The 55518-nt window shown below is 65.0% G+C and carries 56 protein-coding genes and 1 other RNA gene (2 of these 57 running past the window's edge); 27 read left to right on the top strand and 30 right to left on the bottom strand.

Features of this window, described 5'->3' with window-relative positions; genetic code table 11:
* From ACI1V7_RS12290 to ACI1V7_RS12280, 3 genes are all read left to right on the top strand, one after another.
* A protein-coding gene (locus ACI1V7_RS12290) for a transglutaminase TgpA family protein (protein ID WP_404532036.1) crosses the window boundary here: on the top strand, window positions 1-474 show its 3' portion. It extends 1554 nt beyond the left edge of the window; only the last 474 of its 2028 coding nucleotides appear in the window; the start codon falls outside the window, past its left edge; the stop codon is at window positions 472-474.
* The gene (mltB, locus tag ACI1V7_RS12285; protein ID WP_404532035.1) at window positions 471-1625 is read left to right on the top strand and encodes a lytic murein transglycosylase B; all 1155 of its coding nucleotides are present in this window, start codon (window positions 471-473) and stop codon (window positions 1623-1625) included. The genes ACI1V7_RS12290 and mltB overlap by 4 nt, the downstream gene beginning before the upstream one ends.
* A gap of 444 nt (window positions 1626-2069) precedes the next feature.
* On the top strand, window positions 2070-2414 hold the full coding sequence (locus tag ACI1V7_RS12280; RefSeq protein ID WP_290411737.1) for a hypothetical protein: 345 nt from the start codon (window positions 2070-2072) through the stop codon (window positions 2412-2414).
* Between the two features lie 212 nt (window positions 2415-2626).
* Here the strand turns inward: ACI1V7_RS12280 and cysM are convergent, their stop codons facing one another.
* The 16 genes from cysM to gyrA form a co-directional block, all read right to left on the bottom strand.
* Window positions 2627-3529, bottom strand: a complete 903-nt coding sequence (cysM, locus tag ACI1V7_RS12275; RefSeq protein ID WP_404532034.1) for a cysteine synthase CysM — start codon at window positions 3527-3529, stop codon at window positions 2627-2629.
* A gap of 168 nt (window positions 3530-3697) precedes the next feature.
* Complete coding sequence (locus ACI1V7_RS12270; RefSeq protein WP_404532033.1) at window positions 3698-5095, bottom strand: M28 family peptidase; 1398 nt, start codon at window positions 5093-5095, stop codon at window positions 3698-3700.
* 175 nt (window positions 5096-5270) lie between these two features.
* Window positions 5271-5654: a ComEA family DNA-binding protein gene (locus ACI1V7_RS12265; protein ID WP_404532032.1), complete on the bottom strand. Its 384-nt coding sequence runs from the start codon at window positions 5652-5654 to the stop codon at window positions 5271-5273.
* An 83-nt stretch (window positions 5655-5737) separates the two neighbouring features.
* Window positions 5738-6766 carry a D-glycero-beta-D-manno-heptose-7-phosphate kinase gene (gene rfaE1 / locus ACI1V7_RS12260; protein WP_404532031.1) on the bottom strand — a complete coding sequence of 343 codons (1029 nt, stop codon included), beginning with the start codon at window positions 6764-6766 and terminating at the stop codon, window positions 5738-5740.
* A gap of 7 nt (window positions 6767-6773) precedes the next feature.
* Complete coding sequence (gene lapB / locus ACI1V7_RS12255; protein WP_404532030.1) at window positions 6774-7949, bottom strand: lipopolysaccharide assembly protein LapB; 1176 nt, start codon at window positions 7947-7949, stop codon at window positions 6774-6776.
* 29 nt (window positions 7950-7978) lie between these two features.
* Window positions 7979-8284: a LapA family protein gene (locus ACI1V7_RS12250; protein ID WP_404532029.1), complete on the bottom strand. Its 306-nt coding sequence runs from the start codon at window positions 8282-8284 to the stop codon at window positions 7979-7981.
* Window positions 8285-8570: 286 nt separating this feature from the next.
* Complete coding sequence (locus tag ACI1V7_RS12245) at window positions 8571-8876, bottom strand: integration host factor subunit beta (RefSeq protein WP_056450593.1); 306 nt, start codon at window positions 8874-8876, stop codon at window positions 8571-8573.
* Between the two features lie 20 nt (window positions 8877-8896).
* Complete coding sequence (rpsA, locus tag ACI1V7_RS12240) at window positions 8897-10600, bottom strand: 30S ribosomal protein S1 (protein ID WP_290411744.1); 1704 nt, start codon at window positions 10598-10600, stop codon at window positions 8897-8899.
* A gap of 102 nt (window positions 10601-10702) precedes the next feature.
* Window positions 10703-11371 (bottom strand): (d)CMP kinase, encoded by a 669-nt coding sequence (gene cmk / locus ACI1V7_RS12235; RefSeq protein ID WP_404532028.1) that lies wholly within the window; start codon window positions 11369-11371, stop codon window positions 10703-10705.
* Window positions 11372-11454: 83 nt separating this feature from the next.
* A complete protein-coding gene (gene aroA, locus ACI1V7_RS12230; protein WP_404532027.1) occupies window positions 11455-12786 on the bottom strand; it encodes a 3-phosphoshikimate 1-carboxyvinyltransferase in 1332 nt (443 codons plus the stop codon).
* Between the two features lie 8 nt (window positions 12787-12794).
* A complete protein-coding gene (locus tag ACI1V7_RS12225; protein WP_404532026.1) occupies window positions 12795-13703 on the bottom strand; it encodes a prephenate dehydrogenase in 909 nt (302 codons plus the stop codon).
* Entirely contained in the window at window positions 13704-14807 is a 1104-nt protein-coding gene (hisC, locus tag ACI1V7_RS12220) for a histidinol-phosphate transaminase (RefSeq protein WP_404532025.1), read from the bottom strand. It abuts the gene before it with no gap.
* 40 nt (window positions 14808-14847) lie between these two features.
* Window positions 14848-15918 carry a prephenate dehydratase gene (gene pheA, locus ACI1V7_RS12215; RefSeq protein WP_404532024.1) on the bottom strand — a complete coding sequence of 357 codons (1071 nt, stop codon included), beginning with the start codon at window positions 15916-15918 and terminating at the stop codon, window positions 14848-14850.
* A 100-nt stretch (window positions 15919-16018) separates the two neighbouring features.
* A complete protein-coding gene (gene serC, locus ACI1V7_RS12210; protein WP_404532023.1) occupies window positions 16019-17110 on the bottom strand; it encodes a 3-phosphoserine/phosphohydroxythreonine transaminase in 1092 nt (363 codons plus the stop codon).
* Window positions 17111-17120: 10 nt separating this feature from the next.
* Window positions 17121-17678 (bottom strand): DUF2059 domain-containing protein, encoded by a 558-nt coding sequence (locus ACI1V7_RS12205; RefSeq protein ID WP_404532022.1) that lies wholly within the window; start codon window positions 17676-17678, stop codon window positions 17121-17123.
* A 185-nt stretch (window positions 17679-17863) separates the two neighbouring features.
* Window positions 17864-20479: a DNA gyrase subunit A gene (gyrA, locus tag ACI1V7_RS12200; protein WP_404532021.1), complete on the bottom strand. Its 2616-nt coding sequence runs from the start codon at window positions 20477-20479 to the stop codon at window positions 17864-17866.
* 428 nt (window positions 20480-20907) lie between these two features.
* On the opposite strand from gyrA, the gene ompA reads away from it, so the two are divergent.
* The 16 genes from ompA (at window position 20908) to ACI1V7_RS12125 (ending at window position 34633) form a co-directional block, all read left to right on the top strand.
* On the top strand, window positions 20908-21615 hold the full coding sequence (ompA, locus tag ACI1V7_RS12195) for an outer membrane protein OmpA (RefSeq protein WP_404532020.1): 708 nt from the start codon (window positions 20908-20910) through the stop codon (window positions 21613-21615).
* 200 nt (window positions 21616-21815) lie between these two features.
* Window positions 21816-22523 carry a bifunctional 2-polyprenyl-6-hydroxyphenol methylase/3-demethylubiquinol 3-O-methyltransferase UbiG gene (gene ubiG, locus ACI1V7_RS12190; protein ID WP_404532019.1) on the top strand — a complete coding sequence of 236 codons (708 nt, stop codon included), beginning with the start codon at window positions 21816-21818 and terminating at the stop codon, window positions 22521-22523.
* Between the two features lie 12 nt (window positions 22524-22535).
* Complete coding sequence (locus tag ACI1V7_RS12185) at window positions 22536-23231, top strand: HAD family hydrolase (RefSeq protein ID WP_404532018.1); 696 nt, start codon at window positions 22536-22538, stop codon at window positions 23229-23231.
* Window positions 23232-23506: 275 nt separating this feature from the next.
* Window positions 23507-24085, top strand: a complete 579-nt coding sequence (locus ACI1V7_RS12180; protein ID WP_404532017.1) for a glycine zipper 2TM domain-containing protein — start codon at window positions 23507-23509, stop codon at window positions 24083-24085.
* Window positions 24086-24196: 111 nt separating this feature from the next.
* Window positions 24197-24555: a transfer-messenger RNA gene (ssrA, locus tag ACI1V7_RS12175) on the top strand.
* Window positions 24556-24732: 177 nt separating this feature from the next.
* A complete protein-coding gene (locus ACI1V7_RS12170) occupies window positions 24733-25920 on the top strand; it encodes a tyrosine-type recombinase/integrase (protein ID WP_404532016.1) in 1188 nt (395 codons plus the stop codon).
* Between the two features lie 36 nt (window positions 25921-25956).
* Window positions 25957-26688, top strand: coding sequence for a hypothetical protein (locus tag ACI1V7_RS12165; RefSeq protein ID WP_404532015.1), 732 nt, complete (start codon window positions 25957-25959; stop codon window positions 26686-26688).
* Window positions 26689-26825: 137 nt separating this feature from the next.
* Window positions 26826-27056, top strand: a complete 231-nt coding sequence (locus ACI1V7_RS28425; protein ID WP_489672317.1) for a helix-turn-helix transcriptional regulator — start codon at window positions 26826-26828, stop codon at window positions 27054-27056.
* A 418-nt stretch (window positions 27057-27474) separates the two neighbouring features.
* The gene (locus ACI1V7_RS12160) at window positions 27475-27813 is read left to right on the top strand and encodes a hypothetical protein (protein WP_404532014.1); all 339 of its coding nucleotides are present in this window, start codon (window positions 27475-27477) and stop codon (window positions 27811-27813) included.
* Window positions 27810-28172 (top strand): hypothetical protein, encoded by a 363-nt coding sequence (locus ACI1V7_RS12155; protein WP_404532013.1) that lies wholly within the window; start codon window positions 27810-27812, stop codon window positions 28170-28172. Before ACI1V7_RS12160 ends, ACI1V7_RS12155 begins: the two co-directional genes overlap by 4 nt.
* Window positions 28169-30325, top strand: coding sequence for an AAA family ATPase (locus ACI1V7_RS12150; protein ID WP_404532012.1), 2157 nt, complete (start codon window positions 28169-28171; stop codon window positions 30323-30325). Before ACI1V7_RS12155 ends, ACI1V7_RS12150 begins: the two co-directional genes overlap by 4 nt.
* The gene (locus tag ACI1V7_RS12145) at window positions 30322-30843 is read left to right on the top strand and encodes a hypothetical protein (RefSeq protein ID WP_404532011.1); all 522 of its coding nucleotides are present in this window, start codon (window positions 30322-30324) and stop codon (window positions 30841-30843) included. The genes ACI1V7_RS12150 and ACI1V7_RS12145 overlap by 4 nt, the downstream gene beginning before the upstream one ends.
* A complete protein-coding gene (locus ACI1V7_RS12140; RefSeq protein ID WP_404532010.1) occupies window positions 30840-31049 on the top strand; it encodes a helix-turn-helix transcriptional regulator in 210 nt (69 codons plus the stop codon). The genes ACI1V7_RS12145 and ACI1V7_RS12140 overlap by 4 nt, the downstream gene beginning before the upstream one ends.
* A gap of 102 nt (window positions 31050-31151) precedes the next feature.
* Window positions 31152-32381: a phage major capsid protein gene (locus tag ACI1V7_RS12135; protein ID WP_404532009.1), complete on the top strand. Its 1230-nt coding sequence runs from the start codon at window positions 31152-31154 to the stop codon at window positions 32379-32381.
* A 1401-nt stretch (window positions 32382-33782) separates the two neighbouring features.
* The gene (locus tag ACI1V7_RS12130; RefSeq protein ID WP_404532008.1) at window positions 33783-34256 is read left to right on the top strand and encodes a hypothetical protein; all 474 of its coding nucleotides are present in this window, start codon (window positions 33783-33785) and stop codon (window positions 34254-34256) included.
* Between the two features lie 44 nt (window positions 34257-34300).
* Window positions 34301-34633 carry a DUF3761 domain-containing protein gene (locus ACI1V7_RS12125; protein ID WP_404532007.1) on the top strand — a complete coding sequence of 111 codons (333 nt, stop codon included), beginning with the start codon at window positions 34301-34303 and terminating at the stop codon, window positions 34631-34633.
* 16 nt (window positions 34634-34649) lie between these two features.
* On the opposite strand, the gene ACI1V7_RS12120 is transcribed toward ACI1V7_RS12125, so the two are convergent.
* The 7 genes from ACI1V7_RS12120 to ACI1V7_RS12090 form a co-directional block, all read right to left on the bottom strand.
* Entirely contained in the window at window positions 34650-35279 is a 630-nt protein-coding gene (locus ACI1V7_RS12120) for a head GIN domain-containing protein (protein ID WP_404532006.1), read from the bottom strand.
* A gap of 99 nt (window positions 35280-35378) precedes the next feature.
* Window positions 35379-36005, bottom strand: coding sequence for a LuxR C-terminal-related transcriptional regulator (locus tag ACI1V7_RS12115; RefSeq protein WP_404532005.1), 627 nt, complete (start codon window positions 36003-36005; stop codon window positions 35379-35381).
* 126 nt (window positions 36006-36131) lie between these two features.
* Window positions 36132-36722: a DJ-1/PfpI/YhbO family deglycase/protease gene (locus ACI1V7_RS12110; protein ID WP_404532004.1), complete on the bottom strand. Its 591-nt coding sequence runs from the start codon at window positions 36720-36722 to the stop codon at window positions 36132-36134.
* A gap of 96 nt (window positions 36723-36818) precedes the next feature.
* Entirely contained in the window at window positions 36819-37388 is a 570-nt protein-coding gene (locus ACI1V7_RS12105; RefSeq protein WP_404532003.1) for a type 1 glutamine amidotransferase domain-containing protein, read from the bottom strand.
* 135 nt (window positions 37389-37523) lie between these two features.
* On the bottom strand, window positions 37524-38858 hold the full coding sequence (locus ACI1V7_RS12100) for an Nramp family divalent metal transporter (protein ID WP_404532002.1): 1335 nt from the start codon (window positions 38856-38858) through the stop codon (window positions 37524-37526).
* A 160-nt stretch (window positions 38859-39018) separates the two neighbouring features.
* Entirely contained in the window at window positions 39019-39330 is a 312-nt protein-coding gene (locus ACI1V7_RS12095; RefSeq protein ID WP_404532001.1) for a chaperone modulator CbpM, read from the bottom strand.
* Window positions 39331-39345: 15 nt separating this feature from the next.
* Window positions 39346-40299: a DnaJ C-terminal domain-containing protein gene (locus ACI1V7_RS12090; protein ID WP_404532000.1), complete on the bottom strand. Its 954-nt coding sequence runs from the start codon at window positions 40297-40299 to the stop codon at window positions 39346-39348.
* A 66-nt stretch (window positions 40300-40365) separates the two neighbouring features.
* On the opposite strand from ACI1V7_RS12090, the gene ACI1V7_RS12085 reads away from it, so the two are divergent.
* The 4 genes from ACI1V7_RS12085 (at window position 40366) to ACI1V7_RS12070 (ending at window position 44287) form a co-directional block, all read left to right on the top strand.
* The gene (locus ACI1V7_RS12085) at window positions 40366-41343 is read left to right on the top strand and encodes a lysozyme inhibitor LprI family protein (RefSeq protein ID WP_404531999.1); all 978 of its coding nucleotides are present in this window, start codon (window positions 40366-40368) and stop codon (window positions 41341-41343) included.
* 129 nt (window positions 41344-41472) lie between these two features.
* Window positions 41473-42879 (top strand): MATE family efflux transporter, encoded by a 1407-nt coding sequence (locus tag ACI1V7_RS12080; protein WP_404531998.1) that lies wholly within the window; start codon window positions 41473-41475, stop codon window positions 42877-42879.
* 122 nt (window positions 42880-43001) lie between these two features.
* The gene (locus ACI1V7_RS12075) at window positions 43002-43943 is read left to right on the top strand and encodes a hypothetical protein (RefSeq protein ID WP_404531997.1); all 942 of its coding nucleotides are present in this window, start codon (window positions 43002-43004) and stop codon (window positions 43941-43943) included.
* Window positions 43940-44287, top strand: a complete 348-nt coding sequence (locus tag ACI1V7_RS12070; RefSeq protein WP_404531996.1) for a DMT family transporter — start codon at window positions 43940-43942, stop codon at window positions 44285-44287. Before ACI1V7_RS12075 ends, ACI1V7_RS12070 begins: the two co-directional genes overlap by 4 nt.
* A 30-nt stretch (window positions 44288-44317) precedes the next feature.
* On the opposite strand, the gene ACI1V7_RS12065 is transcribed toward ACI1V7_RS12070, so the two are convergent.
* On the bottom strand, window positions 44318-44944 hold the full coding sequence (locus ACI1V7_RS12065; RefSeq protein WP_404531995.1) for a sensor histidine kinase: 627 nt from the start codon (window positions 44942-44944) through the stop codon (window positions 44318-44320).
* 176 nt (window positions 44945-45120) lie between these two features.
* Between ACI1V7_RS12065 and ACI1V7_RS12060 the strand changes: the two genes are divergently transcribed.
* The gene (locus ACI1V7_RS12060) at window positions 45121-47340 is read left to right on the top strand and encodes a S9 family peptidase (RefSeq protein ID WP_404531994.1); all 2220 of its coding nucleotides are present in this window, start codon (window positions 45121-45123) and stop codon (window positions 47338-47340) included.
* A 127-nt stretch (window positions 47341-47467) separates the two neighbouring features.
* Here the strand turns inward: ACI1V7_RS12060 and ACI1V7_RS12055 are convergent, their stop codons facing one another.
* The gene (locus tag ACI1V7_RS12055) at window positions 47468-47647 is read right to left on the bottom strand and encodes a CsbD family protein (RefSeq protein WP_314546790.1); all 180 of its coding nucleotides are present in this window, start codon (window positions 47645-47647) and stop codon (window positions 47468-47470) included.
* A gap of 167 nt (window positions 47648-47814) precedes the next feature.
* On the opposite strand from ACI1V7_RS12055, the gene ACI1V7_RS12050 reads away from it, so the two are divergent.
* Complete coding sequence (locus tag ACI1V7_RS12050; RefSeq protein ID WP_404531993.1) at window positions 47815-48912, top strand: AI-2E family transporter; 1098 nt, start codon at window positions 47815-47817, stop codon at window positions 48910-48912.
* A 151-nt stretch (window positions 48913-49063) separates the two neighbouring features.
* Here ACI1V7_RS12050 and ACI1V7_RS12045 read toward each other — a convergent pair whose 3' ends face one another.
* The 3 genes from ACI1V7_RS12045 to ACI1V7_RS12035 all read right to left on the bottom strand — a co-directional run bounded on the left by ACI1V7_RS12045 (window position 49064) and on the right by ACI1V7_RS12035 (window position 52219).
* A complete protein-coding gene (locus tag ACI1V7_RS12045) occupies window positions 49064-49243 on the bottom strand; it encodes a CsbD family protein (protein ID WP_290411778.1) in 180 nt (59 codons plus the stop codon).
* A gap of 141 nt (window positions 49244-49384) precedes the next feature.
* On the bottom strand, window positions 49385-50002 hold the full coding sequence (locus tag ACI1V7_RS12040) for a class I SAM-dependent methyltransferase (RefSeq protein WP_404531992.1): 618 nt from the start codon (window positions 50000-50002) through the stop codon (window positions 49385-49387).
* 90 nt (window positions 50003-50092) lie between these two features.
* Window positions 50093-52219, bottom strand: coding sequence for a M13 family metallopeptidase (locus ACI1V7_RS12035; RefSeq protein ID WP_404531991.1), 2127 nt, complete (start codon window positions 52217-52219; stop codon window positions 50093-50095).
* Between the two features lie 302 nt (window positions 52220-52521).
* Here ACI1V7_RS12035 and ACI1V7_RS12030 point away from each other — a divergent pair, with 302 nt between their 5' ends.
* Window positions 52522-52806, top strand: a complete 285-nt coding sequence (locus tag ACI1V7_RS12030; protein WP_290411781.1) for a flagellar protein FliT — start codon at window positions 52522-52524, stop codon at window positions 52804-52806.
* A gap of 81 nt (window positions 52807-52887) precedes the next feature.
* Here the strand turns inward: ACI1V7_RS12030 and ACI1V7_RS12025 are convergent, their stop codons facing one another.
* Window positions 52888-53286 carry a winged helix-turn-helix transcriptional regulator gene (locus ACI1V7_RS12025; RefSeq protein WP_404531990.1) on the bottom strand — a complete coding sequence of 133 codons (399 nt, stop codon included), beginning with the start codon at window positions 53284-53286 and terminating at the stop codon, window positions 52888-52890.
* Window positions 53287-53408: 122 nt separating this feature from the next.
* On the opposite strand from ACI1V7_RS12025, the gene ACI1V7_RS12020 reads away from it, so the two are divergent.
* Window positions 53409-54263, top strand: a complete 855-nt coding sequence (locus tag ACI1V7_RS12020; protein ID WP_404531989.1) for an SDR family oxidoreductase — start codon at window positions 53409-53411, stop codon at window positions 54261-54263.
* Window positions 54264-54667: 404 nt separating this feature from the next.
* Here the strand turns inward: ACI1V7_RS12020 and ACI1V7_RS12015 are convergent, their stop codons facing one another.
* Window positions 54668-55518 carry the 3' portion of a FimV/HubP-related protein gene (locus ACI1V7_RS12015; RefSeq protein WP_404531988.1) on the bottom strand. Its footprint extends 535 nt past the window's final position, so 851 of the gene's 1386 nt are visible here — the last part of the coding sequence; its start codon lies beyond the right edge, outside the window; it ends in the stop codon at window positions 54668-54670.

The raw sequence follows: 55518 nt of genomic DNA, 5'->3' as shown, positions 1-55518 counted from the left end.
CTGCAGCCCGCTCCCGATTCGCTGCTGGGCCGGGTGCGCTATGCGATCGCCGCCGCCAACAATGGCTGGAACCAGTGGGTGCTGAACTACACGCCGCGGCGCCAGCAAGACCTGATGTCGCGCCTGCAGAATGACTTGTTCCGATGGCAAGCCGTTGCCGTCATTGTCATTCTTTCTCTTGTGTTGTTAGTAGTCGGAAAATTCTCGGCCCGGCGGCGGGCGGACCCGGTCGATGCGCTATACTCGGCGCTGTGCAGGCGCCTGGGCCAGCTCGGCCTGCCGCGCGCGCCGGACGAAGGCCCGAGCGCCTATGCCGCGCGCCTCGCGGCCGCGCCGCTGGCGCCCCGGGCGCAGCAGGCCGCCGGCGAATTCCTGCAACGCTACAGCGCTTACCGCTACGCCGCGGCAGGCACGGCGTCGGCGGGCACCGCACTTGTTCCGATCCTGAAAGAGTTGCTGTCACGAGTTCGATGAAATCCTCCTTACCGCTGTTGCTCGCCCTGGCCATCGGTGCCGGGCCGGCAGCCGATGCGCTTGCCGCTTCCTCGCCATCCACGACCGCCACCGCGTCCACCAAACATGCCAAGGCTGGCAGCAAATCCGCCGCTAAAAGCGCGAAGGCCGCCAAGGCAGCGGCGGCCCGTCCGCGCATCGACTACGACGGCGAACAGGTCAATTTCAGCGAATGGCAGGCCGTGCGCGAGTTCGAGGACGAGATGGTCGAGCGCAACGGCTTCGAGCGGGGCGCCCTGCAAGACCTCGTCAAGCAGGCCCGCTTCATCGATTCCGCCGTCCAGCTCGTGAAACCGGCGCCGCCGGGCAAGCCGAAGAACTGGCAGGCCTACAGCAGCCGCTTCATCGAGCCGATCCGCATCAATGCCGGCGTGCGCTTCTGGAACGAGAACGCCGACACGCTCGCGCGCGCCGAGGCCACCTACGGCGTGCCGGCCGAGGTCATCGTCGGCATCATCGGCGTGGAAACGATCTATGGCCGCGACACGGGCCGCTTCCGCATCGTCGACGTGCTCACCACCCTCGCCTTCGCCTATCCGGAAGCGCCGAACCGCGCCGACCGCATGGCCTTCTTCCGCGGCGAACTGGAAAACACGCTGCTGCTGGCGCGCAAGGAAGGCATCGACCCGTTCTCGCTGCTGGGCTCCTTCGCGGGCGCCGTCGGCATGCCGCAATTCATGCCGGGCAATATCCTGAAATACGGGGTGGACTTCGACGGCGACGGCATCGTCGACTTGCGCAATTCCGCCCAGGACGCCATCGGCAGCGTGGCCCGCTTCCTGGTCGAGCACGGCTGGGAGCCGGACAACAAGGGACCGGCCGTGTTCGCGGCCGACGTCGCCCCGAGCATGGCATGGCAGCCGCTGCTGGGCGGCGGCCTGTCCGCCCGCTATCGTCCGGCCGAGCTGGCCAGCGCCGGCGTCGCACCCCGCACGCCCTTGCCGGAAGAGCGCCTGTATGGACTCGTCGACCTGCAGAATGGCGCAGACCCGACGGAGTATTGGGTCGCGAACAGTAACTTCTTTGCTATCACCCAATACAATCGGAGTTACTTCTATGCCATGTCAGTCCTTGAACTGGGCCGTGCTGTGAAGGCGGCACGCGGGATTTGACCTTGCTGCCGCAGAAACTTTGTATCAGTTTGTAACCGATTCGCCGGTGAAATCCGCACTTTGATGCAGCGGTGACAACGTTATACTCCCCGGGTGTATCCCTATTTCCGTTTTGTCAGTTCTACGAGGAAATAGAGGAAACATCCAAATACCCCCTTGCAAATTGTCATTCCTACACCCAATTCCTTAGTGTGCGGCGCTGCATTTCTAATTGCTTTAGAATTAAGTTTAAATAAAAAACAATTATTTTTTCAGTGACTTTGTGAGAGAATTGCACTGTAGCTATTGTTGCAGTCAGACAACGACCACAGACAATCGCGCAGTATCCTATTGCTCTTAAGTACTAAATTAGAAAAGACTTGTATAATTTAGTAGAAATTTTCGAAATCTTTCCTGATTCGAAAGTCGCTTGAGCTCCGACAACCAACTTAGGAATAGTGAATCATGACCAATCAAGTGGGTATTGACATGAACAGCGATTCGGAAAACGACGAACTGCTGCAATACAACCCGAACCGCCTGCTCGACACCCTGATCGAGAACCTGCGTTTGAAGAACGACGCCGCCCTGTCGCGCGCGCTGGAAGTGGCGCCGCCGGTGATCTCCAAGATCCGCCACCACCGCCTGCCGGTCGGTGCTTCGCTGCTGATCCGCATGCACGAAGTGTCGGACCTGTCGATCCGCGACCTGCGTTACCTGATGGGCGACCGCCGCGCCAAGTTCCGCATCAGCGACAAGCAGTTCAAGCCGAAGGACAAGGACAACGGCGGCGCCGGCGCCGAGCAGTAATCGTGGCACCGGACCGGACGGCGGCTTCGCGCCGCCGCACCGTCCTGCAGCACCGTACCATCTTGCCGCAATACCGTACGCCTGCCGTACGCTTCATGTCCGCCGACATCGCGGTCCACGCATGAGCGGCCGGCTTCACGCTCGAGAGCGATCGCTCTGCGCCGAGCATCCCAGCGCCTGAACCTCGCGCCGGGCATTTCTCCCTTATTCCATCAGGCCGGGAACACGCCCGTCGACAGGTAACGGTCGCCGCGGTCGCAGACGATGAACACGATCGTCGCATTCTCCACCGTCTGTGAAATGCGCAGGGCGATCTCGCAGGCGCCGGCGGCCGAAATGCCGCAGAAGATGCCTTCCTCGGCGGCCAGGCGGCGCGCCATCTGCTCGGCCGCGGCCTGGGTCACGCTTTCGACCTGGTCCACGCGGGCCTTGTCGAAGATCTTGGGCAGGTAGGCTTCCGGCCATTTGCGGATGCCCGGGATCGACGAGCCTTCTTCCGGCTGGGCGCCGATGATCTGGATCGCCGGGTTCTGCTCCTTCAGGTAGTGCGACACGCCCATGATGGTGCCCGTGGTGCCCATGGCGCTGACGAAGTGCGTGATGCGCCCCTCGGTGTCGCGCCAGATCTCGGGACCCGTGCTCTCGTAGTGGGCGCGCGGATTGTCCTCGTTGGCGAACTGGTCCAGGATGATGCCCTGGCCATCCTTCTGCATCTGCTCGGCCAGGTCGCGCGCGTATTCCATGCCGCCCGTCTTGGGCGTCAGGATGATCTGGGCGCCGTAGGCAGCCATGCTCTGGCGGCGCTCGATCGACAGGTTGTCCGGCATGACCAGCACCATCTTGTAGCCGCGGATCGCGGCCGCCATCGCCAGCGCGATGCCCGTGTTGCCGCTGGTCGCCTCGATCAGCGTATCGCCCGGCTTGATCTGCCCGCGCGCCTCGGCGCCGCGCAGCATCGACATGGCGGCGCGGTCCTTCACGGAGCCGGCCGGATTGTTCCCTTCGAGCTTGCCGAGGATGATGTTGTTGCGGGCCGCGGCATCCGCTCCCGGGATGCGCACCAGCTGCACCAGCGGGGTATTGCCGATCGTGTCTTCGATGGTCTTGTATGCCATTGCTTGCTCTTTGCGATATGCGTAAAGCGCCATTCTAAACCGGGACGGGATCGGACGTATCGGGCGGGCATGGTGGGCACGTGGCGCCTACGCCGGCCGCGCCCACCCTACGATCGGATGCATTCCGTAGGGCGGGCATAACATGCGCACCATGCCGTCGGCGGACCGTCAGCGTTGCGGCGACGGGTACGACGCGACGCTGACGTTGCCGTCCTTGTCCACGGCCTGCACGCCGAAGAACACATTGTCCTTCGACAGTTTCACCGTCGCTTCCGTGACGTTGCCGACCCATTGTGATCCCTGCCATTGCGCGGCCGTCGTGTCGCGCCAGACGATGCGGTAGCCGACGACGTCCGGTTCCGGATTCGGCGCCCAGCGCATCGTCGAGTCGTTCTCCAGCTTGGTCGTCATCATCCTGACCTGCTGCGGGGCGGCCGGGCCCAGCGCCAGCGTCGCCAGCGCGGCCGCGTTTACGCGCGCCACCTGGGCCGTGTACTTGAAGTCGACGAATTCCGGCAGGTCGCCGATCTGCTTGGCGCCCTCCTTGCGCACGACCTGGTGCTGGTGGTCGAAGTCCTCGTTCGGCTCCGTGAAGCGCAGCGCCGCGAAGCCCTGTTCCAGGAACGGCATGTGGTCGCCGCCGCGCAGGTAGCGGTCGGCGCGCTGGATCACGGACACCTTGAAGTTCGGCACGTAGCGCTCGCCCTGCTCCTTCACGTGGCGCGCCAGCTGGCGCGAGATCGAATCGTTCTCGCCGCCCGTACGCACCAGCGCGCGGTTGGCTTCGCTCAACTCCTTGGCCGAGGGGATGCCTTCGGCGAACAGGCGCACCTGGGTGTCGTCGACGCGGCCGTCGTCACTGCGCGAGCTGCCGATGATGTCGTTGGTGAACATGCCGGCGATGTTCAGGTTCTTTTCCTTCGCCGTCTTGGCGAAGTGGGCGGCGCCCAGCAGGCCCTGCTCTTCCGCCGCCACCGTCATGAACACGAGCGTCGCGTCGAAGTCGTGCTTCGCCATCACGCAGGCCATTTCCATCACGGCCGCCGTGCCGGACGCATCGTCGTTGGCGCCCGGCTGGAACGTCGTCGTGTCCATCACGTCATTGACGCGGGTGTCGTAGTGGCCGCTGACCACGTACATGCGGTCCTTGGACGCCGCCTGCCTGCCGGGCAGCGTCGCCACGACGTTGACGATCTCGGTCGGGCGCGAGATGCGTGCCGACACGGGCGCCACGTGGCTGTCGAAGGCGACCGTCATGCGGGTGCCGGCGCCGCAGCGCTCCAGCTCGGACTTGATCCAGCGGCGCGCGGCGCCGATGCCGGTCTTGTCCGAGGTCGTGTCGGACATCGTGTGGCGGGTCTGGAAGCTCACCAGCTTGCGGATATACCCCTCGATGCGCTGCGGCGAGATCTCGGCCACGATCCTGTCGACGTCGGGCTGGCGGCGCGCGGTATCCGGCTGCGCCGGCTGGGACTGCGTCGGCTGGTTCTGCGCCACCGCCACCTGCGCGGCGAAGGCGCAAGACAGGAAGAAGGCCAGGCGGGAGGGGGAAAGATGCTGCGTCATGGTTTCCTTGGGCTCGTTGTCGTTGTCATCAGCTCGGGGGAGCCTTGCCATCTTCTCATGCATGATGGACGACATGCAGTATTTACGGACACAAATACGAGCACAAACATACGAGCACAAACCGCCAACAAAAAACCCCGCCTGGGCGGGGTCGTCGTCATGGCGCGGGCGCCGCTCAGGTCGCGGACTTGGCCGCGTCCGGCTTGGCCGCCGTCTTCGGCTTGGCTGCCTTGTCTTCCGGCTTCGCTGCGGCGGCCTTCGCCCCGTCGGCCTTCATGGCGGCGCCTTCCTTGGCCACGCCGTTGACCTGCAGGCCGGCTTCGGACAGCTTGGCGGCGCGCTTGTCGCCCACGCCCTTGACGCGCTTCTGGAAGTCGGCCCAATCCTTGAAGGGACCCGACTTGGCGCGTTCGTCGAGGATCGTCTTCGACATGCTCGGGCCGATGCCCTTGACGCCGTCCAGGGCGGCCGCGTCGGCCTTGTTGACGTCCACCTGGGCGAACGCGAACCCCGTCGATGCGACGAGCATGGCGACGGCAAGCAGCAGTTTCTTGATCATCTGGTTTTCTCCGTTAGCGTGGTTGAGGCGGCAAATGCCGCCCGCCACGATAACGCGTTGAGCGAACCGGACGTTGACGCCCTTCAGGCGCCGCCGTCGTTGCTGCGGCGGCGTTGCGCGAACAGCTCGTCGCGGGTGACGGTCGCCGTGCCCAGCTTGCCGACGACGATGCCGCCGGCGCGGTTGGCGGTGGCCAGCGCCTCGTCCAGCGGGGCGCCCGCGCCCAGCATGGCGGCCATGGTCGCGATCACGGTGTCGCCGGCGCCGGAGACGTCGAACACCTCGCGCGCGTCGGCGTGCACGTGCAGCACCTCGTCGGCCGTGTACAGGCTCATGCCCTCTTCCGACCGGGTCAGCAGCAGCGCCTGCAGGCCCAGTTCCTCGCGCATCTGCTGGGCCTTCTCGGTGAGCTGCTCCTCGCTCTTCCAGTTGCCGACGATGCGCTTCAGTTCCGACTTGTTCGGGGTCAGCATGGTGGCGCCGCGGTAGGGCGTGAAGTCGTCGCCCTTCGGGTCGACCATGACGATCTTGCCGGCCGCGCGCGCGGCGGCGATCATCTCGGCCACGTTGACGAGGCTGCCCTTGTTGTAGTCGGACAGGATGATCACGTCGTAGTCCGGCAGCAGCGCCTTGAACTGGGTCAGCTTGTCGCGCAACACGGTTTCCGTGGGCGTGTCCTCGAAATCGATGCGCACCATCTGCTGCTGGCGGCCGATGACGCGCAGCTTGATGATGGTGGAAATCGCGGCGTCGCGCTTGAGGTAGCTGTCGATGCTCGATTCGTGCAGGATCTGCTCGACCGAGTCGCCGGCCTCGTCGCTGCCGACGACGCCCAGCAGGCCGCAGCGGGTGCCGAGGGCGGCGGCGTTGCGTGCCACGTTGGCGGCGCCGCCCAGGCGTTCCTCGCGGCGCTCGATGCGCACGACGGGCACCGGTGCTTCCGGCGAGATGCGCGAGACGTCGCCGAACCAGTAGCGGTCGAGCATGACGTCGCCGACGACGAGCATGCGCACGCCCTCGAGGTGCGGCGCCTCGGCCTGGCGGTAGCTGTCGGCCGGCAGGAGGCGGCTGGGGACGATGTTGGATGGGTGATTGGATGCGTTATTGCTCATCTTCGGCTCAGTTCATGACATTCAGTTCTTCCGTGCGGCGCGGCGGGTAGGTTTCCCACTTGTTGCAGCCCGGGCAATGCCAGTAGTACTGGCGCGCCTTGAAGCCGCAGTGGCTGCACTGGTAGCGCGCCAGCTTCTGGGTATAGCCGTGCACGAGGTTCTTCACCATCGACAGCTCTTCCCATACGTCGGCCGGCGCATCCATCATGCGCGCCTCGAGCAGCTTGTCCAGGCCCAGCAGCGTCGGATTGCGGCGCAGCTCTTCCACGACCAGCTGTTTGGCCGCTTCCACGCCATCGAGTTCGATGACGGCCTTGAACACGACCTCGATCAGATCAATGGACGACGCTTCCTCGAGGTAGGAGCGCAGCAGGTTCACGCCTTCTTGCGGGCGGCCGACCTTGCGGTAGCCGTCCATCAGGCGGGTGGCGACGAGGGCCGCGTGCGGCACGCTCTGCTGCTCCACGCGGCGCCACATCTTGAGCGCGCCTTCGATGTCGTTCTGGGCGACGAGGGCGTCGCCGTACAGCATCGTGGCGCGCACGCTCTTGCGATCGGCCTGCAGCGCCTTGTCGAGCAGGGCCTTGGCCTCGTCCGGATGCAGCTGCACCAGCGCGTCCTGAGCCAGCTCGCAATAGAACTGGGCGATCTCGCGGTTCATCGCGCCGGCGCCGGACTCCTGCAGGCCCTCGGCGGCGGCGATCGCGCGGCGCCATTCCTTTTCGCGCTGGAAGATTTCCAGCAGCGCGCGCCGCGCCTGCACGCCGTACTGCGTGTCGACGAGGAGGTTGAAGGTTTCCTCGGCGCGGTCGAGCAGGCCCGCCTTCAGGTAGTCCATGCCCAGCTCGTACTGGGCATGCACCTGCTGCTCGATCGGCAGGTCGGGACGCGACAGCAGGTTCTGGTGGACGCGGATGGCGCGCTCCGTCTCGCCGCGGCGGCGGAACAGGTTACCCAGGGCAAAGTGCATGTCGGCCGTTTCCGGGTCCAGCGTGACGATCTCGATGAAGGCATCGATCGCCTTGTCCGGCTGCTCGTTGAGCAGGAAGTTCAGGCCCTTGAAGTAGCCGCGCGGCAGGCTGCGCGATTCGGAGACGAGTTGCTTGATGTCGACCCGGGCGGCGATCCATCCGAGCGCGAAGAAGACGGGGATGCCGAGCAGCCACCAGATTTCAAATTCCATGTGCTTGTATTGTTATTAGTGTGTTCGTATTAGCCGCGCGGCGCCACGCCATCCGGCGGCGGTGCGCTGGCCGCGGTGCCGGCGGCGGTCTGCAGGGCCTGGATCGTGTCCTTGTGCTGCGAGCTTTCGCGGCGGTGGCGGAAGACGGTCGGGGTCACGGCCAGGATGCCGAGGAAGGCGCCGGCCACGAAGAAGGCCAGCAGCATCAGCACCAGCGGACCGCGCAGCTCGTAGCCGAGGAAGAAGTTCAGGTCCACCTGGTGGGTATTCTTGAGGGCGAAGCCGAAGAACAGGACGAACAGGATGCATCCAACGATGGTAGAGACGAGTTTCATCGGCAAATCCTGTCAGGGAGACTAAAGGCGCAGTGTCGCATATTCGAAACCATTATTGAATACCGGCGGCAAACCGTCGCCCCTGCGAAGGCAGGGGTCCGATTTCGCCGAGCAGATTATAAGCGTTTCGCCGCAGGGCCATGGGGGTGCGGTAGTTTCTTGATGTAACGACTTTGGCACGTGAGCTTGGGCACCTGCCTTCGCAGGGGCGACGTACGAACGGTGCGGGCATAAAAAAAACGGCATCCCAAGGGACGCCGTTTCGGTCCGCACGAGGCAGACGACTTCAGTCTTCGATGATCGGTTGCCCGACCATCGCGTCGACCCGTTCGCGCAACTGCTTGCCCGGCTTGAAGTGGGGTACCCGTTTTTCGGGGACCATCACCTTGTCGCCGGACTTCGGATTGCGTCCGATGCGGGGCGGCCGGCTGTTCAGGGCAAAGCTGCCGAAACCGCGGATCTCGATGCGCTGGCCGCTCGCCAGGGCGCCGGTCATCGCGTCGAGTATCGTTTTCACGGCAAACTCGGCATCTTTTGCCACCAACTGGGAATAACGCTCAGCCAGTCGGTTGATCAGCTCGGACTTGGTCATCTGCTCACACTCGGGTTAGCTTATTGCTTGTCGAACTTGGCCTTCAGCAGTGCGCCCAGCGAGGTGGTGCCGGTGGCAGCGCTGTTGTCCGAAGCCAGCTTCTGCATGGCTTCCTGGGTGTCGGCGTTGTCCTTGGCCTTGATCGACAGCTGGATGCTGCGCGCTTTACGATCGATGTTGATGACCAGGGCTTCGACCTTGTCGCCCACTTTCAGGTGGGTGCCGGCATCTTCCACGCGGTCGCGCGAGATTTCCGAAGCGCGCAGGTAGCCTTCGACTTCGTCGTTCAGCGCGATGACGGCGCCTTTCGGCTCAACCGACTTCACGGTGCCGGTGACCAGGGTGCCCTTGTCGTTCAGCGAAGCGAAGTTGTTGAACGGGTCGCCTTCCAGCTGCTTCACGCCCAGCGAAACACGCTCGCGCTCGACGTCGATGGCCAGGACCACGGCTTCCAGCTCGTCGCCCTTCTTGAACTTGCGCACGGCTTCTTCGCCGGCTTCGGTCCACGACAGGTCCGACAGGTGCACCAGGCCGTCGATGTTGCCCGGCAGGCCGATGAACACGCCGAAGTCGGTGATCGACTTGATCAGGCCCTTGACCTTGTCGCCCTTCTTGTGGGTCATGCCGAAGTCGTCCCACGGATTCGCCTTGCACTGCTTCATGCCCAGCGAGATACGACGACGCTCTTCGTCGATTTCCAGGACCATGACTTCGACTTCGTCGCCCAGCTGGACAACCTTGTTCGGAGCCACGTTCTTGTTGGTCCAGTCCATTTCCGAGACGTGCACCAGGCCTTCGATGCCCTGCTCGACTTCCACGAACGCACCGTAGTCGGTCAGGTTGGTGACCTTGCCGAACAGGCGGGTGCCTTGCGGGTAGCGACGCGACAGGCCGGTCCACGGATCGTCGCCCAGTTGCTTGACGCCCAGCGAGACGCGGTTCTTCTCTTGATCGTACTTCAGGACCTTGGCGGTGATTTCCTGGCCGACGGTCAGCACTTCCGACGGGTGACGCACACGACGCCATGCCAGGTCGGTGATGTGCAGCAGGCCGTCGATGCCGCCCAGGTCGACGAACGCACCGTAGTCGGTGATGTTCTTGACGACGCCGGTGACGACGGTGCCTTCCTTCAGCGTTTCCATCAGCTTCGCACGCTCTTCGCCCATCGATGCTTCGATGACGGCGCGACGCGACAGCACGACGTTGTTACGCTTGCGGTCCAGCTTGATGACCTTGAATTCCAGGGTCTTGCCTTCGAACGGGGTGGTGTCCTTGACCGGACGGGTGTCGACCAGCGAACCCGGCAGGAATGCGCGGATGCCGTTGGTCAGGACGGTCAGGCCGCCCTTGACCTTGCCGTTCACGGTACCGGTGACGATCTCGCCCGATTCCATTGCTTTTTCCAGAGCCAGCCACGATGCCAGGCGCTTGGCCTTGTCGCGCGACAGGATGGTATCGCCGAAACCGTTTTCCAGCGATTCGATGGCCACGGAAACGAAGTCACCAACGTTGACTTCCAGTTCGCCCTGGTCATTCTTGAATTCTTCGATGGGGATGAAGGCTTCCGATTTCAGGCCGGCGTTGACGATCACGAAGTTGTGATCCAGACGTACGACTTCGGCGGAGATGACTTCGCCCGAACGCATGTCTTGACGCGACAGCGACTCTTCGAAGAGTGCTGCAAAGCTTTCCATGCCGGTATCTTGATTTGCTGCAGTAGCCATGAGATTTTGAAAGGTTAGCCAGCAGACCGACTAAACGCGATCTGAACTGGGTCAGGTTGAAACACGCCCCGGAAACCGTTCCGGGGCACCATCTGCGGAGCGTCAGCCCCCGAGCGCGCGGTACCAGGCAAGGACCTGTTCGACCGCTGCGTCGGCCGTCATGGCCGATGTATCGAGGATGTGCGCCCCTTCTGCCGGGACCAGCGGTGCCACGGCGCGCTGGGTATCGCGCGCATCGCGGGACTGCAAATCTTCCAGCAGATCGTCCATATTAGCAGAAAAACCTTTGTCAATCAATTGCTTATACCGGCGTTGCGCACGTGCCTCAACACTTGCTGTCAGGAACACTTTCAGCTGGGCAGTAGGAAAGATCACGGTGCCCATGTCGCGCCCGTCGGCCACCAGGCCGGGGGTCTGGCGGAAGCTCAGTTGCAGGCCATACAGCGCCTGGCGCACGGCCGGCAGCGCCGCGATCCTGGACGCCGTATTGCCGACCTGCTCGGCGCGGATCGCATGGGCGACGTCTTCCGTGCCCAGGTAGATGTGGGTGCCGTTGAAGCGCACCTGCAGGTGTTCGGCCACCTTGGAGACGGCATGCTCGTCGGCCAGGTCGATGCCGCGGCGGATGGCGGACAGCGCCGTCAGGCGGTACAGGGCGCCGGAATCCAGCAGGTGGAAGCCCAGGTGGTCGGCGACCTTGTGGGCCACCGTGCCCTTGCCCGAGGCGGTCGGGCCGTCGATGGTAATGACGGGAATGTTCGAATTCGGCATGTGTTTATGGTTGATTGACCGATTTGGTCATACGGATACGGTGGCGGCATTGTGATCGATGCCCCCGGCATCGATCGCCCCCGTCAGAATAATTCGTCCTTGGCGATCCCGGCAAACGTTTCGAAATAATCCGGGAAGGTCTTGGCCACGCATTTCGGGTCGTTGATGCGCATCGCGTTGCCGCGCCGCGCCTTGCCGTCCAGCGACGCCAGCGAGAAGCACATCGCCATGCGGTGGTCGTCGTAGGTGTCGATGGTGGCCGGCAGCAGTTCTTCCGGCGGCGTGACGCTGATGTAGTCCAGCCCCTCCTCCACCGTCGCGCCCACCTTGCGCAGTTCCGTCGCCATCGCCGCCAGGCGGTCCGTTTCCTTCACGCGCCAGCTGGCGATATTGCGCAGCGTGCTCGTACCGCCGGCGTACAGCGCGGCCACGGCGATCGTCATGGCGGCATCCGGGATGTGGTTGAAGTCGGCGTCGATGGCCTTCAGCACGCCATTCGACGTCGCCTCGATCCAGTTGTCGCCACGGGTGATGGTGGCGCCCATGCGCTCGAGCGCGTCGGCGAAGCGCACGTCGCCCTGGATCGAGTCCTTGCCCACGCCTTCCACGCGCACGGGGCCGCCGGCGATGGCGCCCGCGGCCAGGAAGTAGGAGGCGGACGAGGCGTCGCCCTCGACGTGGATGCTGCCCGGCGTCCGGTACTGCTGGCCCGGCTGCACGGTGAACGAGGACCAGCCGTCCTGGTCGACCGTCACGCCGAAGCGGCGCATGAGGTTCAGCGTGATCTCGATGTACGGCTTGGAGATCAGTTCGCCGACCACGTCGATGGTGATCGCGTGGTCCTTCGCCATCAGCGGCGCCGCCATCAGCAGGGCCGTCAGGAACTGGCTCGACACGTTGCCGCGCACGGCCATGCGGTTGGCGACGATGTGGCCGCGGCGGATGCGCAGCGGCGGATAGCCGGGGTTGCCCGTGTACTCGATCTGGGCGCCGACCTCGTTCAGCGCGTCGACCAAGTCGCCGATCGGGCGCTCGTGCATGCGCTCCACGCCGTGCAGCGTGTAGTCGCCGCCGATCACGGCCAGCGCCGCCGTCAGCGGACGGATCGCGGTCCCGGCATTGCCCATGAAGAGGTCGGCCTCGTGCACGGGCAGCTTGCCGCCGGCGCCGTGCACGACGTGGGTGCGCTCGTCCAGCTGCTCCCAGCGGATGCCGAGCGCGTGCAGCGCCTGCAGCATGACGAGGGTATCGTCCGAGGCCAGCAGGTCGTGGATCGTGGTCGTGCCTTCGGCCAGCGCCGCCAGCAGCAGCGTGCGGTTGGAGATGCTCTTCGAACCCGGCAGGCGCACCGTGCCGGCCACGCGCATGACGGGTTCCAGGTCGATGTGCTGCGGGTAGTGTTTTGCTTGTGTCATTTGGCGACTCATTGTCCTGATTCTTGTGCGGCGGCCGGCGGCTGCTCCGCGGCTTCGATCGCTTCGATCCACGCGCAACGGGCACGCTGGGCATTGGCGTACACCGCTTCCAGCGCCGGGCCGTCGGCCGCGGCGAGATGGGTGCGCAGATTGCTTAGTTGGGCCACGTAGGCATCGAGTTCCCCCAGCAGCGCATCGCGGTTGGCGAGGCTGATGTCGCGCCACATCTCGGGCGATGAGCCGGCGATGCGGGTGAAGTCGCGAAAGCCGCTGGCCGCGTACTGGAACAGCAGCTCGGCGTGGGGCTTGTTCGCGATGTCATCCACCAGCGCATAGGCGAGCAGGTGCGGCAGGTGGCTGACGGCGGCGAACACGCGGTCGTGCTCCTTGGCCGACAGCATGTGGATGATCGCCCCGCAGCGGCGCCAGGCCTCGGCCACGCGCGCCACGACGGCCCCGTCATTCTCGGGCAGCGCGCTCAAGACCACCTTCTTGCCGCGGTAGAGGTCGGGGATGGCGGCGTCCGGCCCGTTCGACTCGCGCCCGGCGATCGGGTGGCCCGGCACGAACTGGCCGATGCGTTCGCCCAGCACGGCGCGCGCGGCCGCGACCACGTCCGACTTGGTGCTGCCGGCGTCGGTGACGATGGTGTGGGCATCGAGATGCGGCAGCAGGGATGCCAGGATGGCCGCCGTCTGCGCCACGGGCGCCGCCACCAGCACCAGGTCGGCGCCGGCCAGCGCGGCGCCGGGATCGGTCGCGGCCTCGTCGACGATGCCGAGCTCCAGGGCACGGGCCAGCGCCTGCGGCGAGCGCTCCAGGCCGACGACGGTGCGCACGGCGCCGGCCGCCTTCAGGCCCAGCGCGAACGACCCGCCGATCAGGCCGGCGCCGACGATGACGACTTTATCGAACATTCAGGCCAGCGCCTTCTTCAGTGCCGCAATCAGCGCCGCGTTCTCTTCCGGCAAGCCGATCGAGATGCGCAGCCATTGCGGCAGGCCGTAGGCGCCGACCGGACGCACGATGACGCCCTGCTTGAGCAGCGCCACGTTGACGCGGCTGCCGGCCCCATCGTCGTCGCCCACCTTCACAAGCACGAAGTTGCCGTAGGACGGCACGTACTCCAGCTTGAGCTCTTCGAACGCGGCGACCAGCTGCGCGTAGCCGACGCGGTTGTTCTCGAAACCCTTTTGCAGGAAGGCCTTGTCGTTCAGCGCGGCGATGGCGGCCGCCTGGGCCAGCGAGTTGACGTTGAACGGCTGGCGCACGCGGTTCATCAGGTCCGTCACGCCCGGCTGCGCGATGGCGAAGCCCACGCGCAGGCCGGCCAGGCCGTAGGCCTTGGAGAAGGTGCGCGAGACGATCAGGTTCGGGTACTTGCGCACCCACTGGGTCGACTCGAACTGGTCCTTCGCTTCCAGGTATTCGTTGTAGGCCTCGTCCAGCACGACGACGACATGGGCCGGCACCTTGTCCAGGAAGGCCTGGATCTCGGCGGCGGGAATGAAGGTGCCGGTCGGGTTGTTGGGGTTGGCGACGTAGACGAGGCGCGTATCCGGCGCGATGGCGGCCAGCATGGCGTCCAGGTCGTGGCCGAAGCCTTTCGCCGGGGCGGCGATGCCGCGCGCGCCGACGCCCTGCGCGGCCAGCGCGTAGATGGCGAACGCGTATTGCGAGAACACGACCGATTCGCCCGTGCGCACGAAGGCGTGCGCGGCGATCTCGAGGATGTCGTTGGAGCCGTTGCCGAGCGTGATCCACTCGGCCGGCACGTCGTAGCGCTTGGCCAGCGCGGCCTTCAGCTCGAAGCCGTTGGCGTCCGGATAGCGGCCGAGCTCCGCGGCCGCCGCGATCATCGCGGCCTTGGCCGATTCCGGCATGCCGAACGGATTCTCGTTGGACGCCAGCTTGACGATGCTGGCTTCCTCGAGCCCGTATTCGCGGGCGGTTTCGGAAATGGGCTTGCCTGCCTGGTAGGGGGCGATGGCACGGATGTAGTCTGGACCGAATTGCGACATGGGATGCTCTCTAGCGTTTTCTGAAAATGGTTCGTGAAGCTTACAGGCCGACCGGATAGGAGCCGAGCACTTTGAAGAAGGCGGCATTCGCTTTCAGCTCGCCCAGCGCGAGGCCGACCGGTGCATCGTCGAGGTGGCCTTCGATGTCGACGTAGAAGTAGTACTCCCACGTACCGACGCGGGCCGGGCGCGATTCGAAGCGCGTCATCGACACGCCGTGCCTGGCCAGCGGCGCCAGCAGGTTGTACACGGCGCCCGCCTTGTTCGGCACGGCCAGCACGATCGAGGTGCGGTCCTGGCCCGAGCGGCCCGTGGCCTGGCGCCCGATCACGACGAAGCGGGTGCGGTTGTGCGGGTCGTCCTGGATGTGGGCCTGGACGACGCCCAGCTTGTACTGCTCGCCCGCCATCTCGCTGGCGATCGCGGCGACGGTCGGGTCCTGGCTCGCGAGCACGGCCGCTTCCGCGTTCGACGCCACGGCGCGGCGCTCGAGGTGCGGATAATGCTGGTTCAACCACACCTGGCACTGGGCCAGCGCCTGCGAATGGGCGCACACGACGGTCACGCCATCCATGCTGCCCGTGCTGGTCATGAGGCTGTGGTGCACGGGGATCGACACTTCGCCGCTGATGATGCTCGTGGTGGCCAGCATCAGGTCGAGCGTGCGGTTGATCGCGCCTTCCGAGGAATTCTCGACGGGCACGACGCCGTAGTCGGCGGTGCCGGCCTCGGTGGCGCGGAACACCTCGTCGATCGAGATGCAGGGCAAGCCTTCGACGGCGCTGCCGAACTGCTGGAACACGGCCTGCTCGCTGAAGGTGCCGGTGGGGCCGAGGTAGGCGACGGTGACGCGCTTTTCCAGCGCGCGGCAGGACGACATGATCTCGCGGAAGATGGTCTGCACGTCGCGGTCGTGCAGCGGGCCGGGATTGCGCTCGGCGACGCCGCGCAGCACCTGCGCTTCGCGTTCGGGACGGAACACGGGTGCCTTCGTCTCGGCCTTGACGTGGCCGACTTCCTGGGCGACCTTGCCGCGCTGGGACAGGAGATCGAGGATTTGCGCGTCGATCGCATCGATCCGGTCGCGCAGGGGTTTCAGTTTGTCTGTCATGGTATGTATTGATGCATGCATGGTGGGCACGTAGTGCCCACCCTACTGGCGTTGACCTATTGCGTAGGGTGGGCACTACGTGCCCACCGCACCGTTGATATCAACGGCCCGCGAATTCGTTCAAATAATCGACCAGGGCTTGCACGCCCTCGATCGGCATCGCGTTGTAGATCGATGCCCGCATACCGCCGACGGACTTGTGGCCCTTCAGTTGCAGCAGCCCGCGCGCCTTGGCGCCGGCCAGGAATTGGTCGTTCAGGGATTCGTCGCGCAGGTAGAACGGTACGTTCATGCGCGACCGGTTGGCCGGCGCCACGCGGTTCTCGTAGAAATCGTCGGCATCCAGCGCCGCGTACAGCAGGCGCGCCTTCTCGATATTGCGGCGCTCCATCTCGGCCACGCCGCCCATTTTCTTCAGGTGCGCGAACACGAGGCCGGCGATGTAGATCGCATAGGTCGGCGGCGTGTTGAGCATGGAGTCGGCGTCGGCCACGGCACGCCAGTTGAACACGCCGGGGCAGATGGGCAGCGCGCTGTCGAGCAGGTCGTCGCGCACGATCGCCAGCGTCAGGCCCGCCGGGCCGATGTTCTTCTGGGCGCCGGCGAAGATCACGCCGTACTTCGCCACGTCGACGGCGCGCGACAGGATGTGGGAGGACATGTCGGCTACGAGGGGCACGTCGCCTTGTGCGGTCGGCACGAAGTCGAACTCGACGCCGTCGATGGTCTCGTTGGTGCACACGTGCAGGTAGGCGGCGTCGGGCGTCAACTGCCATTCGTCCTGCGCCGGCACGGCCGTGAAGCCGTTCGCCTCGCCCGACGCGGCGACGTTGACGTTGGCGTAGCGCCGCGCTTCCTGGATCGACTTGCCCGACCACGAGCCCGTGTGGACGACGTCGATCGTCGCGGGCTGGGGCTTGCGGCCCAGCAAGTTCAGGGGCACGAGGGAATTCTGGCCCAGTCCCCCGCCCTGCAGGAACAGCACCTTGTAGTTGGACGGGATGGCGAGGAGTTCGCGCAGGTCCGCTTCGGCCTGGCGGTGGATGGCGATGAATTCGGGGCCGCGGTGGCTCATCTCCATCACGGACATGCCGCTGCCGTGCCAGTCGAGCATCTCGTCGGCGGCCTGCCGCAGCACTTCCTTGGGCAGGACGGCGGGGCCGGCGGAAAAATTGAATACCTGGTTCGTCAAAGCTGCTTCCTTACTTGCCGGTGACGTCTTGCATGCTCTCGGCCATGAATTTCTCCATGCGCGGCGCCATCACGCGGTTGCCGATCTCCATGCTGCGGCCCATCAGCTGGGGCATCTTGGCCAGCATCTTCTGGCCCAGCGGCGACGCGTAGAAGGCGGTCAGCTGGCGGATCTCGTCGAGCGTATAGGTCTCCGCGTACACGGGCACCATCTCGTTCACCATGTCGTCGATCAGGGTCGGATCGGCGAAGACGGCGTGCAGGCGCGCCTGCATCTTCGGCGCGTCCTGCTGGAACTTCTTGAGCGCCTCGGCCTTCTGCTTCTCGTCCAGCTTGGGATTGTTCTTGACGGCGGCGGCGACCGATTGCGCCATCTGCGCCGGCATGCGCTGCTCGACCTGCTGGAAGGCGGTGGCCATCGTCTCGCGCACGCGCATCGTCTCCAGCATCTTCTTGGTCGCCTCGACCACTTGCGGATCGGCGGACGGCAGCGGCGCGCCGGTCTGCGCGAACGCGGGAGCGCAGGTCACGAGGATGGCGGAAGCGATGGCGACGATGGCGTTTTTCACGGATGTCCTTGGAGGTGGCGGTGCGGGGAACTCCGATTTTCGCACGAAACTTGCAAAAAATCCTCTTCCTGGTGCGTTTTTCGGCGGCCACCCTCCATGCGGACCGAATAAACGCATCTGCCGAAAACGAAAAAAGCCGCAGGCGCTGGCGCGCTCCGCGGCTTTGGGGAGGAAGATGACGGCGCTTATTCCGGCGCCGGCTCCAGCTCGGTTTCCTCGAGGTCGGTCTCGACCACGCGCTGCAGGCCGGACAGCTTGGTGCCGTCCTCGACCGCGATCAGCGTCACGCCCTGGGTGGCGCGGCCCATCTCGCGGATCTCGGCCACGCGGGTGCGGATCAGCACGCCGCCGGTCGTGATCAGCATGATCTCGTCGGCTTCCTCGACCAGCGTGGCGGCGACGACCTTGCCGTTGCGCTCCGTCGTCTGGATCGCGATCATGCCCTTGGTGCCGCGGCCGTGGCGGGTGTACTCGGCGATCGGGGTGCGCTTGCCGAAGCCGTTCTCGGTGGCGGTGAGCACCGACTGGTGCTCGTTCTCGGCCACCAGCAGCGCGATCACGTTCTGGCCTTCGTCCAGGTTCATGCCGCGCACGCCGCGCGCAGTACGGCCCATCGGGCGCACGTCGTTCTCGTCAAAGCGCACGGCCTTGCCGGCGTCCGAGAACAGCATCACGTCGTGCTTGCCGTCGGTGAGCGCGGCGCCGATCAGGAAGTCGCCCTCGTCCAGGTCGACGGCGATGATGCCGGCCTTGCGCGGGTTGCTGAAGTCCTTCAGCGGCGTCTTCTTGACGGTGCCCAGGCTCGTCGACATGAACACGTAGTGGTCTTCCGGGAAGCTCGAGTTCTCGCCCGACAGCGGCAGGATCACGGTGATCTTCTCGCCGTCCTGCAGCGGGAACATGTTCACGATCGGCTTGCCGCGCGAGTTGCGCGAACCCTGCGGCACTTCCCACACCTTCAGCCAGTACATGCGGCCGCGGTTGCTGAAGCACAGCATGTAGTCGTGCGTGTTGGCGATGAACAGCTGGTCGATCCAGTCCTCGTCCTTGGTCGCCATGGCCTGCTTGCCGCGGCCGCCGCGCTTCTGGGCGCGGTACTCGGAGATCGGCTGCGACTTCATGTAGCCCGTGTGCGACAGCGTGACCACCATGTCCTGCGGCGTGATCAGGTCTTCCGTATCGAGGTCGGACGCGTTGTGCTCGATGGCCGAGCGGCGCGTGTCCTTGCCGTTCTCGGTGTAGTCGGCACGGATCTGGCCCATCTCGTCCGTGATGATGCTGGTGACGCGTTCCGGGCGGGCCAGGATGTCGAGCAAGTCGGCGATGTGGGCCATCACTTCCTTGTACTCGTTGACGATCTTGTCCTGCTCCAGGCCGGTCAGGCGCTGCAGGCGCATCTGCAGGATTTCCTGGGCCTGCTCGTCGGACAGCTTGTACAGGCCGTCGGCCTGCATGCCGTAGTGCTTCGGCAAGTGCTCCGGACGGAAGGCCTCGATGCCGCCGGAGGCGCCCATCTCGGTACGGGTCAGCATCTCGCGCACCAGGGACGAATCCCAGGCGCGCTGCATCAGTTCCGTCTTGGCGACCGGCGGGGTCGGCGCGGCCTTGATGATGGCGATGAAGTCGTCGATGTTCGCCAGCGCGACGGCCAGGCCTTCCAGCATGTGGCCGCGTTCGCGCGCCTTGCGCAGTTCGAACACGGTGCGGCGCGTGACCACTTCGCGGCGGTGCGACAGGAACGCTTCCAGCATCTGCTTCAGGTTCAGCAGCTTGGGCTGGCCGTTCACGAGCGCGACCATGTTCATGCCGAAGGTGTCCTGCAGCTGGGTCTGCTTGTACAGGTTGTTCAGCACCACTTCCGGCACTTCGCCGCGCTTCAGTTCGATGACGACGCGCATGCCCGATTTATCGGACTCGTCGCGGATATCGGAAATGCCTTCGAGCTTCTTGTCGCGCACGTTCTCGGCGATGCGCTCGAGCAGCGACTTCTTGTTGACCTGGTACGGCAGCTCGTCGACGATGATCGCGATGCGGCCGCCGTCCTTGCCGTACTCCTCGAAGTGGGTCTTGGCGCGCATCACCACGCGGCCGCGGCCCGTGCGATAACCGTCGCGCACGCCCGAGACGCCATAGATGATGCCGGCGGTCGGGAAGTCCGGGGCCGGGATCAGCTCGATCAGTTCGTCGATGGTGCAGTCCGGGTTCGCGAGCACGTGCAGCGCGCCGGCGATGACTTCGGACAGGTTGTGCGGCGGGATGTTGGTGGCCATGCCGACCGCGATGCCGGACGAGCCGTTAATCAGCAGGTTCGGGATCTTGGTCGGCAGGACCGTCGGCTCCTTTTCCTTGCCGTCGTAGTTCGGCTGGAAGTCGACGGTGTCCTTGTCGATGTCGGCCAGCAGTTCATTCGAGATCTTGTCCAGGCGGCACTCGGTGTAACGCATCGCGGCGGCGGAGTCGCCGTCGATCGAACCGAAGTTGCCCTGCCCGTCGACCAGGGTGTAGCGCAGCGAAAAGTCCTGGGCCATGCGCACCAGGGTGTCATAGATCGACGCGTCGCCGTGCGGGTGGTACTTACCCATCGTGTCGCCGACCACGCGGGCGCACTTCAGGTAAGGCCGGTTCCACACGTTGTTCATCTCGTGCATGGCGTAGAGCACGCGGCGGTGCACGGGCTTCAGGCCGTCGCGCACATCCGGCAGAGCACGGCCCACGATCACGCTCATCGCGTAATCGAGGTAGCTCTTGCGCATCTCTTCTTCCAGGGAAATTGGAACTGTTTCTTTTGCGAATTGATCCATTGGCGGGTCGACTGCTTTCAGGCTGTGATTGTGGATTTCAAGCCCATGATTTTACCACGCGCGCTATACCAGCAGCACATTTTCCAGGCAAGCCCCGCCCGATACCGAAAGCGCACAATTAACGGTTTGACACATGCTTGTCATAAACCTTCGTCAAGCTTGCACGCTGTTCACAACACGTTGTTGCGCAGAAACAACGAGGCCAAACGCGTGCACCGTAATTAAGCAGGCGTTGGTCGTACGGATGGTGTGTGTGTGGCAAAATGGCCGAGAAGTTAATTGCTTGTTTCACAATGCGAAACAAACCGGCCCGGGCAGATGTTAATATTCTGCTCACACAATGCGCTCGCGTAATGGCGTCGACATGATCGACAACTACTGACGTGCGGTTTCGCATCGCGAAGATTTTACCGAAAGGAAGAAAAAATATGAATAAATTGGCAACCCTCGTGTTCGCAGCCACGGCAGCGATGGCCGGCAGCGTCTACGCGCAGAGCGCACCGCCGTACGCGCCTCTGTCGACCGACATCCAGGCCAACAAGCCGTACAGCGCCTACGTGCAGGACGCCCGCGGCGTGATCGTCCGCACTCCTTTCGGTCTGTGCGTGCGCACCGGCTACTGGACCCCGGCCGACGCGGTCCCGGGCTGCGACGCGCCGCTGTGCGTCGAGCCGGAACGCCTGGAAAACGGCAAGTGCGTCGCCCCGCCGCCGCCGGCAGCACCGGCTCCGGAAGCCCCGGCTCCGGTCACCGCACCGGCTCCGGTCCCGACCTCGGAAAAAGTGAGCTACTCGGCTGACGCCTTCTTCGACTTCGACAAGGCCGTCCTGAAGCCGGCCGGCCAGGCGTCGCTGGACGACCTGGTCTCGAAGCTGAAAGACATCAACCTGGAAGTGATCATCGCCGTCGGCCACACCGACTCGGTGGGCACCGATGCCTACAACCAGAAGCTGTCGGTGCGCCGCGCCGAAGCCGTCAAGGCCTACCTGCAGGGCAAGGGCGTGGAATCGAGCCGCATCTACACCGAAGGCAAGGGTGAAAGCCAGCCGGTCGCGGACAACAAGACCGCCGAAGGCCGCGCCAAGAACCGCCGCGTGGAAATCGAAGTCGTCGGTACCCGCAGCACCCAGAAGTAATCCCGGCCTCGCCGAACGAAACCCCGCTGCGGCGGGGTTTTTTTATTGCCCGACTACGTCACCCCTGCGCAGGCAGGGGTCCAAGTTTGCGAACATGCTCGCGACATTGGGCCCCTGCCTGCGCAGGGGCGACGGTGGGCCTCGGTTCTTCTCACAAATTCCCGCGTTCGCTCCACAGCAATTCCGCTATTATTTGACCTATGACTACGACTACCAACGCCGATCCTTTAGAGATCCAGAAATTCAGCGAGCTGGCCCACCGCTGGTGGGACCCGACGTCCGAGTTCCGTCCGCTGCACGACATCAACCCCCTGCGCCTGGAATGGATCAACGCGCGCGCGCCGCTGGCCGGCAAGAACGTGATCGACATCGGTTGCGGCGGCGGCATCCTGGCCGAATCGATGGCGCGCAAGGGCGCCAAGGTCACGGGCATCGACCTGTCGAAGAAGGCGCTGAAAGTGGCCGACCTGCATAGCCTGGAATCGGGCGTCGAGGTGCGCTACAAACTGATCGCCGCCGAGGACATGGCGGCCGAGGAAGCGGGCCAGTACGACGTCGTCACCTGCATGGAGATGCTGGAACACGTGCCGGATCCCGCCGCGATCGTGCGCGCCGCCGCCACGCTGGCCAAGCCGGGCGGCAAGGTGTTCTTCTCGACGCTGAACCGCAATCCGAAGTCCTACCTGTTCGCCGTTATCGGCGCCGAATACGTGCTGCGCATGCTGCCGCGCGGGACCCACGACTACGCCAAGTTCATCACGCCGGCCGAATTGTCCGGCTTCGTGCGCGATGCGGGCTTGCTGGTGGACGGCTTGAAGGGCCTGACCTACAATCCGCTGACCAAGATCTACTCGCTCAACCAGGACACCAGCGTGAACTACATGGTGGCCTGCTCCAAGCCGCTCTGACCTCGTTTCTTCATGACCTTTCCTGCCCGCTTTCCGGCGCCACGCGCCGTCCTGTTCGACCTGGACGGCACGCTGGCCGACACCGCGCCCGACCTCGCGGCCGCCGTCAACTGGCTGCGCACCGAGCGCGGCCTGGACCCGACGCCCTACGAGATCCTGCGCCCGACGGCATCCGCCGGCGCGCGCGGCATGATCGGCGCCGCCTTCGGCCTGGCGCCGGGCGACGAGGGCTACGAAGAACTGCGCCTCGCGTGGTTCGACCGCTACCAGTCGGCGATGGCCGTGCACAGCACGCTGTTCGACGGCATCGGCGAACTGCTGGACGGCATCGCCGCCGCCGGCATGGCCTGGGGTATCGTCACCAACAAGCCGGAACGCTTCACCAATCCCCTGGTGCCGCAGATCGGCCTGGCGCACGCCGGCTGCATCGTGTCCGGCGACACCACGCCACATCCGAAGCCCCACCCCGCCCCGCTGCTGGAGGGAGCACGCCGCCTGAATCTGGAGCCGTCGCAGTGCTGGTACGTGGGCGACGACCTGCGCGATATCGAAGCGGGCCGCGCGGCCGGCATGGTGACGGTGGCCTGCAACTGGGGCTATTGCGGTTCCATCGATCCGGCGACTTGGGGCGCCGACTACCAGCTCGACACGCCGCAGCACTTGCTGGCGACGCTGCGCGAGGTGGCGCAGGCGGTGCGGGTGGCGTAAGCGGCGGCTCGAGCCCGTCATTCTCTCCCTGAGCCGATTGCAGATGCGCGCCCCACCGTGGGCGCGTTTTTCGTTATCTGTCGCTCCCCTTGTCGATTAGTTGCATATTTTTGGCTTGGGTGCGTGCGAACGAGCTGTACCGCACGCCGTCGTATGCACCGGTCTTCGAACCAGCTTACACATCTTTACGATTGATACAGCCCATCGTCTAGCTCTTCAAAGTGGTCACCGTTAATCTGGCTGCACACGACAACACACCGCAACTGGAGCAGAACATGGAAGCGATCAAGACCACCGCCCGTATCCACCCGCTGATGGCAGCCGCCGCCGTCTCCGTCATCGTCGTCAGCCTGGCCGGCACCGCGGCGATCACCGGCCTGCTGCCGAATTCGCGCGGCGCCAACGAGACCCCGGTCGCCGCCGCACAGCTGGCCCCTGCCCTGCCGCTCGCCGCCGCCGGCGTCGCACCGCAGGCCGTGCAGCCTGCGGGCTATGTCCAGCCGGCAGCTTATGCCCAGCCGGCGGGCTATGCCCAACCGGTGGTGGCAAACGTCCAGCCGGCCCCGGCTCCGGTGATCATCAAGGAAACCGTGATCAAGGAAGTGCCGGTCAAGACCGCGCCGAAGCCGCGCCCCGCTTACCACCAGCCGACCTACGTGCGGAACGACGCACCGGTCTACGCCGAACCCCGCCCCGCCGCCCAGCCGAACTACGTGGCGATCGGCACCGGCGCCGTGGTCGGCGGCCTGCTGGGCAACCAGGTCGGCAGCGGCAACGGCCGCAAGCTGGCGACGATCGCCGGCGTCATCGGCGGCGGCATGCTGGGCAACCAGATCGCCAACCAGAACCGCTGAACGGCGCGCATCCGGCCCTGGGCGTTCGCAATCATCACGATTGGTTACATCTCGAACGCCCGCAGGACTGGACTTGCGCCCGCTATGGAGTACAATGGAGTTTCCTCAGCTGGGGGCGACCTGGTTTCGACGTGGGTTGCAAAGCAGCGCAGGGCATACCGAGGACTGGTTACCTCGTAAATACATCCAGAAATCAATAACTGCAAACGATAACTCGTACGCACTCGCAGCTTAATCGCTGCTAGCTCTACACTACCTCGCCTCTGGGGTGGGCCGCAAGGCAAGTAGAGTCATTTACAGAGGCTAGGAATCGACTGGGTTACCGTGTTGATTCCGAAACTTAAGGTAACTCGCTTGTACACAGGGTGCACATCCCCGTTGTACCGGTTAAATTAAATGATAGTGCTAAGTATGTAGAACTGTCTGTAGAGTGCTTGCGGACGAGGGTTCAATTCCCTCCGCCTCCACCAAAATTCGATCCAACGTGGTTTATCCACGTCCAAGAACCCGCCTCCTGGCGGGTTTTTTACTATGGGGAGTCGTATATCTTGGGCTAACATAGTCCAACGACATCCGAACCTATGTGGGGGTATGTCCTGGGGTAGATCGCGTACCCCGGAAACTGCTACCCCCAAGATACCCCGCTCATGCCCCTGACTGACACGACCATACGCACCGCCAAGCCTGGCGCCAAGCCAACCAAGCTATTCGACGAGCGCGGGCTCTTCCTCCTCGTTACGCCGGCCGGCGGTAAATGGTGGCGCTTCAAGTACCGTTTCGAGGGTAAGGAAAAGCTGCTGTCGCTCGGCACCTACCCCGATGTCAGCCTCAAGGACGCGCGCGAGCGGCGCGATGACGCGCGCAAGCAGCTGGTCGACGGCATTGACCCGAGCCACAGCCGCAAGGCCCAGAAGGCGATGCGCCAGGTGCAGGCCGCAAACAGTTTCGAGCTAACTGCCCGCGAGTGGTACGAGAAGCACTCACCCAACTGGGTCGAGGCGCATGGTAGCCGGATCATTCGCCGGCTCGAGCGCGACATCTTCCCCGACCTGGGCGCCAGGCCCATTGCCGACATCACGGCGCCCGAATTGCTGCTCGTCATCCGTAAAATCGAAGCGCGGGGTGCACTTGAGACGGCCCACCGTGCCCTCGGCAACTGCGGCCAGGTGTTCCGCTATGCCGTGGCGACCGGCCGCGCCATACGCGACCCATCGGGCGACCTGCGCGGCGCCCTGCCCCCGGTCAAGGGCGAACACTTCGCCGCGGTGACGGATCCGGACCAGGCCGCGCAGATCCTGCGCGCGATCGCGGAGTACAAGGGATCGGCCGTCGTGTCCTGTGCCCTGCGCCTCGCGCCGCTTGTCTTCGTGCGACCTGGTGAGCTTCGCGGTGCCGAGTGGGCCGAGATTGATCTGGTCGCGGCCGAGTGGCGCATCCCTGGCGCGCGCATGAAGCTGGGTCTCGACCACATCGTCCCCCTGTCGGCGCAGGCCGTGGCGGTCCTGCAGGAGATTCACGGCCTGACCGGCGGCGGCCGCTACGTGTTCCCCAGCGCGCGTACCGCGGCGCGGCCGATGAGCGACAACGCCGTCCTGGCGGCGCTGCGGCGCATGGGCATCGCCAAGGACGAGATGAGCGGCCACGGTTTCCGGGCGATGGCGCGCACGATCCTGGACGAAGTCCTGGGCGTTCGTCCGGACCTGATCGAGCATCAGCTGGCACACGCCGTGCGCGATGCGAACGGCCGGGCCTACAACCGTACAGCACACCTGCCGGCGCGCCGAGAAATGATGCAGGAATGGGCTAACTATCTCGACAAGATTCGAAACCTTTAAACCCGTCCTTTATTTACCATTCGAAGAAAATAATGTATGAGCGAAAACATCGAACACGCCAAACCGAATTTTAAAGACGCAATAATCCATTTTGAGAAAAGCAACTCTTGCATCGAACCAATGCCAGTTAGCTATACGAGCTTTACACCATTAGGCGGAAAGACCGACGCATTGGGGCAAGGGTATCTATACGAACTTACTGAAATATACGGCGATCAAGTTCCATTACTCCTGTCTGAATGTAGGCGAGTAATTGGAATTACAATGATGGCGTGGGTTGGACTACCCAATGATCTTTCGATGGCTTGGCGAGCGGTTGTGGCGGTACTGGACGGATCGATCGAATCTAGCTTCTTTAAGCCATCAATGGAACAGGATGAAGTAGTTGATTTCTTAGACTTCATGGTTCTTTTCTACCTGATCTCAGCATCTGTCGCTACCGCAACAGGACAGACGAAAGCTGCCATTGAATTTCTTTTTGAATCGTCAGAATCTCATAGACTAAGCGATCTGATAAAGGGCGACGTATCGCATAAAGATTTTCTGTCGGAGATGGCTGTGCGTGCGGCAAAGAAAAGACATGCTCAGGACCCTAAGCAGGCTGAAAGGCGTTTTGTGTTTGAATGCTGGTGCAACTGGCGTCAAAAGCCAGAGGTATATAAAAGCAAAGCGGCGTTTGCTCGCGACATGTTGAGCAAATGTGAGAACCTAGAAAGCCAGAAAGTAATCGAGGATTGGTGCCGTCTATGGGAAAAAGAAAATAAATAATAATTAGTCTGCTAGTAGAGTGAGCACCGTGCAGAATCCTGCTCACTCTACTAGCACTCAGGTTTTCTAGAAGGAACACTGAATTCAAGATTGCTCCATCGGTCCACTTTGGACGTATTCACACAGGAGCGGTCTAAATGCATCAACTCCCAGAAACGGGCTTTCTGCGCCTGCCGCAGATCATCGGGGATTCTAAAGCCGTCCCACCCATCCCAGCCATCATCCCCGTCCGCAAGTCCACCTGGTGGGCCGGCGTTCGGTCGGGCCGCTTTCCGGCAGCCGTCAAACTTGGGCCGCGCACGACGGCCTGGCGAGTCGAGGACATCCGCGCATACGTGGCCCAGCAAGGGACGGCTCATGTCGTTTGAGGCAACGAATCGCTTCCCCGAAGGGAGCAGAAAAACCCCGAAGGGAGCGAAGGGAGCGCATTTTTTTCTCTACGCTCTTCCACCCTCTTCGCGCTCCCTTCACCAGCCTGACGAGCAGAATTTGCAGCCGAATGCACGCAATCGCTTGACGGCGCGCGCCGCCTGGCCCGATACTGGCCACGTTCCCGAGAAAAAGGGAACCAGGCTTGGCCGCCTGAATACACTGAGGCGCACGGACCGCGCAATGCGGTTTTTTTTCGTGCGTATGCCTCTGTTCGTCTCCTATGGGCGGCGGTGGCAGGGACGCCTTCGGGCGTGCTGGTTTCCTTTGGTGTACCAGTCGGCCAACCCTGTTACTCGCCGCTCACCCCACTTGGCCGTGGGGCGCGGTGTGATCTCACACACCAACGGAGGCACTATGCCTGGCTTCAACTCGCCCGTACTTTCCCCATCCGCATTCACCCGCCGCATCGACGGCATCGACGTTTCGCAGCTGCTGCGCGACATCGGCGAGGCCACCGCGCGCACTGGCTCAATCGAGCTGTTCCGCCTGTGCCTTAACGCTCAGCAAGTGCTGACCGCAACCGCATCTATCCACACGAAGAACGAAGCCGCGCTGCTGGCCGCGTACCGTGCAATGGACGACCGTGCGCGCGCTGACATGCTGCCGGTAATGCAATCTGTTGCCGAACAGGCCCCGCGCCACCGCCCGCCGCTGACGCTTGTGCAGCACAGCCAACGTGGGGAGGCCGTATGAGCCGCACCCCGAAGAAAGCCCCGTTCGATCGCGTGGCCGGCGCCCATAAGCCTTTCACCTGGATCCACCAGGACGTTGAAAAATCTCCGCTCATCGACTTTGTCGACATGACTGTCGATATTTCTACGGGCCTCGAAACCTGTCTCGGCCTTGTTCATGCGAGCGAATTGGAGCACCTGGCCAACGATAGTTGCGCCGAGGGCGAAGAATCGCCTCCTACGCTTGGCATGATCGAACGCCACAACCTTCTCAGGTTCGCCATTGCAACGAGCAAGATGTTGCGCCTTCACTCTAGCGAGATGGTCGACTGGATCAACGAATTCAAAAGGGTAAAACGTAGCGGAGGAAATCAGTCATGAACGCGCCACAAAACATCGAAGCGCAGTTTGCCGCTGTCCTGCGCTCTTTTGACCTGAACCCACCCGAAGTGATCGCGGACGGCGTGCGCCGGCGCTTCGACGCCGACGACGACAAGCGCGGCAAGAAATCCGCCTGGTACATCCTGCACGGCGACGGCGTGCCGGCCGGCGCCTTCGGTAATTGGAAAACCGGCCTGTCGGAAAAGTGGTGCGGCAAGTCGGACCAGGCGCTAACGCCGCCCGAGCGCGCCGACTACCTGGCCAAGATCGCCCAGGCGCGCACGGACGCGGAGGCCACGCGCCTGCAGCTGGAGGACGAGGCCGCCGCCGCGTGCGCGCGCATCTTCGCCGGCGCCCTGGACGCCACCGACGACAACCCGTACTGCGTCCGCAAGGGCATCAAGCCGTACGGCCTCAAGGAGTTCAAGGACAAGCGCACGCTGCTGGTGCCGCTGCGCGACGCCCAGGGCGCGATGTGCAGCCTGCAGTTCATCTATGCCGATGGAACGAAGCGCTTCAAGTCCAACGGCCGCGTGCAGGGCGCCTACTACAGCTTCGGCGGCCGCCCGGTCGACACGGTGCTGGTCTGCGAGGGCTTCGCCACTGGCGCCAGCCTGTTTGCCGCTCTCGGCCATCCGGTGGCGGTCGCCTTCAACGCCGGCAACCTGGAGGCGGTGGCGCTGGCGCTGCGCGGCAAGTTCCCTGACGTGCAGATCGTCGTGTGCGCCGACAACGACCGCTTCAACGCCGCCGGCAACGTGGGGGTGGAGCGCGCCACGGCTGCGGCGCGCGCGGTCGGCGGCTGGCTGGCAGTGCCGGAGTTCGACTCCGACGAGGGAAGCCCAACCGACTTCAACGACCTGGCCCAGCGCCAGGGCGGCAACGCGGTGATCGACGCTTTCTGCAGGGCGGTGTGCGTCGCCCCGCCAGCAGCCGAGCTGGCCAGCCCGGCCAAGCCGTCGAGCGAGCGCCCAGCAGCGCCGGCCCCGAGCCGCGTGGTGAAGATCCGCTGCGGCGCCGACATCAAGCCCCAGGCCATCACTTGGCTGTGGCCTGGCTGGCTCCCTGCCGGCAAGCTGACCATCTTGGCCGGCGCGGCCGGCACGGGCAAGACCACGCTCGCGCTGGCGCTGGCCTCCGTCATCACAGCCGGTGGCCGCTGGCCGGACGGCACGGTAAGCAAGGCCAAGGGCAACGTGCTGATCTGGTCAAGCGAGGACGTGGCCGACGACACGCTGGTGCCGCGGCTGATCGCGGCCGGCGCCGACCTGTCGCGCTGCCACTTCATCGAGGGCATCGCGCAGAATGGGGAGAGCGTGCCGTTCGATCCGTCCCAGGACATTATCGAGCTGCACCGCGCGGCCCAGGCCATGGGCGGCGTCAGCCTGCTGCTGATCGACCCCATCGTGTCGGCGGTGGCCGGCGACATGCACAAGGCGAACGATGTCCGGCGCAGCCTGCAGGCGGTGGTCGACTTCGCGGATGCACACGGCTGCGCTGTCATCGGCATCACGCACTTCGCCAAGGGCGGCGCCGGTCGCGAGCCGCAAGACCGCGTGATCGGTTCCCAGGCGTTCGGCGCGCTCGCGCGCATGGTCCTGGTCACCGCGAAGGAAAAGGACAGCACGCGGCGGGTGCTGGCCCGCGCCAAGTCCAACATCGCGCGCGACGACGGCGGCATGGCCTATTCGATCGAACCGACATCGATCGACGGCGGCATCGAAACCACGCGCGCCATGTGGGACGGCGTGATCGAAGGCACGGCGCGGGAAATCCTTGGCGACGTTGAAATTGACGAAACCGAGGACGGGGATTCACGCGTCGAACTCAAGCGCATGCTGGCCGATATCCTGCGAGACGCCGGCGGAGCGATGCCGACGAAGGCGCTGCAGGCCGAAGTAAGGGACGCAGGGCACTCGTGGGACGTTGCCAAGCGCCTGAAAAAAGAGCTGGGTATCGAGTCCGTCAAGATGAGCATGGGCGGGCCGTGGGTCTGGCGACTCCCCCAAAATCCGAAGGCGGCAGACGAAGGGAGCGCGAAGGGTGCCGAAGAGTATAGAGAAAAAAACGCGCTCCCTTCGCTCCCTTCGCTCCCTTCGGCGCCTGTACCGGGGATAAATCCGGTCACTGGAATTGTCACGGAGGAACTATGAGCCTCGATTCGATGCTTGGTGCCGTGCTCGATCGATGCGCGGCCGAAGGCGTCACGGTGGTACTCGTCGGCGGGAAACTAATCATCGCCGGCGAACAAACCGCCCTGGACGAGTGGCGCCCGCTGCTACGTTCGCTAAAGCCGGAATTGATAGAAATGATGACGCGCACCACCGCCGGCACGCAGCGCCGCGCAACGGCTTTTACCGCGCGCGGCGTCGAAGCCGGGGCTGCCTATGCGCTGGCGCGGCGCCTGGACGTGCGTGATGCGCGGCACGATGAGCGGCGGCTGTGCTTGGAGTGCGTCCACTTCCTCGGCACGACAGACGCCTGTCGCTGCGCGCAATGGCGCCAGGCCAGGCTTGGCGGTCCCCAGCTTCCTCGCGAGCTGCCAGTGATCCTGCAGCGCTGCAGGGCGTTTCAGCCGGCAGACCTGGACCGGGCGCCCGCGCCCATCCCCCCGGCCCCACGGCGGACGTACGCTCGGCCGGCCACCTACTTTGAAGGAGCTACACAATGACGGCGATCATCAGCCAATACATGCGCCGCCAGGCCGTTGCCTACGAACTCGGCATCAGCCGTCACACTCTGGCGCGGATGCTCAAGACGGACGCGACGTTTCCCCGGTTCTTCGAGATCACGCCAGGCATCACTGTCATCGCCCGCGCCGACTTCGAACACTGGCTGCGCATGAAGCGCCACGCTGCCCTTACAGCCCAGGGCTGAGCCTCGATACTCCCTGCTGCACCGCGCCGCGACCGGATGCCCGATTGCGGCGCGTGGCGCGCCTGAGCGATCCTTTCGGCACACTAACCACGAAGGATCGAAATGCCCACACTCGCAGAACTCCGCGCCGAAAACGACCGCATCGAAGCCCGCACCAAACAGCTGCTCGAAGATTTCCCCGGCGCCAGTTGGGGACCGAAGCAGCAAACCGAATGGGACACGCTGATGAACCGCGCCGAGCAGCTGAAAGGCGAATTCGCCGCCCAGGACACTGCACTCAAAAACGCGGCGAATTCGTCGCCCTGGAAGAACCAGAGCGGCGGCGACGTGAAGGTGCTGCGCAACAGTGCAGACATCCGGGCCCACTACGCGGCCATGAATAACACGGGCCGGCCAGGCGAAGAAATCCGCATCGATGACTTCCTGCGCGGCGTCGCCGGCATGAAGTCATCGACCGCCGTACAGAATGCGCTGTCCACTGGTACCGACACCGCTGGCGGCTACCTGCTGCCGTCCGTCGTCATGCCCGGCATCCTGGAAGCGCTCGTTCCTGCATCCTCCCTGCTGTCGGCCGGCGCCGGCATCGTGCCGCTGGACGCTGGTGCCAGGAACTTCACCACCGCCGCCATCGACACCATCCCCACCGCGCAATGGCGCTTGGAGTCGGGCCAGATCGCTACCTCCGAAGCAACGTTCCGTGCGGTGGTCGCCGCGCCCAAGAGCCTAGCCTTCATGTTCAAGGTGAGCCGCGAGCTGTTGGCCGACGCGCCAAACATGGCGGCCGCGCTCAATGTGGCGATCGGCCAGGCGTTCGCGAAAGAACTGGATCGCGTCGGGCTGCGTGGGTCCGGCACCGCACCCGAACCGCACGGCATCCTCACCACGTCCGGCATTCAGACCATGGGCAACGGCGCCAACGGTAAAGCTCTGGCCGACTACGCCAACTTCCTGAGCGCCGCCGAAACGATCCTGCAGGCCGATGCGCCGGCGCCGCTGGCGGCGATCATGTCGCCCCGCTCGCTGATCCGCCTGGCCGGCCTGGTCGACGGCAACAAGCAACCGCTGGCACCACCGCGCATGCTCGAGAACTGGAAGATGCTCTCCACCAGCCAGATCCCGAACAACCTGTCCGTGGGCACGTCGAGCGACTGCAGCGAGATCTACGTGGGCGACTTCAGCAAGGTCAACTTCATGATGCGCGAGCAAGTCAGCATCCAGATCGCCCGCGAGCTGTTCGCCGGCACTGGCGAAGTCGGCTTCATCTGCCATGTGCGCGCCGACGTCGCCGTGATGTACCCGAAAGCCATCGCCGTCATCACTGGCGTGCGCTAAGTCGCGTTTCGGTGGCGCGAAAGTGGCGCGCGCCATCGAACGCCGCCCGTAAATCCAGCATGTGCAGATTATCAGTGATCATCGGTTCTGCACCCTTCAAACGATATAAACAGTTGCAAGCAGGGCGTTACTCGGCGAGTGGCCCGCTCATCATCCAAACCCCGAGAGCGTGCGGAGACCTACCTTTCGTCGCGCGGCACGCACCCACCGGCTCACCCATCCCAGCACTGCAGCGGCGCGCACCTGATCGACACGACTGGCACCGCCCCAGGGGGCACCAAATGTCTGTGGCATCGCACAACAGGGACCGCTATGACCCTTCGAATCAACGCTAACCCACAAAACGCCGACCTGGTGTCGCCGGCCTGTTGTGCGCGCACGCGCGCGTAACAAACGAACTCGTGGCGGTCAATATCGGCGATCTGGGGGGGGGATGTCAAAAGCTTGGACGGCCCGCAGATAGGGACCGCACTGGACCTGTTTGTGCACACCCGCGAAATGAAACTTTTTTTTCCAGCAGCAGAGAGTGGCTTCTTCGAGCTGGTGCACCGCGCCCAGGCAGCGCCCTGAGACCATTTCGCGCGCGAGGAAAGCAGGCGAATTCCGTCGAGCTGGTAGCGTAGGCCAGTTCCGGCCCGCCTGGCGCCGCCCGCGTCGACGGACACCCCAGGGGGGGGCGAAAGTCCGGACGGCGCGCCGCAGGACACCACGCTCCCTCCCACGCGCGGAAAAAAATCCCTTTTTCAAATTTTTAATCAGCAAATGGTTTTCAGCAAATGGTCGCAGACACGGCGGCGATGGACACCAGATGCTCAAGCCGGGGGCGACCGTGCGCTGGCCTGGCGGCATGAGCCGCTGTCGCCCTACGCCAAGTAAATCGGGGTAGGTTTGGGGGTAACAAAGCAACTCATCAGAAGCAGACTCAGCAGAATAGCCGCCTCCCAGCCTTTATTCGTTAGCCTCCGCCTCCACCAATATTCAAAAACAAAGCCCCCTTGGCGCAAGCCAAGGGGGCTTTGTTTTTGAATATTGCGTTTTGGGCGGAGGGAATTGAGACCTCGTCCGGCACGGACGAGGGGCGGAGCCGGGGTTTCCCGTCGCACCGCGACGGGCCGGCGGAGCGGCCTTGCGCTTGCAAGCGCAAGGCCTCTTCAATTCGCCACTTCAAGGAAAATTGCGCAGCGATTTTCTGCCTTTGCTTCCGCCCCCTCAAACCGCAGATTGAATCCTTCAACCGGGTCACTTCAAAATATCGCGCCGTGTTCCCCCGTCTTCCCCCGTCGCCGTCTCAAACGATAATCGCTGGCATTTGTGATAATTGAATAGTTTTTTTGCTATTTTGATACCTTATAATTCCAAATAGAAACGGCGCATATGATGCCGTCAACTAGGGGAAAGAAAATGAAAACTGTTATCGCCATCGCAGCCCTGTCGCTGCTTACTGGCTGTGCTTCCATCTCGGGCGAGCGCATGCAACCTATCACCGTCAAGACCGTCCATGACAACGTGGAGATTGCCGGGGTCGGCTGCACGCTCAGCAACGATGCCGGCTCCTGGTTCGTGACCAGTCCGGGCAGCGTCACTGTGCACAAGAGCACCGGCGATCTTGCCGTCGATTGCAAGAAAGAGACGTTCGCAGGCAACCACACGTTGGTGTCCAAGTCGAACGGCGCCGTGTGGGGTAACGTCCTGATCGGCGGCGGTATTGGCTACATCGTAGACCGCAATACCGGAGCAGGTTTCGACTATCCCGCGTCTGCAACCATCATGTTGCGCAAAATAGGCGACACGTCCCCGACGACGCAGCCTCCGACGGTGCAACCGCCCGTCGCAATGGCTGCTGCAAATATCGAACAGTCCACCATAAAACAATAAACACCATGGCCGGCACAAGCCGGCCTCATTTGCCGAAGAGTCCGATGAAGTTGCACCACCTGCTTGCAGTAGCCCTGTTCGTTTCGACCTCTGTCCATGCCCAGCGCGCGCCGGACGCCGCGCCCTACCAATTTCCTACGCCTGCCTCCCGGTCGACGATAGCGCCGAATACGCCCGCGGCACCGGACGAAACCGAGTTGCTGTCGCACCGCCATTACAAGACCAAGGATGGCCGTGAAGTCCACTCACCATCGACGTCAACGCATGGCCAGGTACCGGCCAACGCAAGCGCCAAATGCCGGGACGGTACCTACAGCTTCAGCCAGCACCGTCGCGGGACCTGCTCGCACCATGGCGGCGTGGACACCTGGCTGTAAAGCAGCGATCGCCGACTCACCGATCCCCCTGCCTCACCGACCCCAGCCCCTGCATCGACTTGTTGACCGTCCTCGGCCTCCCGAAATACGTCACGCTCCCCATCCCCTGCCCCTGCACGTCGAGCCGGTTCCTGGCCGTCACGCGGGCATTCCCCACCCCGCGCAGCACGAGGTCGACATCGTTGGCAATCAGGTCCTTCGTATCGACCTCGCCCGCCCCTTCCGCCTGGATCGTGAAGGTCTTCACCTCGCCGCCCACACGCAGCTCGCCAGCGCCGCGGAAATTCACGTCGAGGCGGTCGCCGCGGATCTGGTTCAGCCGGATCTCGCCCGCGCCTTCCGAGCTGAACGCGCGCAGCTGCGGCATCGAGACGACGATGTGCTGGTCGCCGCGCAGCGTTCCGTAGTTCTTGTCGCGCATGCGCACGACCAGTTGGCCATTGACGACCTCGGTCACCACGTCCTTGACGAACTTGTCGCTGCCGCGCACCAGCAGCGACTGGCCCTTGCCGCCCTCCACGATGACGTTGAACGGCCCCTGTACGCTGATCGACGTGAACGGCGGGACACTACGCGGCTGGTCGGCGGCGTGGGCGCTACCGAGGCAGGCAAGGGAGATGGCGAGAGCAAGGGCGATCCTGGACATGGCGTTTCCTGTTCGTTAAGTTGAATTCATTGTAGAGAATGAATTCCTTAACGGACACGGTTTTGTGACAGAACGCAGCAAAAGCGCCCTGGACGGCAATCACAGGCTCTTGGAAACGGCGCAGCGCAGGAGTTCGTTCATTCCCGGCCGGCACATCTTGCGCAGGATGCTGGCCTTGTGCAGGGCCACTCCGGCCGGACGCATATCGAGCCGCAATGCAATGCCGTGCAAGTCCAGGCCGGTCGCTAGCAGCTTCGCGACCTGTGACTCCGTCCCGCTCAGGTCCGCCTGCTCGACATGATCGGCGTGGAAACAGACATGCGCGGCAAGTTCTTCACCCATCGCCTCCCCGATATAGGCCTGCCCCGTCGCCACCGTGGCAATCGCCACGCCCAGCTCCGCCACGCCCGCGCCGTTCGACAGGAAGCCGGACGCGCCGAAGCGCATCGCCTCGGCCGCATAGCCCACATCCGTATCGTAGCCGTGCACCAGCAGCCGGCTCGTAGGCCTCGCATGGCGCAGCTGGTTCAGCGTGCGCAATCCGATGTCCTGCAGCAGCACGAGCGAGACCAGGACGACCTCGTGCGGGATGGCCATGAAGGCACGCAAGAACTGCAGCGTGTCGACGGCCTCGGCGGCGATGGCAACCGACGCCTCGTTCGCCAGCACGGACCGGAACCCGAGCCGCAACACGCAGTTCGGCTCCGCGAGCAGCACGCCAACCATTCGCCCTCCTGGTCTGGTGGATGGATCGATCCATCATATCCGGACCAGCTTTGCAATTACTTGAAGGACGCTTGATTCTGCTCAACCAATGCGTTGAGCAAACTACTTGTGTTTGGGTATAAAGGGTCAGGACGTCGGCCCCGGATCCGTCCCTTCCGCCACCAGCAATTCCTTCAGCATGGAATCGTTGAACGCCGCCAGGTCGTCCGGTGTGCGGCTGGTAACGAGCCGCGCGTCGATGACGACGGGGTCGTCCGTCCACTCAGCGCCGGCCGCCTGCAATTCCTGCCTGGCGTCGGGTGCGCTGGTGACGTGCTTGGCCGTGGCGATGCCCGCGTCGATCAGTGACAGCGGGCCGTGGCAGATCGCCGCCACCATCTTCGCCTCGATGTCGAAGCCGCGGATGAAGTCGATGGCCGCAGGGCTCGCGCGCAGGTGGCGCGGATTCTCCACGCCGCCCGGCAGCACCAGCGCATCGAAGTCGTCGGGATTGGCGCCATCCACGTCCAGTTCGACGCGGAACCTGGCGCCTGGCCGGTCGTGGTCGACGCCCTGGATGTCCTCGCCGGCGGCCTTGGGCGCCAGCAGCACGACCGTCGCGCCCTGCCCTTCCAGGAAGGCGCGGGGGCTCGTGTATTCGATCTGCTCCACGCCGTCCGCCATCAGCATGGCGATGCGCTTGCCCTCCAGGGGCCTGCCGGAAATCTGCTGCTCCATACCACCTCCTGCCGTCGATTGATCAAGGATCGCGCCATTCTAGGCAGGAGGCGGCCGATGCGTCGCACGGCGCGACGCAGTGGCGCAACCGGCCGTTCAGTGCTTGGTCTGCGACTGCAGCTCGGACAGGATGGCCTGGTTGAAGGCGGGAATGTCGTCCGGCTTGCGGCTGGTGACGAGCCTGCCGTCGACGACGACCTGTTCGTCGGTCCACTGGGCGCCGGCGTTCTGCAGGTCGAGCTGCAAGGTGGGCCAGCTGGTGACGCGCTTGCCGTCGACCAGGTCAGCGTCGATCAGCGTCCACGGGCCGTGGCAGATGGCGGCGATGGGCTTGTCCTCGCGGCCGAATTCGCGGATGAAGGTGATCGCTTCCATCGACAGGCGCAACTGGTCGGGATTGGCCACGCCGCCCGGCAGCACGAGGGCGTCGAAGTCGGCCGGACGGGCATCGCGCACGTCCAGCTCGACCTTGAATTTCTGGTCCGGGGTCAGGTGGTCGAAGCCCTGGATCTCGTCGCCGGTGGGTTTCGGCGAAACCAGCGTGACCTGGGCGCCCTGCTGTTCGAGGAAGCTGCGCGGGCCCGTGTATTCGACCTGCTCGACGCCGTCCGTCATGAGGATGGCGACGCGTTTGCCCTTCAGGGCCTGGGTGTTGGTGTTTGCCATGGAATGCTCCTTTTAGCGTTGGTGAATGAGCTAGATGGAAAGGAGATTCTAGGTTTTGAACGACAAACGCGGCGCGCGGAACGCATATGCACGTTCCGCGGATGAGAGGAACTCAGCAGTAGACCAGGCCGCGCATCATGCCGAAAACGCCTGCCACACCATCCAGACGTTGGCCGAGGAAATGACGACGAACAGGAACCAGGCCAGCGCCGACGTCCACCAGGCGTTGACGAACTCGCCCATCAGGTCGCGCCGTCCCGTCAGGCGGATCAACGGGTACATGGCGAACGGCAGCTGCATGCTCAGCACGACCTGGCTGGCGACCAGCATCCGGCCGATCGCATGGTCGCCCAGCGTCAGCACGCCGACCATGGCCGGCGCCAGCGCCAGGCCGCGCGTGATCAGGCGCCGCTGCCAGCACGGGATCTTCAGCTTGAGAAAACCTTCCATGATCACCTGGCCGGCGATGGTGCCGGTGAACGTCGAGCTCTGGCCGGAAGCCAGCAGCGCCAGGCCGAACAGGAAGGCGGCCAGCGCCGTGCCGGCCACCGGGGCCAGCAGTTCGTAGGCCTGGTCGATCTCCATCACGTTGCCGCCGCCCGGCTTGTAGAATGCGGCCGCGGCCAGCACCAGGATCGCGCCGTTGATGAACAGCGCGATGCCCAGCGAGACGATGGTGTCGATGCGCGACATGCCGATGGCTTCCTTCAGGCGCAGCGCCTGGCCGCTGACGGCGCCCAGGCGCACCACGCGCGTCTGCACGACCGAGGAATGCAGGTACAGGTTGTGCGGCATGACGGTGGCGCCCAGGATGCCGATGGCAAGGTATAGCGCGTCGCGGTCGGCCAGCTTCTGCAGCGACGGCACCAGGCCCGCCACGACGGCATGCAGGTCCGGCTTCACCAGCACGAGCTCGGCGAACAGGCATACGCCGATGGTGGCGATCAGGCCCAGCACGATCGCTTCCAGCTGGCGGAAGCCCTTGCCCTTCAGGCCCAGCACGATCAGCGTGTCGAGCGCCGTCAGCGCCACCCCGACGGGCAGCGACACGCCCAGAAGCAGGTGGAAGGCGAGCGCGCAGCCCAGCACTTCGGCCAGGTCGCAGGCGATGATCGATAGCTCCGCGAACACCCACAAGCCCTTGGCCGTGGCCGGCGAATACTGTTCGCGGCAATGCACGGCGAGGTCCTTGCCGGTGACGATGCCCAGGCGCGCGCACAGGCATTGCAGCACGATGGCGGCAAGGCTCGACAGCACGACGACGAACAGCAGGTTGTAGCCGAACTGGGAACCGCCCTGGATGGCCGTGGCCCAGTTGCCCGGGTCCATGTAGCCGACCGAGACGAGCAGGCCGGGGCCCGCATAGCGGATGACTTTCTTCCAGAACGGGTAGTGCTCGGGGACGGTGACGGTGCCGGACACTTCGGAAGGACAGAACGGGGCGGTGGCGGTGGTGGGTAACTTGAACATAAGACTTTGCGCTAGATGAATCGATTCTATCGCAAAGCCCGGCTTCGTTTGCCGCCAGAAAGGTGGGTACGCGCACCGCATAGTCTGCATGGTGGGCACGAGGTGCCCACCCTACCGCCTGCCCGTGTCATGGGTGGGCACCGCGTGCCCACCTTCGCCGTCAGCTTATCCCCAGCACGTGCAAACGCGCCCGCAGGCGCCGGATCTCGTCGCCCATGTCGACCACGAGGGCCGCCAGGTCTTCGTTGGCATCGAAATCCCGTTCCACCCGCAGCAGGCGGCGGGCCCGTGCCAGGTCGCCGCTGCGGAAGCGCCAGCCCGTCACCTGCACGGTGCTGACGAAGGCTTCGCCGCTGCCCAGCACGCCGGCCTGCACGTGCCGCACCACCCAGTCCGGCTCCACGTCGCAGGCGCGCGCCAGTTCCTCCACGGTCAGCGCCGCATCATCCAGCAGCACGCCGGTAAGACTCATGTTCGCTTGCATCGTTTACGCTCCTACTCGTTCACGGGGATTGAAGGCCAGCTCGCGCGCCATCTGCTCGTACAGGGCGCGCGCCTTGTCGCTGTCCGCGGGCGGCAGCACGACGTCCAGGATCAGGTACAGGTCGCCCGGCGTCGCCGCGGGAATGCCGCGCCCCTTCAGGCGCAGCTTGCGGCCGGATTGCGATCCCTTCGGCACCGTCACCTCGACCGTGCCCGACGGCGTCTGCACCGACACCGAGGCGCCCAGCGCCGCCTCCCACGGCGCCACCGGCACGTTCTCGTAGACGTTCGTGCCCTCGACGCGGTAGCGGGGATCCGGGTTGAACTGGATCTCGAGGTACAGGTCGCCGTTGGGGCCGCCGCCGATGCCCGGCTGTCCCTGGCCCGCCAGGCGCAGCTGCTGGCCCGGCGTGACGCCTTTCGGGATGGTCACGCTGAGCGTCTTTTCCTGCATCGTCGTACGGCCCTGCTCGTCGTGCTGGGGCACGCGCAGGCTGATCGTGCGCGTCGTGCCCTGGTAGGCGTCGCGCAGGTCGATGGTGATCGATGCGTGGATGTCCTCGCCCTGCATGCGGAACGACCCGCCGCCGAACCCGCCCGCGCCGCCGCCCGCGCGCGAACGCCGGCCTACGTGGGCGAACAGGTCGTTGAAGAAATCGTCGGAATCGGCGCCGTTGAAGTCGAACTGCGTGCCCCAGTCCGGCGGCGGCTGGAAACCGCCCTGGCCACCCGGTCCGCCCCTCGGCATGTTGCCCAGTTCGTCGTAGGCGGCGCGCTTCTCGGCGTCGCCCAGCACGTCGTAGGCTTCGTTGAGTTCCTTGGTCTTCGCGTCCGCGTCCTTGTGGGTGCTGACGTCGGGGTGGTACTGGCGCACCAGCTTGCGGTACGCCTTCTTGATGTCGGCCTGGGATGCCGTCTTGTCGACACCAAGTACTTGGTAGTAATCCTTGTATTCCACAAGCTTGCTCCCAATGGTGAAATGAAATTATCCACGATATGATGGCGAAAACCTTGCTTTTCAACCATGATGAAACACCAGAACATTCCCCTGCTCCTCCTCGTCGCCTGCCTGTGGCAAGGCAGCGCGCAGGCGGCCAGCTTCGATTGCGCCAAGGCCCGCACCGGCAGCGAGAAGGCGATCTGCGCCAATCCTGAACTGGGCCGCCTCGACGAAGAAATCAGCCAGGCCTATCGCACGCTGCTGGCCAAGGTCCCGGCCCCCTACCAGCCCAAGCTCCAGCAATCGCAACGCAACTGGCTCAAGAGCCGGCCCGACGGCGGCGACCTCGCACCGGCGCTGCGTACCCGCCTGGACCGCCTGAAGACCGCGCTGTCGACGGTGAACGGGGTCATGCTACTGGAAATCGATGGCCAGCACATGCCACCCTACGTGCTCTCGCCGTTGCCGGGGGCAGCGGCCTACAACCGCGAGGTGGACGCGATCTGGAACGCCGCGCAGCAGGACGCCGCCGCCGCCCTGCGCGTCGGCGAATGCGACCGGCTGCAGGAGGCCCGTGGCGCCGACACACCGGATCCCGCCACGCGCAGGAAGCTCGCCGAGTGCGACGGCCTGACCACGACCGGCCGCTACTACAAGGTCGACTTCGTATCGCCCGACCTGCTGAGCGTGCAGGAGACGGAGATGGAGATGACGTGGGGTGCCGCCCACCCGTCGAACAGCAGCCGGCACCTGAACCGGTGGCTGTCCAGGCCGGGCAAGGTGGGCCCGGACGACATGTTCGCCGCCGCCGGCTACCGCGACGTGCTGCGCAAGGGCGCGCGGCGCTACCTCGCGAAGGAAGGCGCGACCGGGTCGCCGGACACGGATGCCGAGGCAGTGGATCCCGACAACTGGGGATTCTCGGCGGACCAGCTCACCATTACCGGCCAGGCCGAAAACTACGGCCTGGGACGCGGCGACATCGAGATCGCCATCCCCTGGCGCGACTTCGGCGCAACGGTGCGGCCCCAGTTCCTGGGCCTGTTGAAGAAGGCGCGCTAGCCGTCCGTGGCGGGCGGCGCGGTGCACGGACGATCCCGGATGACCCCGATGGCATCGCATCGGGCGCGTCCGCCTCGCGGTGTTGTCCAACAATCAGTAAAATCACGGGTTTCGCCCATCGCCCGTACCATGACGTCTACTGTATCCCCCGAGCATCAAGCCCACCCCGTCCGCGCCGAGATCGCCACCTTGTGGCGCCTGTCGTGGCCGATGCTGGTCGGCCAGCTGGCCACCGTCGGCATGGGCGTGGCGGACGTCGCCATGACGGGCCACGTCAGCGCGGCCGAGCTGGCCGCCGTGTCGCTCGGCACCTCGGTGTGGTCGATCGTCCTCGTGACGGTGATGGGCGTCATGATGGCCGTGAACTCCGTGGTGGCGCACGAGATGGGCGCCGGCCGCTACGAGCGCATCTCCCATTCGGTGCGCGAATCGCTGTGGATGGGCGCCATCGTCGGCATTGCCGGCTGCCTGGCGGCGAACGCCTGCGCCCTGCTGTTCGACCACATCGGCCTGGCGCCGGACGTCGCCGACCGCGCCAAGATCTTCCTGCACATCATCAGCCTCGGCATGCCCGCTTTCGCCTGCTACCGCGCGCTGTACGGCTACACGACCAGCATCAACCAGACCAAGCCGATCATGGTCATCGCCATCCTCGGCCTGCTGTACAACGTGCTCATGAACTGGCTGCTCGTGTTCGGCAACCTCGGCTTCCCGCGGCTGGGCGCGCTCGGCTGCGCCGTCTCGACGGCCAGCGGCGTGTGGCTGATGCTGGCGGCGATGGTCGCCTGGATCAGGGTGTCGAGCGCCTACCGCATGACCTATCCGTTCACCCACTGGGAAGGCCCGAACTGGCCCGAGATCGGCGCGATGCTGCGCCTGGGCCTGCCGATCGGCGTCACCCACTTCGCCGAGGTCAGCGCCTTCGGCATCGTCAGCCTGCTGGTCGCGCGCTTCGGCGTGGTGGAGGTGTCGGCGCACCAGATCGCGCTGAACTTCGTCTCGCTCGTGTTCATGGTGCCACTCAGCTTCGGCATCGGCGCCCTGACCCGCGTGGGCCAGGCGATGGGCGAAGGCAACCCGGAGCGCGCCCGCTTCGTGGCCTGGACCGGCACCGGCATGTGCATTGCCTTCGGCGTGCTGTCCGCCCTGTTCATCCTCGTGTTCCGCTGGCAGATCGTCGCCATGTACACGTCGGATGCCGCCGTGCAGGCCACGTGCGCCATGCTGCTGCTGTTCGCCGCCCTGTTCCAGCTGTCCGACTCGACCCAGGTGGCGGCCGCCTCGGCCATGCGCGGCTACCAGGTGACGCGCGCGCCGATGATCATCCAGATGATCGCGTTCTGGGGCGTGGCGCTGCCCGTCGGCTGGATCCTCGGCCTGGCGCCCGCCTGGTTCCCTTGGTCGCCGGCCGTGCCGATGGCGGCGACGGGATTCTGGATCGGCCTCGTCCTGGGGCTGACGGTGGCGGCGCTGTTGCTGTCGTGGTCGCTGCACAAGCTGTCGGCGCTGCGGGTGCGGGAGGCGCTGCGCCCCTGATCCGGTCCGCCGGGACGCGAGGCCGGTGCCGCCGTCGACACGGTCCGAACGTCCCTTGCATATCGACATCGCTACTGTAACGCTGTCATAATTGCAAAGTTGACACTTTCACGCGCACAACGATGCAGACCACGGGCAGCACGCACGATCCCTTTTCCGCCGACGGCAAGTGGCGCCCCCTGCACTGGGTGCTGCTTGCCCTCGCGTTCGCTGCCCTGTCGCTGGCCGTCATGTGGCAGCGCTGGGGCGGCACGGTCGAGGATTCGCTCGCCTACTTCAACACCGCCCGCTTCCTGCGCGGCGAAGTGCCGTTCTCCGCGCTGCGCGCGCCGTTCCCCTACCGGCTGGCCATGCCGGGCCTGGCCGCGCTCTGGCCCGGCGACCTGCGCAACGGTTTCGCGACGCTGAACTGGCTGGCAACGGCCGCCAGCGCGACGGTGCTCGCCTGTCTCGTCCATGCCGCCGGCGGCGACCGGCGCCGCGTCGTCGCCGCCGGCCTGCTCGCGATCGTCTCCGTACCGACATTCTGGTACGCGCCCTACCTGCTCACCGACCCCGGTGCGATCCTGGGACGCTCCGTCTTCGCGCTGGGCGTCGTGCTGTCCCAGCCGTGGCTGGCGCTGGCCGGCGGCCTGTTCGCGACGACGGTCAGGGAAGAGAACATCCTGCTGCTTGCCTGGCTGCTGGCGTTCGGGCGGGTGGGCATCGTGCGCGGCGGCGTCGTGCTCGCGCTGGCCGCCGCCTGGCTCGTCGTCGTGCGCTGGTACGTGTTCCCGGGACTGCCGTCGTACGTCTGGGCGCCGAACATCGGCACCGTCGTGACGGCCCTGCGCGACGTGCGTTCGCTGCTGTCGCTGCTCGGCGCCGGCATCCTCGTTATTCCGCTGGCCTGCCTCGGCTGGAAGCACGTGCCGGAGAGGATCAAGCCGCTCAAGGGCATCCTCCTGATGATGGCGCTCCCGCCGCTGTACGCCGCGCTGTCCGTCCGGATCGAAGGCCGCGCCATCTGGAGCCTGTATCCGTTCCTGATCCCGATCGCCGTGTTCGCCCGCGTCCGCCCATGATTGCCACGCCCGCCCTCTACGGCTACCTCTGGTGCGCCGTCGCCTCGCTGTTCAGCGCCACCGCGACCTTCCTGCTCAAGAAATCGTCGGGCTACGCCAGCTTCGCGGAGATCGCCAAGCTCGGATGGCTGGCCTGCGCCGCCGGCAGCTACGTGCTGGGCTTCTTCTGCTACGGCCAGGCGCTCAGCCGCCTCGAGATGACCCTCGCCTACCCCATCATGACGGCCTTCACCATCGTGACGGTGGCCGTGTTCGGCATGCAGTTCCTCGGCGAGGCAGTGTCGCCGGCCAAGGCCGCGGGCATGCTCATGCTGTGCATCGCCTGCTGGCTGATGACCAGGTAAATCCGATTCCCTCTTGCGCGGCGGCGCCGGTCACTGCACAACGCAGGGCAGCGTGACGGTGAATTCGCTGCCGGCCCCGGGGCCGTCGCTGCTGGCCACGACCTGTCCGCCATGCAGCGTGACGATGGTCTTCACCAGCGCCAGGCCGATGCCCAGCCCGCCCTGGGCACGGTCGGGCGAACGTTCCGCCTGGGTGAACAGGTCGAACACATGGGGCAGCAGGGCCGCGTCGATGCCCAGGCCGTTGTCGCGCACGCGGATCGACAGCGTCGTCCCCTGGCGCGCGACCGACAGGTCGATGCTGCCGCCCGGCGGCGTGTACTTGGCGGCATTGTTCAGCAGGTTGACGAGCGCCTGGACCAGGCGGTTGGCGTCGCCCACGATCCTGGCGCCGCCCGCATCGCCGTCGACGCACAGCACGTGCCGGCGGGCCTCGACCAGCGGCCTGGCCTGCTCGACGGCGCCGGCCACGATGGCCATCGGGTCCAGCACCGTGCGGTCGAGCTGGATCAGGCCGCGCGTGACGCGCAGCGTGCGCCCGTCGGGGGCCAGGATCTGGATGCTGAACGGGGCCAGCTCGAAGAGTTCGCTGAAACGCTTCTCCGGGCCGGCACTGCTTGCGGGGTTGGCGGGCGGGAGCGGGGAATCGGGTGGCATGTCGGGACGATCGTCGATGTTGGGCCGGAATGACGTCACAGTTTTACGTATCGTGCCGGTGGTTCGTCGCGTCGTACGCCTGCCGCCCCAGGACCCCATATTTACAGCTTTTCCCGAATGAGTCTGGTATCGTCTCGGCCGTTGCACATAATTAATTTATCACCCGAGACCATCCAATGCGCCTTCTCTTCTGCCTCCTCGCCGCCTTTCTCGCGGCCGCTCCCGCATCCGCGGAGCGCCTGACGCTGGACCGCATCCACGCCGACCCGGCGTTGTCCGGTCCTGGCGTACGTGCCCTGCGCGTTTCGCCCGACGGCGAGCGTGTGACCTTCCTGCGTGGCCGTCCCGACAACCAGTTCCAGCTGGACCTGTGGGAATACAATATGAAGGACAAGACCACGCACCGCCTGGTCGACTCCAAGAAGCTGGTTCCCAACGAAAACCTGTCGCTGGAAGAAAAGGCGCGCCGCGAGCGCATGCGCACGGCCAGCCTGTCGGGCATCCTGAGCTACAGCTGGTCGCCGGACGGCAAGCAGCTGCTGGTGCCGATCGCGGGCGACCTGTACCTGGTGGACGCGGCGCATCCGGAAGCGGCGCGCAAGGTCGCCTCGGGCAACGTGATCGATCCGAAGATCTCGCCGAAGGGCCGCTACGTCTCCTTCGTGCGCGACCAGAACCTCTACGTGATCGACCTGTCGACGGGCCAGGAACGCCAGTTGACGACGGACGGCAAGGACACCATCCACAACGGCGAGGCCGAATTCGTCGCGCAGGAAGAGATGGACCAGAAGACGGGCTACTACTGGGCGCCGGACGACTCCGCCATCGCCTACCGCCGCTATGACGAGGCGCCGGTGCCGGTGGCGCGCCGCTTCGAGATCTTCGCCGACCGCACCGAGGTCATCGACCAGCGCTACCCGGCCGCCGGCGACCCGAACGTGGTCATCGACCTGATGGTCGTGAACCCGGCCACGGGCGCGCAGAAGAAAGTCGACCTGGGCAGCGAGAAGGACATCTACCTGGTGCGCGCCGACTGGAGCGCGGACAGCAAGACCCTCGTCTACCAGCGCCAGTCGCGCGACCAGAAGCGCCTGGACCTCGTCGCCGTCGATGCCGCCACGCTGTCCCAGCGTCCGCTGCTGACCGAGACGTCGACCACCTGGGTCGCCATCCACGACGACCTGCGCTTCCTGTCGAAGAAGAAGGCGTTCATCTGGGCGTCCGAGCGCAGCGGCCGCAACCACCTGTACCTGTACGATTTGAACGGCAAGCTGCTGCACCCGATCTCGAGCGGCGAATGGGGCGTGGACAACGTGCTGGCCGTCGACGAGGACGCGGGCAAGGTCTATATCGCCTCGAACAAGGATGCGCTGACGGACAAGCAGACCTATGCGCTGAACCTGGACGGCAGCAATGCCGCCAAGCCGGTGCGCATCACCAAGACCGACGGCTGGCACGACGACACCTTCGCCAAGAACGGCAAGATCTTCGTCGACACCTTCTCGGATCCGAAGACCCCGGCCCAGGTATCGATCCGACGCGCCGACGGCAGCATGGTCGAGTGGCTCGAGCGTAACGAAGTCAAGGGCGACCACCCGTTCGCGAAGTACATGCCGGACCTGCTGCCGACCGAGTTCGGCACGATCAAGTCCAAGGATGGCCAGGACATGGTCTACGCGATGATCAAGCCGGCCAACTTCGACCCGGCCAAGCGCTACCCCGTGTTCCTGACCGTCTACGGCGGCCCGCACTCGCAGCAGGTCACGCGCGGCTGGGGCAATATGTTCAAGCAGTACATGGCGCAGCAGGGCTTCGTCGTGTTCACGCTGGACAACCGCGGCTCCTCGCGCCGCGAGCGCAAGTTCACCGACGTCATCTACGGCGAACTGGGCAAGCATGAAGTCGAGGACCAGGTCACGGGCATCGACTGGCTGGCCAAGCAGAGCTTCGTGGACAGCAAGCGCATCGGCGTGTTCGGCTGGAGCTACGGCGGCTTCATGACGCTGCGCCTGCTGGCGGCGGCCTCGGACAAGATCGCGGCGGGCGTGTCGGTGGCGCCGGTGACCGACTGGTCGCTGTACGACACCCACTACACGGAGCAGTTCATGGGCTCCACGCCCAAGAGCAATCCGGAAGCGTACAAGCAGAGCGGCGTGTTCGCCCACCTGGACGGCCTGAAGTCCAAGCTGCTGCTGGTGCACGGCATGGCCGACGACAACGTGCTGTTCACCAACACGACGCGCATGATCGACGCGCTCGTGAACCGCAACGTCCAGTTCGAGCTGATGACCTATCCGGGCGCCAAGCACGGCATTTCCTCGCGTGCCGGCCAGCGCCACGTGTACGGCATGATCGAGGCCTTCATGAAGAAGAACCTGATGCCGGAACAGAAGTAATTCTGTTCAGCGATGCACTGGTGGGCACATGGTGCCCACCCTACGTCCAACAAAAAGGCCGCGGGGTGAATCCCCCGCGGCCTTTTTCGTAGGGTGGGCATCACATGCCCACCATCACGCACACCAATTATTTGGTCGCGTCGTGGATCTTTTCCTTCAGGTCGCCCATCTTTTCCTGGGTCTTGCCTTCGACCTGGTTCTTCAGGCCCTTGGCCTGCTGTTCTTCGCTACCCACCAGCTTGCCAGCTTCTTCCTGGATCTTGCCGCCGATGTCTTGCAGTTTGCCGTTGATCTGGTCCTTGTTCATGGTGTTCTCCTTTGCGTAATGCATGCGCCGTGTGGCGATGTCTGGATGCCATCTTATCCAGTGCAGCGATACTGCTCAGTTAGCGCACGCACACAGCGCATGCGCGCGACGGCCGCAGGCCCCAGCTGATAACATTTTGTTACGAAACTGAGGAGCACGTCCACGCCATGCCAGAAGAACAGTCCGCTTATCCGCCCTCTCCGCCCGCAGCGAAGCCCTCGCCGTCGCAGCGGCGGCTGATGCGCCGCCACGCCCTGATCGACGGCATGGCCGTGCTGTTCCTCGCGCTGGCGGCCGCCGTCGTCCTCGCCGCGGATGCGCTGATGCTCGTGTTCGCCTGCATCCTGTTCGCCATCCTGCTGTACAAGCTCAGCGCCGTGCTGCAGCGCCGCTTCGGCTGGAACCGCAAGGTGGCGCTGGTGGCCGTCGTGCTGGCCCTCGCCGCGATCATCGGCCTGGGCGGCTGGGCCATGGCGCCGCAGATCTCGGAACAGTCCACGCAGCTGGCCAAGGAAATCCCGGCCTCGATCGAACGCCTGCAGCAGGAAGTGCAGCGTCACCCGCTGCTGAAGAAAATCACCAGCGAACTGCCCGATCCCAAGGAAATGACGCAGCAGATGAGCCAGATGGTGCCGAACGCAGGCCTGTTCTTCGGCGGCGTGCTGGGGGCGCTGGGCAACGTCGTCATCATCATCTTCGTCGGCATCTATTTCGCCTTTTCGCCGGGCATCTACAAGAGGGGCTTCGTGCGCCTCGTGCCGCCCGCCAAGCGCGAGCGCGCGACGCAGGTGCTGGACACGCTGGGCGACAACCTGGCGCGCTGGCTGGTGGGCAAGACGATCTCGATGATCATCGTGGGCGTGGCCACGGCCGCCGGGCTGACGATGCTGGGCGTGCCGCTGGGCCTGATCCTCGGCATCATCGCCGGCCTGCTCGACTTCATTCCCTACGTCGGCCCCATCATCGCGGGCGTGCCGGCCGTGCTGATCGCCCTGTCGATGGGGCCGGACATGGCGCTGTACGTGATCCTGCTGTTCCTCGTCGTGCAGACGATCGAGGGCTATGTGCTGCAGCCGCTGGTGGAGGCGCGCGCCGTCGAGCTTCCGCCGGCGCTGACCATCGTCATGCAGCTGGTCTTCGCCACGCTGCTGGGTTTTGCCGGTGTGGCGCTGGCGACGCCGCTGACGGCCGTGCTGATGGTGCTGGTGAATATGCTGTACGTGGAAGATATTCTCGGCGACAAGCCGGATGCGAAGACCGGTTGAGGTCCGAACGGCGGGCACCGGGTGCCCGCCCTGCGCAAGCACGTGCAGGCCGGGTATTGCACGCCGCCGCATAATGGAAAACGGCCGCATGGAGCGGCCGTTCGGTCTACTGGACGCCGCAGCGTCCGCGATGATCGCAATGATCAGGCAATCAGCGATTGCCCTTGTCGATGGCGTCCTTCAGGTCGCCGACCTTTTCCTGGGTCTTGCCTTCGACCTGCTTGGACAGGCCCTTGGCTTGCTGCTCGCTGCTGCCGACCAGCTTGCCGGCTTCTTCCTGGATCTTGCCGCCGATGTCTTTTGCTTTACCTTTGATTTGATCGTCGTTCATGGTGAACTCCTTTCTTTCGTCAGTGAAGTGCTGCTTCGGTGGTGAAGCGGCATGGATCCATCATAGGACAATGACGACTATCATTCTGTTCGCAACTTAACAAACCCGCCACATTTCCTTGTAACAAGGTTTCTGCATTTTTTATCCTTTTCGCCAGACGCTGGCGAGCCAGGGCTGCTGCTCGCGGGGCAATCCCTCGGGCCGGTAGTAATGGTGCAGCGCCTGGAAGCCGGCCGCGACGAGATGGCTTTCCCAGGCCGGATAGTCGTGAAAGCTGCCCCAGCGCGGTCCATTCCAGCCTTCCTCGTTGTTGCCGCGCGGGTTGGAACTGAACAGCACGCCACCGGGTTTCAGCGCCGCGTGCAGTTCGCCCAGCACCTTCGGCAGGAAGGCGCGCGGCACGTGGAACAGCGAGGCATTCGCATAGATGCCGTCGAACAGTCCCTTGGGCAGACGCAGTTCCAGGAAGTTCTGGTGCCAGACCTCGCAATGGCTGTAGTCCCGCGCCATGGCCACGAACTTGGCGCTGCCGTCCAGGCCGATGGCGTGGTGGCCGAGGTCGGCAAAGGTGCGCAGGTCGCGTCCAGGGCCGCAGCCGAAGTCGAGGATGGTGCACGGCGCCGGGGCCTCGATCGCATCGAGCAGGGCATCGATGTTCTGGCTGACGTCGTGGTCGATGGTGCCGAAGAAGAAGCGGCGCGCGACGCGGTCGTAGTGATGCAGCGTGCGCCGGGCGATGTCGTGGAAGTCCTCGTTCATGGAGACAAAATGAAAGTGGATGACGAGGCCATGCTAGCCCCGTCATCTACCCGTTTGCCGCACGTTACCGCGCGGACATCCCTGCCCGTCTTACCAGACGCGTACGCGCTGTTCCGGCGCCAGGTACAGCTTCTGGCCCGGCTGCACGTCGAACGCCTTGTACCAGGCGTCGATATTGCGCACGGTGGCGGCGCGGTACTGCGGCGGCGCGTGGCCGTCGGTCAGGATGCCGCGGCGCTCGGCCGCTTCGCGCGCCTTGTTGCGCCAGCTGTTGGCGAAGCCGGTGAAGAACTGGCGGTCGCCGTCTTCGTTGGCTTTCTCGCTTGTTTTGTTATCGGCAGCCCTGTAGGCGTCGTAGGCGGCCGACAGGCCGGCCAGGTCGGCCAGGTTTTCCGACAGCGTCAGCTGGCCGTTGACGGCCAAGTCCGGGAACGGTTTATAGCCGTTGTACTGGGCGACCAGCTTTTGCGAGGCGGCCTGGAAGTGCTCCAGGTCGGCCTTGGTCCACCAGTCGCGCAGGCGGCCCTGGGCGTCGAACTGGGCGCCCTGGTCGTCGAAGCTGTGGCTGATCTCGTGGCCGATGATGGCGCCGATCGAGCCGTAGTTCGACGCATCCGACGCCTTCGGGTCGAAGAACGGCGGCTGCAGGATGGCGGCCGGGAAGTTCAGCGCGTTCTGCAGCGGCAGGTTGACGGCGTTGACGAGCTGCGGCGGCATCGACCAGGCCTTGCGGTCCGGCTTTCCGTGCAGCTGGGCGATCTCCTGGGAGTAATGGAATTCCTCGGCGCGCAACGCGTTGCCGAAGGCGTCGCCGGCGGCCACCTTGAGGCCGTCGTAGGACTTCCATTTGTCCGGGTAGCCCACGCCCACGTACAGCGTCTTGAGCTTCTGCTGCGCCTGGGCGCGGGTTTCCGGCGCCATCCAGTCCAGTTTCTCGATGCGCTTGCCGAAGGCGGCCACGATATTGGCAACCATCGCCTGCAGGCGCGCCTTGTTCTCGGCCGGGAAGTACTTGGCGACGTACAGCTTGCCGACCGCCTCGTCCATCGCCTCGTTGGTGGCGCCCAGCGCGCGCTTCCAGCGCAGCGACTGCTGCGGGGTGCCGCTCAAGCCCTTGCCGTAGAAGTCGAAACGCTGGTCGACGAAGGCCTTGGGCAGCACGCCGGCCATCTGGTTGATGCGGTGGAAGGCCAGATAATCCTTCCAGGTGGCCAGGTCGATCTTGTCGACGAGGGCCGCTTCGCCCGTGACGGCGCCCGGGTGCCAGACGATGAACTTGTCCTGGTCCGACAGGCGCGCGGCCTTGAAGAAGGCATCCCAGTCCAGGCCCGGGGCCTTGGCCTGGAAGTCCTTGCGGGTCCAGGTGTTGTCGGCCTTCAGGACGTCGGCCGAGTCGGCGCGGCTGGCGTGGACGTTGGCGATGTCCACTTCCAGCGCGAACACCTTGGCGGCGCGCGCGTCGGCATCCGCGTCCGCGTAGCCGGCCAGCTTCAGCATGGCGGCGATGTGTTTTTGATACTGGGTGCGCAGGCCCGCCATGCGCTCGCTCGCGTCCAGGTAGTAGGCGCGGTCGGGCATGCCCAGGCCGCCCTGCAGCAGGTAGGGGCGGTTGCGCTCCGGCTCGTGCAGGCCGGGCGACACCCACAGGCCGAACAGGTTCTCGGTGGCGAAATCGGTATTGTTCAGCGGGTCGACGTCGGCACGCAGCGACGCGCCCAGCGCGCCCGCCAGCGCGGCCTTGTCCTTGATGGCGCCGATCTTGTCCAGCAGGGGCTTCAGAGGCGCGGCGCCCTTCTTCTCGATGGCGGCCTCGTCCATGTAGGCGGCGTAGTAGTCCGCGACCTTGCGCGCCTCGCCCTTGGCGCGCTTGTCGGCGCCCGTGTCCTCGATCAGCTTGACGATGCGCTGGTTAGTATTTTCCGCCAGGCTCGCCATTTCGCCCCAGCTGCTGCGGTCGGCCGGGATCTCCGTCTTGGCCAGCCAGTCGCCGTTGGCCCAGGCGAAGAAATCGTCGCCCGGGCGCAGCGCTGCCGCAGCGGGCTGCGCGGCCGGCGCGGCGTTGGCGGGTTGCGCCGCCGGCGCAGGGTTGGCGGATTGCGCCGCCGGCGCGGATTGCGGCGTCGCTTGCCCGCCGGCCGACGCGGGCATCGCGGCGAACGTGGCGGAGCACAGGCCCAGGACGATGGCGGTCTTGATCGGCGTCCAGCTGGTCTTCATTGGTTTCCTTCGGTGATGAATGGGATCTCCCCATTGTAATGGGACGCAAGAACGCTTGCCACGCACCAAACTGTTCCTCCGGTATCGCCACGGATGTGGTCGTCCGGGGACTTGGACCGGCACGGGGCCGCGAAGTTCCCGTTGCATTGCGTGCGCCATCTAAATACGATGGCAGGCAAAATTGGCTTGTCAGAAAAAAATTTCAAAAAATATTTAAAAAAACCCTAAAGTTCTCCGCAGCTCATCCGTAAACAACCTGAGAACCGGCAATCCGGCCGGAGTTTCAGATACTGGAAACAGCCATGACGTCCAACGAAGTCCTCGCAATGTACGAAAACATCGCCGCCCTGACGGGCCGCATGGCGGCTGCCGCCATCGAGGGGGACATGGAAGCGCTGGCGCGCCTGGAAACCCAGTGCGCCATCCAGTCCGCCGCCGCCCGCAACGGCGTGCCGAAGCTGGAAGGCGACCAGCGCAAGCGCAAGATCGACCTGCTCAAGCAGATCATGGCCAACGACCGCGCCGTGCGCGACGTGACCGAACCCTGGATGGGCCAGCTGGACCGCGCCATGAGCGCCGCCCACTGATCCCTCCCTCCCCCGCCGGCCCTGCCGGCAGCGACAGCCCCTCCCGATCCACGATCCGAGGGGCTTTTTCTTGCCTGTACTTCAGTGAGCGGCCGACGTTTCGCTGGCCGCGACCTTGCGCTGGGCGGCCTGGATGCCGTCCATATTCCCCTCGATCCAGTCGGCCAGCTCGCCGACCTTGCGGCCGATCTCCCGGCCCAGCGGCGTCAGGCGGTATTCGACATGGGGCGGCACGACGGGGTGGGCGATGCGCTGCACGAAACCGTCCTGTTCCAGCCACTGCAGCGTCTGGGCCAGCATCTTCTCGCTGATGCCGCCCACCTTGCGCCGCAGTTCGCTGAAGCGCTGGGTGCCGTCCATCAGCGCCACCAGCAGCAGTACGCCCCAGCGGCTGGTGACGTGCTTCAGCACTTCGCGCGACGGGCAGTACTCGGAAAACAGGTCGCCGCGTCGGACGCGGTCGGTCAGCGATTCGCTCATTTCTTCCCCTTCGGTGTGATGGAATGGATTATCCCCTAATACTTACCAGAAAGTGCGTACTTACCAAAAGTGAGCATAAGCCCTATGATGCATTTTCATCCATTTTGAACAAGGAGTGCGCAATGCTCGTCGTCACCGGAGCTTCCGGCCAACTCGGCCGTCTCGTCATCGCATCGCTGCTGGACAGCGTCCCGGCCGGCGAGATCGTCGCCGCCGTGCGCGATCCGGCCAAGGTCCAGGACCTGGCCGCCCGCGGCGTGCAGGTCCGCCAGGCCGACTACGACCGGCCGGACACGCTGGCCGCCGCCTTCGCCGGCGCCGACAAGGTGCTGCTCGTCTCGAGCAATGCCGTCGGCCAGCGCGTGCCGCAGCACCGCGCCGTCATCGACGCCGCCAAGGCTGCCGGCGCCAGGCTGATCGCCTACACGAGCCTGCTGCATGCGGACACGTCGCCGCTGCCGCTCGCGGCCGAGCACAAGGAAACGGAGGCGCTGCTGCACGCGTCCGGCGTGCCCTTCGTCCTGCTGCGCAATGGCTGGTACACGGAAAACTACCTGGGCGCCGTCGAGCCCGCGCTGCAGCATGGCGCCCTCCTTGGCGGCGCCGGCACCGGCCGCATCGCCTCGGCCGCCCGCGCCGACTATGCCGCGGCCGCGGCCGCCGTGCTGGCGGCGCGCGACGACCAGGCCGGCAAGGTCTACGAGCTGGCCGGCGACGATGCCTATACGCTGGCAGAACTGGCGGCCGAGATCGCGCGCCAGTCCGGCCGGTCCCTCGCCTACCGTGACCTGCCGCGGCATGAGTACAAGGCGGTGCTGCTGCAGATCGGCCTGCCGGAAGGACTGGCGGAACTGGTGTCGGGTTCCGATGCGGGCGCGGCGCAGGGCGGGCTGTTCGACGATGGGCGCCAGTTGAGCAAGCTGATCGGTCGGCCGACCACGCCGCTGGCGGCATCGGTAGCGACGGCATTGGAGTAAAGCCTAGTCCCGTGCCCACCGCGCGCGCCGGCGTGACGCAGGCATTTGGTGGGCACATGGTGCCCACCCTACGGCTCAAGCACGATCCAAGAAAAAACCCGCGCGGCGTACGGCCTGCGCGGGTTTGCGGGTGGCGGTCGGCATGGCCGACCAGCCGGAAGAGGGAGAGCGAGTACCAGGCATCCCCTGGCATCGCCTCGTGCCGGTTGCATCCGGCGTCCACCTGCACACTGCCGGCAGGCGGACCGCTTCCGGAACCAGGCGCTTCCTCAGCGGTCATCCGGTGGTCGCGCCACGCTATCGGTGGTGGCTGCGCCGGATCCTGGTCCGTTCGTGATCGTGTAGATCGACGGGAACTAGTATAACGGAAATAACTAGCTTGTATAGATAATTTCTTTATAAGATTATTCGACGCTGGGTTCGGCCTCGCGTTGCGGCTGCGCGGCCGGCTCGTCGGTCGGCTGCGCCGGCTTGTTGCGGGCGGCGAAGCGCGCCTTCAGCTTGGCGAGGGCACCCGGGGCGGCGGGCAGGTCGGCATCCCCTCCCCGCTTCCGGCGCCGCAGCAGCGCCACGCCGGCGCCGCCGGCCAGCGCCAGCACGGCGACGGCGCCGCCGATCCAGCCCCACGGCAGTCCCCCCTCGTCGGGCGGCGGTTCCTTGGCCTTGGGCTTGCGCGGCACCAGCGGCTTGATTGCGGAAATGGGCTTGGGCACGGCCGGCTTGCTCTCTTCCTTCGGCGCGGCCTCGTGCTTCTCTTCCTGCTTCTCTTCCTGCTTCTCTTCGTGATGCGCTTCGGCCTGCTGCTCGTGCTGCGCTTCTTGCTTGGCCTCGTGCGGCTGCGCGTGCTTCTCCGCGAGCTGCTCGTCCTGCTTCGCGGCCGGCTGCTGCGTTTCCCCGGCCGCCTTGTCCGCGTGGATTCCCTCCTTGGCGTGAACCTGCTCCTTCTCGTGCGGCGCGCCGTGCGCGGGTGCAGCCGGCACGACGCCCAGCTTCGCCTGCAAGGTCCTGACCTTTTCTTCCAGCTTGCCCAGCTGGGCGCGCAGTTCATCGTTCTTGGCGCCCAGCGCCGTGCACGCCTTCGCTTCGTCGGCCTGGGCCGAACAGGCGGCCGGCCTGGCCTCGGCATGGCTTGCCGCCGGCAGCTTGAAAGCGGGGACGGGGCGCGGCTTCGCGACGGCGGCGGCGGCCGGCGCTTCCGGCTTCGTCTCTGGTTTGACCTCGGGTTTGACCTCGGGCTTGACGGCGCGCTTCGGCG

Source organism: Massilia paldalensis, from assembly GCF_044901715.1.
Taxonomy (GTDB): Bacteria; Pseudomonadota; Gammaproteobacteria; order Burkholderiales; family Burkholderiaceae_D; genus Telluria; species Telluria paldalensis.
This window is presented reverse-complemented; position numbering and strand designations above follow the sequence as displayed.

Bases quoted from the DNA above. Each gene is read 5' to 3' on its own strand.
- ACI1V7_RS12060 (WP_404531994.1), top strand. From the start codon at position 45,121: ATGCGCCTTCTCTTCTGCCTCCTCGCCGCCTTTCTCGCGGCCGCTCCC.
- rfaE1 (WP_404532031.1), bottom strand. From the start codon at position 6,766: ATGAGCAATAACGCATCCAATCACCCATCCAACATCGTCCCCAGCCGC.
- ACI1V7_RS12165 (WP_404532015.1), top strand. From the start codon at position 25,957: ATGAGCGAAAACATCGAACACGCCAAACCGAATTTTAAAGACGCAATA.
- ACI1V7_RS12115 (WP_404532005.1), bottom strand. From the start codon at position 36,005: ATGGTTGGCGTGCTGCTCGCGGAGCCGAACTGCGTGTTGCGGCTCGGG.
- ACI1V7_RS12120 (WP_404532006.1), bottom strand. From the start codon at position 35,279: ATGTCCAGGATCGCCCTTGCTCTCGCCATCTCCCTTGCCTGCCTCGGT.
- ACI1V7_RS12100 (WP_404532002.1), bottom strand. From the start codon at position 38,858: ATGTTCAAGTTACCCACCACCGCCACCGCCCCGTTCTGTCCTTCCGAA.
- ACI1V7_RS12245 (WP_056450593.1), bottom strand. From the start codon at position 8,876: ATGACCAAGTCCGAGCTGATCAACCGACTGGCTGAGCGTTATTCCCAG.
- ACI1V7_RS12150 (WP_404532012.1), top strand. From the start codon at position 28,169: ATGAACGCGCCACAAAACATCGAAGCGCAGTTTGCCGCTGTCCTGCGC.
- rpsA (WP_290411744.1), bottom strand. From the start codon at position 10,600: ATGGCTACTGCAGCAAATCAAGATACCGGCATGGAAAGCTTTGCAGCA.
- ACI1V7_RS12160 (WP_404532014.1), top strand. From the start codon at position 27,475: ATGCCTGGCTTCAACTCGCCCGTACTTTCCCCATCCGCATTCACCCGC.
- cysM (WP_404532034.1), bottom strand. From the start codon at position 3,529: ATGGCATACAAGACCATCGAAGACACGATCGGCAATACCCCGCTGGTG.
- ACI1V7_RS12080 (WP_404531998.1), top strand. From the start codon at position 41,473: ATGACGTCTACTGTATCCCCCGAGCATCAAGCCCACCCCGTCCGCGCC.
- ACI1V7_RS12125 (WP_404532007.1), top strand. From the start codon at position 34,301: ATGAAGTTGCACCACCTGCTTGCAGTAGCCCTGTTCGTTTCGACCTCT.
- ACI1V7_RS12075 (WP_404531997.1), top strand. From the start codon at position 43,002: ATGCAGACCACGGGCAGCACGCACGATCCCTTTTCCGCCGACGGCAAG.
- ACI1V7_RS12055 (WP_314546790.1), bottom strand. From the start codon at position 47,647: ATGAACAAGGACCAGATCAACGGCAAACTGCAAGACATCGGCGGCAAG.
- ACI1V7_RS12135 (WP_404532009.1), top strand. From the start codon at position 31,152: ATGCCCACACTCGCAGAACTCCGCGCCGAAAACGACCGCATCGAAGCC.
- pheA (WP_404532024.1), bottom strand. From the start codon at position 15,918: ATGACAGACAAACTGAAACCCCTGCGCGACCGGATCGATGCGATCGAC.
- cmk (WP_404532028.1), bottom strand. From the start codon at position 11,371: ATGCCGAATTCGAACATTCCCGTCATTACCATCGACGGCCCGACCGCC.
- ACI1V7_RS12225 (WP_404532026.1), bottom strand. From the start codon at position 13,703: ATGTTCGATAAAGTCGTCATCGTCGGCGCCGGCCTGATCGGCGGGTCG.
- ACI1V7_RS12185 (WP_404532018.1), top strand. From the start codon at position 22,536: ATGACCTTTCCTGCCCGCTTTCCGGCGCCACGCGCCGTCCTGTTCGAC.
- mltB (WP_404532035.1), top strand. From the start codon at position 471: ATGAAATCCTCCTTACCGCTGTTGCTCGCCCTGGCCATCGGTGCCGGG.
- ACI1V7_RS12280 (WP_290411737.1), top strand. From the start codon at position 2,070: ATGACCAATCAAGTGGGTATTGACATGAACAGCGATTCGGAAAACGAC.
- ACI1V7_RS12065 (WP_404531995.1), bottom strand. From the start codon at position 44,944: ATGCCACCCGATTCCCCGCTCCCGCCCGCCAACCCCGCAAGCAGTGCC.
- ACI1V7_RS12250 (WP_404532029.1), bottom strand. From the start codon at position 8,284: ATGAAACTCGTCTCTACCATCGTTGGATGCATCCTGTTCGTCCTGTTC.
- ubiG (WP_404532019.1), top strand. From the start codon at position 21,816: ATGACTACGACTACCAACGCCGATCCTTTAGAGATCCAGAAATTCAGC.
- hisC (WP_404532025.1), bottom strand. From the start codon at position 14,807: ATGTCGCAATTCGGTCCAGACTACATCCGTGCCATCGCCCCCTACCAG.
- ACI1V7_RS12035 (WP_404531991.1), bottom strand. From the start codon at position 52,219: ATGAAGACCAGCTGGACGCCGATCAAGACCGCCATCGTCCTGGGCCTG.
- ACI1V7_RS12025 (WP_404531990.1), bottom strand. From the start codon at position 53,286: ATGAGCGAATCGCTGACCGACCGCGTCCGACGCGGCGACCTGTTTTCC.
- lapB (WP_404532030.1), bottom strand. From the start codon at position 7,949: ATGGAATTTGAAATCTGGTGGCTGCTCGGCATCCCCGTCTTCTTCGCG.
- ACI1V7_RS12130 (WP_404532008.1), top strand. From the start codon at position 33,783: ATGAAAACTGTTATCGCCATCGCAGCCCTGTCGCTGCTTACTGGCTGT.
- ACI1V7_RS12180 (WP_404532017.1), top strand. From the start codon at position 23,507: ATGGAAGCGATCAAGACCACCGCCCGTATCCACCCGCTGATGGCAGCC.
- ACI1V7_RS12105 (WP_404532003.1), bottom strand. From the start codon at position 37,388: ATGGCAAACACCAACACCCAGGCCCTGAAGGGCAAACGCGTCGCCATC.
- ompA (WP_404532020.1), top strand. From the start codon at position 20,908: ATGAATAAATTGGCAACCCTCGTGTTCGCAGCCACGGCAGCGATGGCC.
- ACI1V7_RS12265 (WP_404532032.1), bottom strand. From the start codon at position 5,654: ATGATCAAGAAACTGCTGCTTGCCGTCGCCATGCTCGTCGCATCGACG.
- ACI1V7_RS12170 (WP_404532016.1), top strand. From the start codon at position 24,733: ATGCCCCTGACTGACACGACCATACGCACCGCCAAGCCTGGCGCCAAG.
- ACI1V7_RS12030 (WP_290411781.1), top strand. From the start codon at position 52,522: ATGACGTCCAACGAAGTCCTCGCAATGTACGAAAACATCGCCGCCCTG.
- ACI1V7_RS12070 (WP_404531996.1), top strand. From the start codon at position 43,940: ATGATTGCCACGCCCGCCCTCTACGGCTACCTCTGGTGCGCCGTCGCC.
- ACI1V7_RS12145 (WP_404532011.1), top strand. From the start codon at position 30,322: ATGAGCCTCGATTCGATGCTTGGTGCCGTGCTCGATCGATGCGCGGCC.
- ACI1V7_RS12040 (WP_404531992.1), bottom strand. From the start codon at position 50,002: ATGAACGAGGACTTCCACGACATCGCCCGGCGCACGCTGCATCACTAC.
- ACI1V7_RS12085 (WP_404531999.1), top strand. From the start codon at position 40,366: ATGATGAAACACCAGAACATTCCCCTGCTCCTCCTCGTCGCCTGCCTG.
- ACI1V7_RS12155 (WP_404532013.1), top strand. From the start codon at position 27,810: ATGAGCCGCACCCCGAAGAAAGCCCCGTTCGATCGCGTGGCCGGCGCC.
- ACI1V7_RS28425 (WP_489672317.1), top strand. From the start codon at position 26,826: ATGCATCAACTCCCAGAAACGGGCTTTCTGCGCCTGCCGCAGATCATC.
- ACI1V7_RS12045 (WP_290411778.1), bottom strand. From the start codon at position 49,243: ATGAACGACGATCAAATCAAAGGTAAAGCAAAAGACATCGGCGGCAAG.
- ACI1V7_RS12095 (WP_404532001.1), bottom strand. From the start codon at position 39,330: ATGAGTCTTACCGGCGTGCTGCTGGATGATGCGGCGCTGACCGTGGAG.
- ACI1V7_RS12270 (WP_404532033.1), bottom strand. From the start codon at position 5,095: ATGACGCAGCATCTTTCCCCCTCCCGCCTGGCCTTCTTCCTGTCTTGC.
- ACI1V7_RS12020 (WP_404531989.1), top strand. From the start codon at position 53,409: ATGCTCGTCGTCACCGGAGCTTCCGGCCAACTCGGCCGTCTCGTCATC.
- ACI1V7_RS12110 (WP_404532004.1), bottom strand. From the start codon at position 36,722: ATGGAGCAGCAGATTTCCGGCAGGCCCCTGGAGGGCAAGCGCATCGCC.
- aroA (WP_404532027.1), bottom strand. From the start codon at position 12,786: ATGACACAAGCAAAACACTACCCGCAGCACATCGACCTGGAACCCGTC.
- ACI1V7_RS12140 (WP_404532010.1), top strand. From the start codon at position 30,840: ATGACGGCGATCATCAGCCAATACATGCGCCGCCAGGCCGTTGCCTAC.
- ACI1V7_RS12050 (WP_404531993.1), top strand. From the start codon at position 47,815: ATGCCAGAAGAACAGTCCGCTTATCCGCCCTCTCCGCCCGCAGCGAAG.
- gyrA (WP_404532021.1), bottom strand. From the start codon at position 20,479: ATGGATCAATTCGCAAAAGAAACAGTTCCAATTTCCCTGGAAGAAGAG.